We start from the raw sequence: 57,671 nt of genomic DNA on the forward strand, positions 1-57,671 counted from the left end.
TAACCGCTTTCTGCAGTTCCGGTTGTTGCTGGTGCTGTATTTTCATCTGGCATGATGTTTATCTCTTACTCGTAACTTAGATGCGCGCTGCTTAGATTATTCGTCTTGTAACAACCAGTTTTTAACCACTTGCGAAGACAACTCTGGCTCGTTAGCCACCAATGCGCGAACAGCCTTAAGTACATCTTCGTCTTTGTGCAAATCAGGTAACATAAAGCTACCGTCAGCGGCAAAACCAACTTGTGAGTCATCAAACTCTTGCGACAACATACTGATGGTTTCATCACCTAAGTCTAACCCCTCATCTGCATCGAACTCATCTTTTGAGGTGGTCTCTTCAGGGTAAATAAGTTTACGTAGCATCGGACGAACCACGGCCAAAAGCAACACGATTATCACTAAACCGCCAATCACTAACTTCAGGATAGGCATAAATTTAGGGTCTTCCCAAATGGGCAGCTCTTCTAACGCTACCTCACCTTCCCGGCTAAAAGGAATGCTCACAACTTCGAGTGAATCACCGCGGGTAACATCAAAACCTATCCCCCCTTGCAACAAACGGCGGATATCAAGTAATTCAGCCTGCGAACGAGGAACAAGTGCACTCGTGCCGTCTTCACCTACTGTCGAAACATGATCAAGCGCTACCGACACACTCAAGCGACGAATGACGCCAGTTTGCTGCTTTGTGTGGCTTATGGTGGTATCTAGCTCGTAGTTTCTCGTTTCTTCTTTATGATTACGCCCTGGCACGGTCGTTTGTGCGTTACTTGCGCTAGCTTCTTCGGGGATGTTCGAATCGAGCGGGGGTTGATTAGTCAATGCCCCAGGTATACCACCTAACATGCCGCCTACACTGTTGTCTTCTACTGTCATTTCACTGCGCACAGCAGGTAAGTCAGGATTGTAACTGCGTTTGGTTTGCTCAACAGCGGTAAAGTCCATGGTCACATCAGCTTGAGCGGTATAATTACCCAGACCAAGAACGGGGATCAAAATAGAGTCAATTTTCTGTAAGTACTCAGTCTCGCGCTTACGCTCCATTTCAAACTCTTTTTTACTTCTTGCTGCTTCACTGTCTTGTGAGCCAGAATTGAGAAGCCGCCCATTGCTATCGGTCACTGTGACTCGCTCAGGCTCTAAACCCTGCACCGCAGATGCAACGATGTCCACGATTGAGCTCACTTCTTCATTGCCCATTACCGCACCGCGTCTTGAGGTTATGACAACGGTAGCGCTGGCCTTTTTCTCACGGCGAGCAAATACGTTCTCTTTAGGCAAAGCCAGTAATACTTTAGCACGCGTAACCGCGCTCATTTCTTCCAATGTGCGCGCTAATTGCTGTTCACGCGCGTGCTTTAAACGTACTTTTTCAACACGTTGGCTTACACCGAATCCCATATCTTGCATGATGATGTCGGTGCCTTCAGACACGCCTTGGCTTAGGCCTTGGCGAGCCATACCTAATTTAATATTTTGATATTGATCAGCGCTGACATAAACGGTATTACCTTCTAGGCGGTAATCCACTTGGTTCTGGTCAAAATAATCTAACGCTTCAATCAACTCTTGGGTTTGCATCTTCGCAAGCGGTCGATAATCAGGCTCCTGAGCCCAAATCATAATAAACACCGCTATCGCTACACATATGACCAAGGCCACAACAAGTGTCAGTTGACGAACCATGTCGGTGGAGCCAAGTGAATCCATAAAACCAGATTTTTGCTCTGCTTCTGAACCACTTGAGTATGGATCCGCGCCGGCATTGCTCATTGCCAATTCTGTACCTGTTGCTTCTGCCACGAGTTAGCTCCTAAACCGGCATGTTCATAATAGTTTTGTAGGCTTCGAGTACTTTGTTACGTACTTGAATAGTGGCCTCAAACGCTATACTAGACTTTTCTTTCGCTACCATAACATCCGCTAAACTGAGACTTTTGTCTCCCATTTCAAAGCGTTCTGCTTGGCTTTTAGCGTCTAACTGCATAGTGTTGACTGACTCAATAGCCTGGCCAAGCATATCGGCAAAATTCTCTCCTGATGGATTGACCTGGATACCATTCAGGCTGGCTGGATTGATTTCACCTAAACCTGCTTTGCTTTGTAAAGCCATGCTTTGCATGTCTTGATAAAGAGATTGTGCCTTGATATCCATGATGTGCTCCTGGCGAATTGATGAGATGACGGTATTCGGTCTCAACCAGTTAAAAGCAAAGTTAATGCCAACAAAAATAAACTATATAATTCAATGGCTTATATTGATTTTAGTAAGATGTGAAGGCATGACGGTTTATTGACATAAAACTAAAGTTTACTGATTTATGTTAGTATCAATCGAAATAGACCAGTGAACGGAAGTAAAAGAATGCGAGGTACGCTTAAGGGATAAAAAAAACCGCCTATCGCTTAGGCGGTCAATTGCGGTATTACGCTAGCCATAGTGCAGAACCAACGCTTACATTTTCATTATTTGTGAGATGGATTAGGCTGGTAATTCAATGCCTACTTCGCGCATTTTAGCCAATTTATAACGTAGTGTGCGCGGGCTGATGCCCAACCGCTCCGCTACGTCTTTCCTGCGTCCTTGGCAAGACTGTAAGGTATCTAGGATAATTTGATGCTCTTGCTGACGAAGCTCCGAACCTAATTTACTTTCATCATCTTCAATAATTTGTTCATGGTTATTGTTTAACTCACTTTCAATCGATTCAAGCATAAGATCGTCTGCTTCAATTTTTTCGCCATCACATAAAATGAGCGCCCTTTGCACGACATTTTCTAATTCTCGTACGTTGCCAGGCCAGCTATGCTGTAACATTTTACTGCGCGCTGAAGAGGAAAAGCCAAGGGCACTAGCTCCCTGCTTACTGCGATGACGAGCCACTAAATGCTCCGCTAATGGCACTATGTCTCCTGGGCGTTTATCAAGGGGAGCCCACGTTAGCGGGAAAACGTTTAGGCGATAATACAAATCTTCACGGAATAAACCATCGTCTACCGTTTGGCGAATATTACGGTTGCTAGTAGCCACAACACGCACATCCAGTGGGATCATTTTACGGCTACCGAGGCGCTCTACTTCTTTTTCTTGGAGTACACGCAGTAATTTAGCTTGCAAACCTAAATCCATCTCACTGATTTCATCAAGCAAAATAGTACCACCTTGGGCTTGTTCGAATTTGCCCGGGCACGCCTGAATAGCACCAGTAAAGGCACCTTTATCGTAGCCAAACAAGGTTGCCTCAAGCATATTTTCAGGAATAGCCGCGCAGTTTATTGCCACAAATGGCTGATCCGCCCGGGACGACTGATCATGAATGTATCGGGCTAACACCTCTTTGCCTGAGCCACTTGGCCCGAGTACCATAACGGTTGCATCAGATTGCGCGACTCGTTGGGCGAGTTGCAGTAACTTGACACTACTAGGGTCAGCAACAATAGGGTCGTATGAAAGGACTTTTTGCGCAGGCGCATAACGCCCTACTAAATTCAGCAATACTTCTGGAGCGAAGGGCTTTGACAAGTAATCCGTTGCGCCATCACGCATAGCCGTTACCGCATCGTCGATGGTGGCATAGGCTGTCATCAATAGCACAGGAACATTCGGGTATTTATTTTTTAAGCTGCGTAATAGCGATAATCCACTCATTTCGCCCATCTGAATGTCGCTCACGACCAAATCGATGGTTTCTTCATTCATCATCATCATACCGCGCTCTGCACAGTCCGCAGCTAATACGTTATATCCGCCTAGTAATAGCGTGTCGACTAAAGCTTCACGCAAACCTGCATCATCTTCGACAATAAGGATCGTTGTTTTAGACATAAATTTAACTCCTCGCCTGTTGGGCGTGAATGTTTGTTGCTCCAGCGGATAAGCCCTCATCTGCGGTTCGCGTTAATATGGGCAGCACGATAGTGAAACATGCCCCGCCAGAGGCTAGATTTGAAACACTGACTTCGCCCTGATGAGATTGCACAACAGTTTTAACTACAGCTAATCCCAGCCCTGTACCTTGGCTACGAGTGGTAAAAAACGGTTCAAATATATGGTCAAGCTTGTCTTTGGGAATACCGGGGCCGTTATCAGTCACTGTTAAGCGCATGCAATCAGGCTTCAGGTCATCTCTTTGAGCACTAAAAACAATGCGCGCACCGTTTGGTTTGGCAATCAGCGCGTTGTGAATTAAGTTTTGCAACGCACCGCTTAAAGCGGTCTTGTTGCCAATAAAATGAATATTTGGCTCGGGTAATATGATGTCTAAAATACCGCCACTCTTGTTGAGCATGGCTTCACTTCCAGCTTTCACTTCACGCATCATGTCTTCAAGAGAAATATCCACCAGCACTTGCTCGTTACCACTCTTGGCGAACAATAGCATGTCGTTTACTTGACCTTCTAAGTCACGTAAACGAGAGAGCAATTTATCGCTGAAACGCTGACGAGATTCCTTAGCCAAATCACCGCTGGATAAGTTAGCGGCATATAACATAGCTGCAGATAGTGGTGTGCGAATTTGATGAGCTAGTGAGGCGACCATTTTGCCTAAAGAAGACAATTTTTGCAGGTGGCCGATGCGTTGTTGAAGTTGGCGCGTTTCAGTCAAATCCGTCAGTACAATAAGCTGACCCGGTTCGTTTACCAAGGGAGTGATAGACAATTTTACTTTGCGACCGTCAAATAAGGACACTTCATGCCCATCATCAGCTTGAGGTTTAAAGGAGCGCTTGATGATATTGCGCCACACTTGCCCTTCTAATGGCTCACCCAACAGCGATTTAGCCAAATGATTTGCCTGTTTGACATAGCCTTTACCATCAATGACTACAACACCTGCGGGCATCACTTGTAATAAGTGTTCCAACCTAGTGGCTTGTTGACGCAGAGCCTGAATGTCTTGTGTGGTGTCTACTGAACCAAGCGAGGAAGTGCTATTTCCATCAACTGAATTTGAGAACGATATGACAGCCCCTATCGAAGAAGGTGCCTGAGTAGTGTTTTGGGTCTGTAAATTACTTAATGCCATATGTTCCTCACGTCAAAACTTAGACAGATTGAATACAGCTGTTAGGTAAGCACATCCTATGCCAATAAAATATCAACCAAAAATCAATTGGTTACTGAAATAAATGTGTCATTTTTTTGTCGAAGGGAGGGTATGCGAATATTCGAAAAGAGCAGCTAAGCTTTGCTAATATCGTATTTCCGCATTTTTTCTACTAAGGTGGTTCGGCGCATTCCTAGCACTTCAGCTGAGCGAGCAACGACCCAGTCCTGCTGCTCCAATGCTTGGGAGATTAAGCTGACTTCCATCTCTGAAATATACTCTTTGAGGTTAATCCCCTCTGGGGGTAACTCAGCAGAATTATTGCTCTCGTCGGAGCTTTCGTCACTGTCACTTTCTGCGTCAGCTGAAAACAAGGCGTTAAGCGCTTCGCGCTCAAGTAGTTCTTCTGGGTAGTCAGGCTCATAATCATCAGCATCTAAATGCTGGTATTTATGTGGTAAGTCCCCGACATCAATCAATTGGTTGGGATATAAAATCATAAGGCGCTCTACAAGGTTAGATAGCTCTCTAACGTTACCCGCCCAACTGTGCTCCATGAGCGATTTCATCGCATTTTCGGTAAATTTTATCTGAGCGTTTTCTCGCTCCATGCGTGAAACAAGTTCCTGTAAAAGAAGAGGAATATCTTCGTGGCGTTCGCGTAATGCAGGGCTATCGATAGGAAAAACATTCAAGCGATAGTATAGATCCTCACGAAAGCGGCCCTGCTCAATCATCTCTTCAAGATTCCGATGAGTTGCAGCGACAACTCGAACGTCACAGCGGATAGGCTTCATTCCCCCTACCCGTTCATAAGTGCGTTCTTGTAATACCCGTAACAGTTTCACTTGCATTTGCAAAGGCATATCGCCGATTTCGTCTAAAAATAGAGTGCCGCCTTCGGCCAATTCGAAACGGCCTTTGCGAGAACTCACAGCGCCAGTAAATGCTCCCTTCTCGTGACCAAATAGTTCACTTTCTAGCAACTCGCCAGGTATGGCCCCACAATTTACTGGAATAAAAGGATTTGTACCGCGCTTAGACAAATAATGTACGTTACGAGCAATGACTTCCTTACCAGTACCTGATTCACCGAGAATAAGGACGTTTGCGTCAGTCGGCGCAACTTGCTCAATAAGGTGTCTTACACTTTGAATTTGATTACTTTTGCCCACCAAACTGCGAAACAGTTTTGTTTTATTTTGCGGCGTAGTTTTGCGGTTGGGTTGCATCCGGCGATGCTCTTGGCAACGGTGTAACATTTGCGTTAGCAACGGGTAGGTTACCGCTTCATCCACCGCTCCTACTCGGTTGGCACCAGACTTAAAATTTGGGTCTTTGCTATCAACTAAAATAAAGGGCTGCTGAGGAAATTTATCACACAGCTCACCCGCTAATTCAATATTCAGAGCATCAATCAATACAGCATCAAAAACAGGATGAGATTTAAGAGTACTGACGGCTTGCTCGAATGCGATAGCGTTACTGCTTTCACCGAGAAAGGTCAATATGGTGTTCAGATTATGCCCGAGCGTGGGTCGCCCACTGATAATCAGAATATTACTCATGCATCCCTCAATATTTTCGTGTTAATTAACTGTTTTACTTCTGGTTTTAATTTTAACCATTCATTGGTGATTAGCAATAGAGGAATGAGCGCTAAATTTAAAGGTTACAAGAATTAAAAATAAATACCATGTATAACAAGGAGTTAAAAAAATCATCTATTACTAAAAGCTAGGTCGAAAGTGATTCAAAACGTACAAAAAAACAGCATAAAAAAAGGCCGGAATGGCCTTTAGTTTCTCGCAGCTTGTTTATTAACCATTTAACAAACTAAGCACTTGTCCTTGCTGTTGATTTGCTTGAGCCTGCACTGAAATGCTCGCTTGGCCAAGTATATTGGCTGCAGCGCTATCCGCCGTTGCTTGCGCGTAGTCGGTATCTTGAATACGACTTCGGGCTGCAGCAACATTCACATTTGCCTGAGTTAAGTTACGTGCTGCACTCTCAAACTGGTTTTGCGTAGCACCCAAATCGGCTCTAGCGGCACCAACAAACTCGGCCGCTTCATCTGCAACGGTTAATGCTTCTTCGGCGCCTTGCGCTGTGCTTAAGTCTACATTTAGCACATCAGTTAAACTTGCAGCAACGTCTTGAGTCTCCACACCGATTTTCTGCCCTGCATTGGCACCAATTTGAAAATCAATAGTGCCGGCATCACTGAGTAGTGACTTACCGCCGAATTCAGTTTGCTCAATCGTTTGAGATATATTCTCTTGTAACTGAGTCACTTCCACTTGAATGGCTTGGCGATCGGAGTCGCTTAAAATCCCATTACCGGCCTGTACTGACAATTCACGAATTCGGCTTACATCATCATTAATACCGGATAACCCACTCTCTGCGACTTGCGTTAAGGACACGCCATCATAAGCATTAGTTACCGACTGTCGGTTGCCTTCAACTTGCGAGGTCAACCTGTCAATAATTTGCTGAGCAGCGGCTCCATCTGCGGCACTGTTGACCTTTTTTCCAGAAGCTAGCTTCTCAAAGATAGACTCCTGCCTTTGCTGAACTTGTTGCAACAAAGATGAATTAGACTCTGTATTTAGATTAATCATACTTTTCTCCTAGAAATTGTACCTCTACAACTTCTTAAAACCTGAATTGAGAGTAGCAAAATATGGGTTAAAAAGTAAGCAGTACAAAAGTATGTTTTACGATACCTCTCTATCGACATCAATACTTGGGAGAAATTGCGTCTATTCGTTAGCCCAATTCTAGCGCGAATATTTAGCGTTTGATGATGAGGCTCTAGGTTTCTGTCTTTTCATCAAATGCTTATGTAGACTTTGTGTCAAATAATTAGCAGTAAAACGGCCCAGTTATTGCTAAATTTGCGATTAATCCTGTGCCAATGACGTTTCGACTAGTATCCCAGCGCTATTGATTGAAACGCTTAGTACTGAGTAATTGAACCATCGCTACTGATAATCATAACAACCGTGACTATAAGTGAACCATGTTAAAAAATATTCGCCTGCACTTAGAGAAAGATGAAGAAAAACAAGCCGCATTAGATGATGCATTAGCTAAAAACATTGTTGAAACACGCAGCAATAGCTTTAATGCCTTTCAGCGCAACATTCCTTCCCTTCTTCCGCTGATCAAAGATTCTAAGCTTTCAAACTTATCTTTATTTATTAATAAGTGGGGCGAAACCAATATCGTTGATTATGGAATAGGCAGAACATTTTATGGGTTTCACCCTCAAGAAGAAATAAATCAGCAGGTAGCGCAGTCACTTAAGCATTGCCCGAGTGTTGAGTTCCACAATACTAAAATGCAATTAAAGCACACTGATACGCTCACAGACCCATTTGATTTTACCCAACTAGAAAGCTTTAAGACGGAGCAAGCCTTAGGGCCAATGCCAGATGAAGTGGAATGTTTAGTGGTACTGGGCTGTGGCATCGGTTTGCACATAAAGCAATTACTTGAAGCGCGAACAATCAAAAACCTCATTATCTATGAACCTGAAGTGCAGTACTTTCAATGCTCAACCATGGCCACGCCTTGGGCTGATATTTTTGCTTTAGCCAAAGCAAAAGGGACTTCACTTTTCATTCAAATAGAGAAAGACGGCAGAGACTTATTGTCTGATATACATGAGCTTAGGGAACACATTTCCTTAACCCGTTTTTATGTTTATAAGCACTATAATCAGCAGGTGTTTGATTCGATTCATCAGGATATCTGCACGCGTAGCTGGGAAGATATTAGCAATAACGGCTTTACCATCACGCAAGAGAAGAGTCATTTAGAATACGTGCCATCCTGGACGCCTAAACTAGATTTGAATGCGCACCACCAAGTGTCCCCCAAAAGTGCGCTATTTAAACAGAACCTAGGTGCATTTAAAAAATACTTCCCGAATATTTATCAGCAATACAAAGACTACAAACCCAAGACTTGGTTACCAATTCAAAATCAGTCTGAAGAGGTTAACGTACTAAAATCTCAGGGGTTGTATACCTGGTACGGTAACTCACCTAAGCAAGACTGCATTTTGAATTTTGAGAATTTTAACGAGCAACCAAATAAAGATGGCCTAGTGCTTGGTTATAAAGGCACCAAACTCGCGCACTATGTCCATTATCAGTTTGTAAACGAGACCCAAGAACTTTTAAAAGAAGCTGAAGAAGAAGTGGGTGAATTGCCCGAAACGATAGCTTCTATCATCATGTTTGGCCTGGGTATTGGTTATCAGCTGGAAAAATTGCTGGACGAGCATACGGTGGAAAAGCTGTTTGTGTGTGAGCCCAATCCTGACTTTTTTTACGCGTCGTTGTTTGCCATAGATTGGCAGGACATCTTTGTAAAAGTAGAAGCTAATGATGCACGCATATACTTAAATGTAGGTGATGACGGCACTCACTTATTCAATGACTTGTTAAACCAATTTCATTCCATTGGCCCGTATATTTTAAATAATACCTATTTTTACCAAAGCTATTACAACGCTTCGCTCAATAGCGCCATTGCCCAGCTCAGGGAGCAACTTCAAGTGGTTATCTCCATGGGAGAATACTTCGATCATGCCTATTACGGCATCGAGCACATGAAAGAAGGATTCCGACGTGATTACCCGTTATTGATGAATACCCCATCGCAATTCCTAACTTATGAAGACAGAGAAGTTCCTGTTTTTATCGTAGGCAATGGACCGTCTTTAGATATGTCGATTGAGGCAATCAAAGAATGGCGTGACCAAGCTATCGTGATTAGCTGTGGTACTGCCCTTCAAGCTTTATATAAAAATGGCATCACGCCAGACTTCCACGCCGAAATTGAGCAAAACCGCAGTACTTTCGATTGGCCTGTTTTGATAGGCGACTTAGACTACTTAAAGAAAATAACGCTTATTTCCTGCAATGGTATTCACCCAGACACATGCGAGTTATACAAAGATGTACTGATCGCGTTTAAAGAGGGGGAATCATCAACAGTTTCTGCATTGAGTGTACTGGGAAAACAGCACTTCGAAGTACTTCAGCAATCCTTCCCTACTGTTAGTAACTTTGTGACGAATATCGTTAGCGTACTCGGCTTTAACCATATTTACCTAATGGGGGTCGATTTAGGTTTTGTAGATGTAAACCACCATCATTCAAAGTCCTCAGGTTACTACCAAGAAGATGGCAATGAAACCTATGATTACTCAGCCGGTAATATCACCTCACTTGTTGTACCAGGTAATTTTAGTCCTAAGGTAAATACTAAGCATGAGTTTAAAGTATCACGGCAGATCATCGAGCAAGTCACCCACCGAAAGCCAAAAGAACAAACCTTCTACAATTGTAGCGATGGTGCCAGAATAAAAAACACCACACCTCTTATGATAGAAAATCTACTCATCATGGCGAGCAATGATGAGCGTGACCATGCTTTGGAAAAACTGCATAAAAAGGTTTTCTCAACCAAGTACAGTACCCACTTTATCGAAAAATATGAAAAGCAGTTTTCAAATGAATTAATGCTTGAAGAAGTGCAGCAACTACAGAACTTAGTCGAACAGGAAATTTCGGCGCCTGAAGATATTAACAACTTAATTAATACCCAGAAAGAGTTGCTGTTTGAATCATATCAGTCAGGCCGCTCACTGCTGTTTTACTATATGTATGGGACGGTAAATTATGCAAATGCTGTTTTTACAAAGCTTTCGTTCTCAAACCAAAATTTATTCGAAATACTACGTTTTTTTTCAGCAACGCTGAGAAAAATCAAATTAGCTTTGTCACTGAAGGTTAAGATGTTCGATAACTCTCATTACAAAAATGAAGTCAGAGAGGTCAAACTATTTCGAACGTTTTCAGAAAATAAAAAAATGTACATCATGACGGACTGTCATGATTTCAGACAGTCTGCAGTGCGTGCAATGACAACTCACTATTCATGGATAGAAGTACATTGTATTGATGTGCAAACTGGCAATGAGCTTAAAGGCATCGAAGACATTGATGATAAAGACTTTGCCATCATCTATATCAAACCGAAAACTAAAGAGCAGTATTTACATATTTATACTAAAGCAGGCGGCCAAAAAAGTTCACCTAGCAGTTTAGCTCAAATAATCTCACTGCCTTGGGATGGCTCACAACATCCCTATATTAATTCAGCTTATTACTCGGCTAAACTTGCGATAAAAGCATGTTTATGTGAACACAAAGCTAGAACGATTAAACTCAAGTACTATGTAAAAGAAGGGTTTAAATTACCCTTAGTTAGTACTTTCGAGAACCCGAGCAGCGAGATAGTGGTTGATTTTACCGGCTATTGTGCATTCTACGATAGCAATCATTACATCGATGCGAACATCAGTAATAACGGTGAGCGAGGCTCATTAATATTTAGCTTTGACTATAAGAATGAATTCTTTCGAGAGTATATTTCGACGAAGAAATTTCAAGCAATTAAACATGAATTATAAATTAAATGAGTTTGCTCTACTGAGCCTGGGCCGTTGCGGTACAACAATGTTTCAAAATATGATTAATAGTCATAGTGAATTATACCTTTCAGACGAATGCCATTGGATGCGCGGTATGAATGAACCAGGTCTTCAATACCACCGATTTGCAGAAGTAGACGATATAAACGTTAATAAGATACCTGATGATTCGAAATGGTGGGATGCGCTAAAGGCTCTAAACTCATCTTTGATACTGGACAAAAAAGATAAAAAATGTGGTTTGCAATACATCGGGCAAACCAACTTAAACAATATTGCACCTCTTTACAAAACATACCCTCAATTACCGAGCATAATTCTCATACGTGATCCTCGCTCGCTTTTACATTCATTGTATAGAACGGGGATTGGATACCCCTCTGCGGCAAATGACTTAAGAAACATCATCGAGACAGTTAAGCACTATACGGATAATGTACTAATTGTGAAATATGAAGACTTCATTTTAAAACCTGAGTATTGTATTAAAAGCATTTGTTCCTTTTTAAAAGTAAAATTTGAACGTGAGATGCTTGCCTCTTTAGCTAACATAGTATCTCATGGCACACAATCCGCGTTGGCTTTCTCAAAACCAGACGCAAAAAAAAACAAACAGAAAAACGAACTTCCTCTATCATTACTTTTCCCAATTTGTAACCTTGTTGAAGACATAAAGACACTTGGCTACGAAGTTTTTCAAGAAAATATTAAGATCATAACTGACGTTGCTCCAACGCGACATACAATATATTCAAAACATTTAGCAATAAACTTTGATAGCACCATATATAAAGATGGAGTATTTATCACCGAAGCAAGCGCAAATTGTCTAGGCATAATTTCGATAAAATCTAAGCTTGAAATAATTAAGATAAACTTATATTCACAAATAATATTTCCAGGATTTAATTTTTTTGAACTGCATATATTTGACATTAGAAAAACAAGCACGAGCAAAGTTAAGCACGCAAAACATAAGAATTTCAAAGAAGTTTTCGCCCTATTAGACATAATTCAGTCTATAGAAAAAAGGAAAATTTATATTTATTCCGCAGGCACAGAAACAAAAGGTTTTATCGATCGATATGAATTCATCAACAAGCTTAATATAGCTGCCATTATAGATATCTCGCCTAATCATGAAAACTTTTCTCACGGAAATTTCATAAAAAAATAATTACATTGCAGCATATTGAAGATACAGGAGATGAAATCTTTTTAATTACGACATTAAAACACTGCAAATCTGCAAAGAGAAACTTAGTCGAGTTGGGTGTGAATGAGGATAGAATTTTTACAGTAATCTAAGCTAAAGTAGAGATTTATAAATGTGAATTTTATACCAACTTAACTAAGGTGATAGGGGTTTGTTCCAAACCACTGAATTTTTATAAAAATTTTAACTTTAATAAGTTGTAGTTAAAACTGGAAAATTGAAATTACCCCACAATAAAAACAGTATATTTTCTTTCTAAAATTATACTAATTTAGGTTTTTACACACCTTGTCGATAACTTATAAAGAACACAAGAGGAAATACATTTTGAACGTCAAAAACAAGACTGGAAGCCTACCATCTAAGGACTATGTATTTGCGACTGATACTCAAGGAAACCTGAGCTTCAAGGGCAATTTTGAAGCATATTACAAAAATGAACAAGACCCTTGGGATCAATCTGCCACTGGTGAGTCGGCAGACTACTATCTCAGTTCACGAAGTCGTATAGCAAAATATATCGAAGCAAAAAAGGCATCTCAAGTTTTAGAGATTGGCTGTGGACTTGGGTATGCTTGCAATCATTTTAACTCAATCTATACAAGTAGTTATACTGGATGGGATATTTCCAAGGCTGCTATTACTAAAGCGAAAGAACAGTTTTCAGAGTTCACTTTTGAAGTATGCGATATCACAGCAACACTAACTCATATAAAAAAATATGATGTAGTCGTTCTCAACCAATTACTTTGGTATATCCTACCGCATTTGGATCAAGTCATGAAAAACTGTAGCCAGTTATTGACTGACAATGGAGTGTTAGTGATTGCCAATGCATTCGCTCGCGAGCAAAAATTTGGGGTTGAATTCATTGACGGTTTTGGTGGCGCATTTAACTACTTTAACGATCCCAAGCACCCAACCAAAATGCTGCACTGTGAATACAATGATGAGGGATTCAGAAATTTAGATGGGCTATTTATTCTCAACAATAGATAACCCCCCATGTAAATTGGGAAACGCATAAAAAGGTAAAAAATGTTAAACGAAGCAACAAAAACAAATTTGAGACGTAAATCGGTTTACATCGATGACGTGCAAATAATAGAAGATACACCACTTTTTAGCTGGATAGATATCAATCCAACAGAGTTGTGTAATCGTAAATGCGTTTTTTGTCCTCGGGTTGACGAACAACAATATCCCAACCAACATCTGCATATGGATTTGAATTTAGCCCAAAAGATTGCAGACGAATTAAGATCGTTGGAGTATAAAGGTGTGGTGGTGTTTTCTGGATTTGGCGAGCCTATGATGCACCCAAAATTTACCAAGTTGGTAGCTATTTTTAAAGACGTCTGCAGACTTGAAATGGTTACCAACGGAGACTTTCTTAATGAAAGAAAAATTACCGAATTGTCAGAGGCCGGTTTAGATTATTTTGTTGTCAGTATGTATGATGGCGAACATCAAGTTGAAGAGTTTAATAAGAAATTTGCAGCCTGTAACATTGAAAAATCTCGCTTCATCTTGCGCGACCGTTGGCACAATGAAGAAGATAGCTTTGGTCTCAAACTAACCAACAGAGCAGGCATGATAAATGTTGGAGACCAAGCGCCAATTGATGTTAAACACCCTTGTTACTATACGGCTTATTCTTTAACTTTAGATTGGAATGGCGACGTATTACTATGCATGCAAGACTGGAATCACAAAGTAAAGTTCGGTAACTTGACCAACCAATCTCTACTTAAAATCTGGAAGTCACCCTACTACAACCAATATAGACGAAAGTTGCTAAATGGCTCTAGAACATGTGCGCCTTGCAGCGGATGTAATACTGATGGCACCTTACATGGTCATGAGCACGCCAAGGTTTGGCGGCCAATTATCAGTAAGTGAGCAACCCAATGAACAAAATTACGTTTGATAAAATACACACTCAAACCAAGCAAAAAAAGCTTATGGAGATGATGCAATTATCTGCATTGGCTTGCCATGATATTGCCAATACAAATTGTCAATCCAGTACCTGCCCTATTTGCCTTTCTGACGATATCTTTTTCTATGTGGAAAAATTTGGATTTAAGTTGGATAAGTGCCGCCAATGCCAGCAAATTTTTTGCAACCCTATGCCAAATCATGAACAGCTAAATTGTTATTACAACGGCGAAATGGGCGAGTTTGAGAATCAATTTTTTGCTGACTCATTTGAAAATCGCATCCCGATTTTTGATTATCGAATTCAGATTATTCATCAACATCTTAAATCTGGGAATTTATTAGATATAGGCAGTGCGATTGGTATTTTTATTGAAGCATTAAACCGCGCTGAAACTAAGCTCAATGTCAGTTGTTGTGAGCCTAGCAAGGATGCCTGTGAAAGATTGAGCAAAAGATTTCCGCAGGTAACTTTATATAATGATTGGTTGCAAAATCTACCCGGAACTATGCAATACGAAGGTATTTCTTTGTGGGATACTATAGAGCACATAGATCAAATAGATGCTTTTTGCACTAAAGTATATAGCTTGTTAAAACCAGGCGGATATTGGTTTTTCTCTACTCCCAACACCACTAGCTTTGAATGGGAAATAGCCGGTAAAGATCATGTTCAACTTCTGCCACCTGGTCACATCAATTTATTTAATCCCAAAAGTATTAAAATACTGCTAGATAAACATGGCTTTGAGCTACTTAAAATTCTTACTCCCAATGGCTCATTGGATGTTAGTTACATTGAAAAATTGATTCAATCAACCTCTAAATATGATGCTAACTTAGGTGTTTACCTTAAAGAAAGATTCAAGGAAACAGACTTTAAAGATGGATTTATTCAATTGATTTCACAAACAAATAACGCCGGAAATATGCTAGTTATTGCACAGAAGCCAGAATAACTGATGAACAAAACTTATCGCATTATCAATCCTGGTTATGATAATCAGGCTAAGCAATTCATTCGTGCACAGGGAAACTTTTTATTTGACCAAAACGACCAGCCTTTTATTGATTTGGTAATGGGCGCTGGCTCGCTCATATTGGGACACTCGGATAAAGTTGTGGTCGAAAAGATCAAACAGCAAAGCGAAAAAAGCTCGTTGTTTTTACAGAACAACCCCAGTGTGCAGGCACTCAGCAATAAAGTTGCGCAGCTTATTCCCTGTGAACTAATCAATCAAATTTATTGCAATACAGGTAGTGAAGCCACACAACGGGCCGTTAGACTCGCCAGAGCGGCTACAGGCAAAACTCATATAGCCTCTTTTCAAGGTGGCTGGCATGGTATGAACGAATGGACACTATTAGATGATGGTGGAAGGTTTGGACAGTCAACAGTCAGAGCAGACAACGGCATCCCCAAGGTTGCATTGGAATATTCCTTATTGCTTCCTTACAATGACGATGCCGTTTGGCAAATCATTGATAAAAACGCAAAACAGCTAGCGGCTATTATCATTGAGCCACTTCAAGGATCTAACCCTCAACCGGATATCTATCCTTTTTTATCCAAACTAACAGAATATTGTCAAAACTTGGGCATATTAGTTATCTTTGATGAAATTATCACTGGGTTTAGAGTAGATCCCGGTGGCGCGGCTTCCTTAATGAACTTAAAACCAGATATAGTCACTTATGGAAAAGTACTGGGCGGAGGACTGCCGTTAGGATTAGTTGCCTTTACAGAGCAGGTTTTTGCCAAGACATTTGCAGATAAAAACAAACAAATATTAACTGGCGGCACGTTTTCAGCCAACCCAATATCTGCTACAGCAGGTTTGGCCACCCTTGAGCAATTAACCCCACAAACTTATGCAAAAATTAAAGGCCTAACAAGTTTCTTTTTAAACGAACTAAACCAAGCCTTTCAAAACAACAATATAAATTTTCATGCTGATGGTAGCGGTTCAATAAATAGAATTTATTTTACTGACCAAAAAATTAAAAACCGTCAACAACGTGATGGTTTTGAAATATCAGCAGAAAAACAAACTAAGTTCAGAGCATTGATGGTACAACAAGGCGTATTGTGGCCTACAAACGGCATTGTTTGCATGCCGGCGTCGCAAAAATGAAACACTGTTAAGCGAAGTCATTGATAAAATCATTTATGCTGCGAAAGAAATAGAAAAGTAATAAATGACTGACCTACATTTTAAAACAAAAGCCTATCGCTACTATGCCCCTGCCCTTTATAAGATCAAGCGTCTTTTCTCTCTATTCTTAGGCTATATTTGGCGTCTCAACGACCAACAAAAAAAAGAACTTGTTGACTATTACTGGGACAAATACTTAGCCCAGAAATTTTATCAAGAAGTGCCGTTTTATCCAGGTAAAAAGTTTGACTTAAAAAATGTAAAACGTAGTAGTGATACAATTTTTATTCTTGGTTGTGGCGCCAGCATCAATGACTTAAGTAAAAGTGATTGGGCAATAGTCAATCAACATGACAGCATAGGAGTGAACTACTTTTATGCTCATAGTTTTCGACCAACCTTTCACATGATTGAGCTAGGTCAATCACCGAAGTCATTGGCATGTATTAACAAACATTTATTAGCAGACCAAACCAGAAATAAAGAAAAGATATTTATGCAAATACGCCACGTAATGCGCCGAAAATCGGGAAAATTATGTGATAAAAACGGCAACTTGTATTTGTATTCACCTTCTATTCCCAAAAGCACATGCCCTACTTTAATCAAAAAAATTGTAGCCCGTTGGTATGGAGAATCGGGAAAATTAATGCATCATGCTTCGAATTTGGATTGTACTGTTCATTTCGCCTATCAAGCGGGATACAAAAATATCATGCTTCTTGGCGTAGATTTAAACAATAATAAATATTTTTGGGACGTAATGAATACGGAACATAAATCAATAAAGGAGATTAAAGCAGCAACGCTAGATGATTACAATATGTCAAATTTTGACATCAACCCATTAGCTAAACATGCAACTGCTGACAAGCAAAGCGCCACAAAGAACACGGCATTAACAGTGCTTGAATATCTAGCTATTGTTAACAAAGAAGTGTTTATTCCAGCTGAAATAAATTTTGCAACCTGTAGTCCTAACTCCCTCCTTCGGGAACACTTTGCGTATGTCTCACTAAATACAATTAGTCAATAATAGCGGTCAGTCATATCTAAGATAAATTAACAGTCAACTAATAGCTATAAAACGCTTTAAAGAGGATATTTTTATCTTGAATGCACCAGTTATAAGACCTATTAACCCAGCCCAAACTGACATCTCATAACATACGTTTTTAATAGACTCAGAGTGACGAATTGAAAAACACTTTGATATCACATTCCGGCTTAAATTAAATGACTCCTTAAACCGAACCTTAGTATAGAGAATAATATTTTTTAATATCGGCGGCTTCGAATAAATGCTCCAGAAATCTCTGCCTTTATAATATTCTCGCCTCCAAGCCCATCTAATACTCTGTTTACTTAAGGGTACATAGTGATGTATGACTAAGTGACTACTAAAGCCTAAAACATAACCATTTATCGCCATTGAACGCTGAGCAGCTACTTCCTCACCATATCCCATTACCTTACCATTCATTCCTAATGTAAGCGGAAAACCACCTGAAGCTCGAATGGGATACACTTTAAAGCTGCAATTTCCCCCTGAAAAGTATGGATCTCCAGGTGCAAGTCGTGTTTCTTCTTTTGGCATTCTAAAAAAGTTTGTCTCATAACATTCTTTAAACCAAGAACTTTTACCATCTTTAAACCAAGGCAAATAAACGCCTCCAAACGCGTCGTATTTCGCGCTCTTTATAAGCTCTAGATTTTGCTCCAACCAATCATCATTTGGGTACGCGTCATCATCAAGAAAGCTTAACCAAGCTGAATTACATTGCTCTAAAGCGCAGTTACGCGCGTAACTCAATCCTTGGTCAGGGCAAAAAACATAGTCCAAGTATGAGTGTTTGACTTGAAGAGCTTTGATTAGTTCTGCAGTTTCATCAGTAGAGTTATTGTCAATAATTAATATTCTAACATCCTGAAAATTTAAGATTTGAGGTAACAACTCAGACAGACATTGCTGCAAAAACCATTTCCGATTATAAGTACAAATTGCAACTGTAAGGAATGTCATAAAACTCAGCTTATCTACTCATTTTTGTATCTAATAATTCAGAGAATTGTAGTTTTACCTACCAAAGAATATTAGCCGTCTAGTTATTGAAGATGATGTCATATTGCACTCAGATAGCCTTAAATAAGGTATCGACTAATCCACTTAACTCTTGACCTCAATTATCAAGCACTTATTTAAATATCTTGTACTAACTTCATTTACAGATAGCAAAGATACTTAAAACACACCGGCAAACGTAACAATGATAGGCCGCTTTGTATCGTAGAGGGAATGATTTTTTATATCTGAAACGATATTTTTTGCTTGATTTACACTCGCTATAGCAAACACTGAGTTCACTGCTATTCGTTTTAATGCTGAATCCAAATTATAACAAAGTTCTTTATTTTCGCCGTCAAAAGATTTATCTATGTAACCTAAAATATTTACGGTGGCGGGTAGTAATTTTTGTAAATCAACCCACGATTCTCCTTTACCATAGACATAAATAGGATGCTTAATATAAGCCTGAAGATAAAAGTACAATGAATACATTTCTGGCATGTCATTCGGATGAATACATTTAAGCGCGTAATGACAATCGAAAGGATCAAAAAATGCTTTGTAACTTCTATCTAAAAACCCTGTATTATTGTCTAAAAACAAAAAAACAAAACGCCAATAGTCAATGGGATCAGTTGAACGAAATTGAGTTAAATCAGTTTTATCAATCAACTTGCCTTGTAATACTTTAGCATGCATTGATCGCATAAATAGCTCTCGCTTGTCGGATTGGACAAACCTGACGATATGCGATTTTCTGAGCGCTAGTGTAAAAAGCACACCCGAGTAAAACTCTTGTAAGTAATCATCAAAAATCCCGTTATCTTTTAAAAACGTTTTTCGCAAACACAATACATCAATAGTTTCTGTCAAGCGTAACTCATTGATATTTCTGCTTTTAGAATCTTTCTCTCGATTCCAATTATATAAGGCCTTTGGTACGAATCGGATATTACGTCCATAATAAAGAAGTTTAAAAAGCGTTGCATTATCTTCATTATTTCTAAGCTTTAGCGGGAAAAGGCAGGCTGGGTTGTCGAATAACGTTCTACGATACAATTTAGCCCAAACTGAAGAAGCATTTCGAAAAGAAAGTATTGATTTAAAATACTCTGTACTATTTATATTCTCGTCATAAGTATGCTTTAGCAAACTCCCATTTTCTGATACTTCATTAAACTCACAGACTGTTATGTCTACTTCTTCGTTCATTTTTTCAAAAAGACATTCCAACAAATTAGGCTCAGCAGTATCATCACTGTCTATGAAACAAAGGAACTCACCTTTCGCGCATTTAATACCTGCATTTCTAGCTTCACCAGTGCCGTTATTTTCCTGGGTAATGATCTTGACTCGTTCATCCTTTTCACCCAGCTTGTATAAAACGTTCAAACTGTCATCGGTGGAACCATCATTAACAAAAATAACTTCAATAGCTTTAAACGTTTGATTTTGAATCGAATCAAATACGCGCTTCAAGTAAGGCTCTGAGTTATAAACAGGAATAATAACCGAGATTTTGGGCTGCATTAGTTGCTCAACTTCTTCGCTTCAGTGACTAAATGCACATCTCCTTTCACCTCACATTTCACTTCTGAAAACCCTATTTTTTCCATTAAAAATTTCATCTTTCGTACATTGTAACCAGACTTATGAACATCCCAGTAACTGTTGTTGTAATCATCTTCAAGGGGGTCGCACTCTGCTTGCCACCCCCAAAAGCCAGCTGAGCTATACAACGCATCTGAACGCTCTTTAGAAAAAGTATCTTCATTCCATTCGGCTTGAAGCCATTGTTGGCAGTGAAAGTCCATATTTGGCACTACAATTCTAACAGTTGCATTCAATGCTAGTGCTTTATACCAATCCTTTAATGTTAAAATTGCTTCTGCGTTAGTTAAATGCTCAAGCATGTGCCGAGAGTAAATATGTGATACGGCGCTAAAGTGTCTTGAAACCTCCCAGGCTTTGCATACACAATCAACATGGGGTAACTCCCTTAAATCACAATGAATAAACCCTTCACGAGCATCGGGTCCACAACCTACATATAAATTTATTGGGTTTTCTTGATTTAATTGTTTCATTTAAGGTTTAACCGCCTTGGCTAAGGTAAAACACCCATCGGATCCAGCTACCACCCTACCAGAGACAGGATCGTGTTGTGCGTAGAGTTCTACATCTCTAAATCCAGATGTGAGCAGTAAGTCAACCAACTCTCTATTGGTATAGTGCTTTAAATGGAACTCAAATTTCACCGGGTCAAAGGGCATGACATCTTGATTTGGTGTAGAGCATATAAGATGTCCACCGGGTTTGAGCACCTCAAAAAACACATCTAATAACTGTTGATCAAAATCAACATGTTCTATGGTTTCAAACGACACAACAGCATCTTGAGTATTGGCTGCAATATCCAGTAACTTGGCATCTTGGCAACTAAAAGTCGTATTTTCATTGTTAAAATGCTGTTTAGCATGCGCTATTGCGGCTTGTTCAATGTCTACGCCTGTGACTTTAGCGCCCGTGTGTTTAGCCAACATTAACGTACCGTAACCAATACCACAGGCTAAATCTAACACTTGATCCTCTTGGGTTAATCCCGCTAATTGCTCACAAGCAAACTCGTACCTATTTAAATGGTCTGGGCGAATTTGATCGTAGTGTGTTGATATTTGCCTTTCACCACGGAGCATAGTTTTAGTGGCATTGGCGTTGATTTGTGCCCCTTCAACATGTATCTGTATTTCACAAAACCCTGCACGTTCTAGTAATAGCTTTAATCTAGCTTGATTGTAGCCAGACTTATAAATATCGTGTTGATTAGTTTGATAGTTGTCATTTCTTGGATTGCAGTTCTGTTGCCCCCCCCATAAACCTGCAAACGCTTTACGCGCGTTGGAGTCGGCATTTAATAAATCTTGATTATCCCAAGTAGCGCTTTGCCACAACTGTATAAAATAATCGATATTTGGCACGCTGAGCTGTATTTCACCCTTTATTGCTAGGCTGTCGAACCAAGTCAGCATCGCCAAATCGGCTTCCATACTGGTTAAATACGGTAAGATATTACTAACAGTTAAGTGCTCGATGCTATTGTTTTCAATGAACCTATCCCAGACATTTGTCAGTGATAGTTGGCTATTTGCTTGCTTCAGCCAATATTGCTGGTCTTTGCGCACTAGCTGGCATTTATTCACTCTACTTTCTCCTGCTGTTGCACGTCGTCACTTTACTCACTAACCGAACCTTGCTTTTTATTATTTTTGCTCAAAAGTGAAGGCGATATAAAACTGAAGGCCTGTAATTTACCTAAATCAAAATAAGTATCAGTAACTGTGAATTGGCGGTAGCACATAGCCGCTAATAGCCGATCAACTTGGCTAATATGTTTTTTAAGTAAACAGTCGCCTTCTACTATCACTTTTTTACCAAGCAAGGCCGCCTCATACAAAACCGAAGAGTTGATACCATGAACTATGTCTGCGTGAGCACAAAGTTGCATTGTATCTTCGCTACTTACCTTTCCATGTGAATATCGGTAGGTGTGACTCAATCTGTCTTTAGGGTGAGGTTTAAATACTAAGTTTTGCTTAGAATATTGAGCTTCGATAAAATCAATAAACGGCTGCATGCCCTGGGTGAATTGTGAATGATTAAGTACATTTGAATCACTTGGCACTTGTAAGGGGGTAAAAATATACCCCGTGCCAACTCTAGTATTATCTTGATTGGCTAATAAAAATTGCTTCCGTCTTTGCTTTAGGTCTTGCATCATTGGCTCATTCACCCAGCTAAGATCATCGAAGTACAATTGACTATTATTGTTGACGCCTAGTCGGTCAAAGTAAAAGTATTGATGCTGCGGGAAAAAGCCACATTCAGCGAAGGTTACTACTATTTTTAACGCTTTTAATTTTTCAATAATGGGTAAAAATGCTGAAGTAGAGCCATTCCAAACAACAACACTTTTAGCAGATTGAAGATAACTATCGCTCAAATTTTGCAACGGATGATGAATGTTAACTTGAGTGCCGGAATCTTCTAGCGCACTAAAAAAATGCTGCAAATAAGCTGGGCGGTTGATGCTGGCGTACAAATCGATATAAAGAAGTGTGTTATCGCTAGGTCGTAACTCGGCTCGTGATGAATGCTCTGAGGCGCATAACATCACATCCCAAAACGTTGCAGTTACTTCTGTCTTAGGGGCCAACCTGTGAATCATCTCAAGTTGAAAGTGTCCAGTACCCAGCACAACGATCGGCAGCTCGATAAGACTTTGTTGGTCTTCAATGTGTTGTTCTATGTGCGGGTAATCAGCTTGAATGCTGCTCACCCACCAGATAGTTGGGAGGCTGATGTTTAATTTGGAAATTTGTGCCAGTAAATCCTTTGCGTAAGCACCATCACCAACCAGACAATAATCCTGCATATCCAGCTCGGACATTTTTCGTATAACACGCTTTTGGTTTGCAGCAATTGCTTCACTAGCCAACATCTTAGGCTGCTCCCTGCTCAGTAAACCGATTAAAAATTTTCAGCGCATTACCTACCGCATCATCCATATTGTAATACTTATAATCAGCTAACCTACCAGCTGTGATCACGTTCTCAAACGCTTGTACCCTTTGTTTGTATTGTTCGAACCGTTCTTGGTTAGCTTGATTAAATATCGGGTAATAAGGTACGTTTTTAGTTGCATCAAACCTGTCATAATCTTGCGGATACTCTTTGACTATGGTGGTGTGAGTAGTGGGTTGATTCAGGATATGCTTAAACTCGGTAATTCGAGTATAGGCATGTTCGTTAGGGTAATTTACCGTTGTAGCTGCTTGATATTGTGCTTGGGCCAAGGTCTCAAAATCAAACTGCAAAGAGCGATAGGGTAATTCTCCATCTAGATAATTAAACAGCTCATCTAACATGCCAGTAAAGACCAACTTTCCGTTAAAAGCTTGCCCATTAAAAAACAATCGCTGATCATTCATATTCAATGCGACTAACTTGGTAGCATCAGTATCCAAGTGCACCGAAATATTTGAATGATTCAAAATATTAGTAATTAGCTGGGTATACCCTTCACTAGGAATAGCTTGGTACTTGTCGTGGAAATAACGATCATCTCGAGATATCACCACAGGCACTCTAGCGGTAACGGCGGGTGAAATCTCTTCTGGTGAACAGCCCCATTGTTTACTGGTGTAATTCACAAAAAACTTTTGATAGACCAACTCACCCAATTGCTGAAGTAAAACATGTGAGCTTTTACGTAATTCTAATATAGGTACCTTGCCGTCTACTCCGTACTGCTCTATTAACAGCGCTTCAATTTGTTGTGCCTGTTCTTTTGGGTATAAAGCATCTAAGGTATTTAAATTAAATGGGATGGGTACTAAGTTTCCGTCTATCGAGCCTAAAACCTTGTGCTCATAGGGTGTCCATTTTGTAAACTGACTCAGGTATTGCCACACCTCTTCGTTATTGGTGTGGAATAAATGTGGCCCATAGTGATGCACAGTAACGCCATGCTCAGTTTTATAATCGTAGCAATTACCGGCAACGTGCGACCTTTGTTCTAAGACCAAGACTTTTTTATCGTGTATTTTTGCAAATCTCTCGGCCAACACAGCGCCCGAAAACCCGGCGCCTACCACTATTACGTCATATTCACTCATTTATGCTGCGTCACTTAGCAAGTTTTTGAGCTTGTTAGGGTTTTGCCTGTTTTCATAGGCGGTTTGGTGTTTATCGTTGAAAAACAACCCTGAATTTGACGCTAATTCTATGTGTTTCAAAAACAAATCATTGGCATCTCTGGCCAAAAAATACAGTGCTGCGGCAAATCTATGGTGGGCGATCCCCGCTTTGATTAAATCCGGCTTTATACCAAACTGACTTGACAACTCACAAGCCAGCTCTATATCCCTTAAGGATTGTTCACGCCTGTCAAAAGAGCGGCTGGTTTGCTGGCCAAAACTATTTTCATGAATACGGTAACGCCCTAATACTTCAGGGATAAAATCAACATTAGCTTGTAAATACCCAGCATTATTTATGTAAAAAGCATAATCAAATATAATTTTACACTTCGGCGATACGGTTTTACTGAGGTTTGAATGGTTTCTAAACATCACACTACTGGCTTGCATGTAGGTGCCGTATTTAATCATATGCTCAATTGTGGAACGCGCTGGGATATATGACCAGTTATAAAAGTCTTTCGAATATAGCTTAATAGTTTTGTCCGTGACCGAATCAAACATATCGGATTCGTGATAGACCATGTGGCAATCGTCGTGTGTATCTAAATATTCGACTTGACGCTGTAACTTTGAAGGCAACGCAATATCGTCCCCATCAAGATAGGCTATATATTCGCCTTTAGCCGCTGCGAGCAAGGTGCTCATGTTAGCCGCTAAGCCTTGATTTTCAGTCTTGTATATAGCGCTTAACTTGTTTGGAAACAAAGTTTCAAGGGTTGCTATAACTGCTTGAGTCTTATCTGTCGATGCGTCGTCACACACAATGACTTCGAAGTCAAAATCGGTCTCTTGTTCAAGCACTGAAAGTAAACATTCAGCAATAAAATTTTGCAAATTATATGCAGGAACGAGTACTGAAAGTTTCATACCAAGTTATACCTTAAACGACTATTCACGGAATTAGCTGTTAATATTTATATTTATTTTATCGGCCTTTTTAAGGGAAACTTAACTAAGCCGTACTACCCGCATCAACCGTCATGGTTGTGCCAGTGATAGCAGAGCCTTTGTCACTCAATAAAAAGCTGACCATTGCAGCGGCATCCTCAACACTGGCTAATCTACCTAAAGGGCTTCTGCGTTTAATTGACGCTAGCTTTTCACCTTGCAAATCGCCCGTCATGTCAGTTTGCATATAGCCTGGCGCCACACAATTTACGGTAATGCCTGCCTTACCCACTTCTCTAGCAAGTGATTTACTAAAGCCTTCTAAAGCAGCTTTACTTGCGGCATATACACTTAGGCCATTAAATCCTGTTTTTGCGATAATTGAAGATATATTAACAATTCGCCCCCTTCTATTAAGCAACATTGAGCGCAGCAAGTACTTACTTAACAACATGGGGGATTGCACATTCAAACGCATTAAATTATCGATTTCACCGTTTGGCATGGTCGCCAATACGCCGTCATGCCCTACGGCAGCATTATTCACCAATCCGTACGGACGGCCGAAGCGCTTGACTATTGACTTACATAGCGCCGGCAAAGCATCTAAATCGGCTAAATCTGCTTCAATAAAATGACAACGGTCAGGATATGCCTCGCTCAAACTTTGCAGTTCAGGGCTGTAGGTACGCGCAAGTGCTACCACAGACAGATCTGATGCAAGGGTATCTCGGCAAATCGCTAACCCTAAACCTCTACTCGCGCCTGTTACTACGACGTACTCAGCCATGACTATTGCTCCTGCTTAATTTACCCGTTGGGCTCATCGCTAAACTGTCAATTTGACGTAATTTTACAGGAATTTCAAAGCGTTGTAGCATCAATTTACACTGTGCGCGAACAGTTCGGCTAATATTCCCCCAGTCTTGATTGGGCTCAATAACAATATCAGCCACCACAAGATTACCCAGCACACTATTGGGCTGACCATACACTTTTGCCTGAGATACTCCTTTAATCGATAAAATGACTGTTTCGACTTTTTCTGGCGTTACTTTATTTCCGCCAACATTGATAACGCCAGACGCCCGCCCGAGAAAAAATATTCTATCACCGTCTGATCGTACAATATCTTGGGTATCTAAATAGCCATTGTCGTCAATAAGCGCTTCGAGTTGAGCATCAAGCTCGTGAGCGGGCTTGATACGTAAATGCTGATTTTGATCAATCTTAAGATGCGCGTTAGCCACGCCTTGTTGCAACCAACTCACAGGAAAGCCAGCTATTTTGTCAGCCACCACAAATCCCACTCCCGCTTCGGTAGAGGCATATATGTGCCGAATACTAGCCTGGGAATAAAGTTCTGACAGCTTATCGAGCAAAGGTTGGTCCGCAATTTCTCCGCCCAGTGTGATGCGCTTTAGTGGCACGTGTTGTAACTGGTTTGTCATCAGCATTTGACGCCACATACTTGGAGTGGCAGATATGGCATTGACCTTGGCGTTTGCATATTGCTGCAATCTTGCTATTAGGTCGTTCGTGACGTCGTCCACCAATGTTGCCCCGCTGATGAGCACTTGCAATAGCACCTGTAACCCGGCGTATCGATAGGCTTGATAACAATTTGCCCATTTCAATTCTGAGAGCGTGTTCGAAAATTTGGTATTCAAGGTTAAGGAAGCGAGTGTATGCGCAAACCATTTAGGTTGGCCAGATGTACCCGATGACGCTAACCACCAGCGAGTAACTAGTTCTCGTGTATCAGATTGCGCTTTCAACTTGCCTAATGTGCAAGGATCTTCTACCGCGCTTTTGTTCTGACTGAAAAGCTGCTTGGGCCGCGAGTTAATATCTATCGAGAGCCGCGAGCAGCTATTCTCAATACTTTCAACTAGCTCAGTTGAGCATAAATAGAGATCACTACACAAGCCATCAAATGCGAGTAACCCTACACAAAAAGAAGCGCTGTCGGTATAAATGAGCGCCAGAGGTTTATTTTCTAGGTACTGATATTCAGCTCGCCAGAGCTTGGCTAGCGCCAATAACTGCCCTAATGAAAACGACTGGCTTGTATTCACAATCACAGGAGTGACTGCCTTTGTTAGTAAAAGAGACGCTAAGCTACTCATTAGTAACGTGTTTGCTCTAACCCCTGGGCGTAAATCGCAACAAACTCTGCGAAAGTCGCAGGGTATATTTTTATTGCTAACTCGGTGAAAGGATCGATGCCTAACTCTTCTTCTAATTGAGCAACTAACATTGCGTAGCCTAATGAATCGAGTCCTGACTGCAGTAGCAATGTATCAGGCACTATTGGCTCGATTAATTGGCAGTCGCTTAACTCGGCAACACCACGCATAGCGCGTATAACGGTCTGTTCAATATTCACTTTTATTCCTTACTCAAGAATGTCACTTGCTGACACGCTCTTTGAATGGGTTTGGGTAGTTTAACTAATACAGCATCTCGGTGTTGCCGCCATTTTTGCATCGCATAATAGAAATAATGGATGTCGTAATGGGTAATATCTGACTGACCGTTGCTTTGGCGCATGCCGCCACTTTCAATTTTTACTCGTTCGTATTCAAATAGCATATGTAGTTTTAAAGCCGAAGTATTAAAAGATAATACTTGTGCCTCAAGACCATTGCAGTTTATCTTTTGTTGAGCATACTCAAGTGCAGCCCACTCAAGTATTAATCCACTACCTGGTGCGCAATTTACCTCACCCAGATAACACCCCCACTGCATCACGGAATGTTGAGTATCACTAACGTTCAACACACCAACAGGGCGAGAGTGTTGGCAGTAAATCCAGCATTCACGGTTGCTATCTTGCATTAAAGTTTCAAACCAATGCTGATGTTCATCCCACGCAATAAGTTTATCGTAATGCATATTTTCTCGCACTCTTTCGCTATTGCGCCAATGCCAAACAGTTGACAAATGGGATGCGTTAATCGGTACAAAACAATGCTCACTGGTAACGTCATTCATAGCAAGTTAGTCTCGTGTGGTCCATTAGGCAGCTCTGAATAAAGTGCAGTAAAAATACGATTAAACCCCGCTTGCTGACGAGCAGACAATGCATTGCTATGCATTTGGTTTAATAATTCTGGTTGATGCCACAGTGCCATCGATTTTTGTACTATTTGCTCAAGCAATAATACTTTGGCGTTCATTTCAAATGTTGGCTGCTCTTGCAGAGCATTTTCAATACTCACAAGGCACCAGCCCTGCCCTCTCGCCTGCTCACTAGCGAAGAATTGATTCTTAGCCGTCACCACTAAAATTGAAGGCGTGGCGCAATGTAACAGCTCAAACTGGCTAGCGCCGGCAGCCGAAATAGCTAAACGCCCCTGTTGAAATACTTCTGCTACTTGCTGGCAGTCATGAAAATATTCTATCGATAGGTGGCTGTGTTTTATAAATTTTTCTAGCTCATCAGTATGCTGATAACCACTCCCTGTAATGATAGTGATCGGAAGTCGAATAGAAGATTCAGAAAAAAGTTTCAGTAAGGGCAGAGTAAGCTGACTTGGATCGCTACCGCCGAACATCAAAATCAAGCGGTTACGCTTATTGAAGGGGAGTGTTTGCACCTGATAAAATTCTTGTCTAAGAACACGATAGTTATCACCCGCACAGCACCATGCATTTGGAGCAAGGTCGCTATAGTTTAGTTTATCTGCCCCACTCGCCCAATTGATGATCATGGATAAATGCTCATCTTTAATACCCGCATCCAATAAATGACCATCGTCAAACATAGCCAGTTTACTGGTATTTAAATCTAGCAATTTTCGGTAGCGGGAATCAAATTGGTATCCATCTAGGATCAGCCAGTCAGCTTGCTCTTTAGTACACAGTTGCTGTAATTCGTGATGTTCATCATAACGTGAGCTAGCTGCCATAACGTGCAACTCCCCCACCCAATCACTGCGGGTTTGGCAATGCGGCAAACTATTCTGACTCACTGCAAATATCACTCTTACATTGCGACTATGTAAACTTTGCGCTAGCGCAAGGCAACGCATCACGTGTCCTAAACCGATATCCGCTCCCGCGTCGACTCGAAATATAATACATTGCGGTTTTAGCTTACTATCTAACATGGGACCAATTAAGTGCTGTGCCTTTCATTATGTCTTGTGTCGCCTGTTTACCTTGCAAGTCTTCCCAATGCTTGGGTGCTAAACCGAAAGCTGGGCGGACTACGCGTAGATTCGTCTCAGTAAACGCCTCGCCTGCTTTAATATTTTCACTAGCATAAATTGAGCGGCGATACTGTTTGGACTTTTGTTCAACATCACTGCCCCCGTATTTTACCTCGCCGAGCGCTTGCCAAGCTCGCTGTGTTTCATCCACCAGCATTTTAAATTCACTTGGCTCTAATGAAAAAGCGGCATCAACACCACCTGCACCCCTATCAAGTACGAAGTGCTTTTCAATAACAGCTGCGCCTAACGCAATCGAAGCAACTGACACGCCAACCCCAGCAGTATGATCCGATAACCCCACCTCACAACTAAACGCATCACGCAGATGAGGGATGGTGTACAAGTTTGTATTTGACGCCTGAGCAGGATAAGTACTAGTGCATTTAAGCAGTATTATATCGTCGCAGCCCGCTGCTTTAGCTGCTACTACAGCAGCCTCTATTTCACTTAATGCTGCCATGCCAGTCGACATAATAATCGGCTTACCCATAGATGCCGTTTTACTAATAAGGGGAATATCGGTTAGCTCAAAAGAGGCAATTTTGTAGCAGGGCACTTCTAAGTCGCCAAGAAAATCGACGGCGTTAGCATCAAAGGGAGAACTAAAAGCCAGCATACCGAGCTCTTTGGCTCTATTAAAAAGCACACTGTGCCACTCATACGGCGTGGCAGCTTTTGCATATAAACCGTGTAAAGAAGCACCATGCCATAAACTGTCTTTTTCTTGGATAACAAAATCGGCGGTATTGACATCCAACGTCATGCTATCGGCGGTAAATGTTTGTAATTTTATAGCGTGGGCGCCTACCTTAGCAGCGGCTTCAACCATATCCAGAGCTAACGACAGTTGTTGATTATGGTTGCCACTCAGCTCGGCAATAATAAAAGGCGGATGCTGGAGCCCAATAGGCCTGTCACCAATGAAAATCGTGGAATGTTTATTTATCGACATAGATACGTTCTTAGCATGTATACGTTTTAGCTTTTAGGTTATCGACTTTTTTCGGCAAAAATTGATTCTATGCCATCTGTCAACTCTTCAGGCGTATCGCAACAGCACACTGATTGCTCCCTTTGGGTAAAGGGGCAATGCACTGGGCAACGAGCAGTTTGGTCGGTGGCGTAATCGGGCATACTGATCAACGGAGACTCACTGGCGCTGATTAACAGTGTTGAGCAACCCACTGCCTTGCCATACCATTGTGATTCCCCCGGCTTAGTGATGACTAAATCAGCCCCGGCGACATTATTTAACGTTTCCATTAAACGTCTTTCTTTGCTTCCATTAGTCCAAACTTGGAACCCTTTAAGTTCAAGCATCTCCTTCAGCTCACAAATATATGGATAAGCATATCCATCATGAGCATCCGCTAGACATAACGAGATTTTTTTTGCTGTTGTTTGTTCAGAACGTGATTCTGAAAGAGCGCACTCGGTAGAAAGTGACTTGGTATTGCGTATGCTCTCAATCGACAAACTCACATCAATATCAATGTCTTTGAAACCGCAACATTCACGCAAGTAAAACTCAGTGTAACCCGCATCAAACTGTTGAGTATTCCACCATTGACTCTGTAAACGTGTCATACCGTGAAAAGTACTTTGCATATAACGCTCAGTTGATTGAACAAAATCGGGTTGCAAAGTTTGGTCTTGGAATTGGTTGAGTAATGTTTGTACAGAGATATTGAGCATATTGCCAGCGACACTCTCACCTGCATCATGAAGAAAACGCGCCAAAAAACAAGGCATGAAAGCAGTATCGAGATTGACTATTTGCGTGTATTCATTGGGAATTATTGTTTCGGCTAAGCCCAAAAAAGCTTCGATCGCTACTAATAAATCATTAGGCCAAGCGTGGGCGGGTAAGGTTATCGTTTCAACGTTCGGATCGACCAGATGAATAATATCGGCGCCAGCACCAAAGGTCAGAAAATCAATGTGACTGTCAGGGAATTTAGTTTGAAAATGACGCAATGCTGCAACGCCTATTGTTGCTGCGTCTTTGACACTCAACATTCGGATAAGCAGTATTCGCTCAGCATTCGGCGAAGTCGTTTGCTGCATATTATTCCCCTATTTGTGATTGCATGTACGCTTTATACATTAACTCAGCGCGCTCCCAATCTTCAAGTGTATCAATGTCTTGCACTAAATGGCGAGGTAACGCGATTGGGATACTCGTTTCACTAAATGTGGGGGTCCCTTTTAAAAAGGCTTCGCTTTTGCCCCAATAGAATTGCCCCGCGTCATGATAAGCTTCTTCTAAGTCTTGTGAACGCTTGGGGATGTCTTGTGGACTAAAAGGATATACACCACCATTTTTCATTTTTAATGCCCGCTGAATGGGGAATGGAAAACTGGTAACAGAAAACGCAAAGTGCTTAGAAACATCCGCTGTTAACCTTTTAAACCCGTCTTTTAGCGCAGTCACTTGAAGGAAGGGAGCTGTAGCATATATGCAGCAAGTATGACTTGGCGCTTCGCCCTGCTCCTGAACAAATTTTATTGCGTGCTGAACAACGGGAACTGTACCTGTGAAATCATCAGAGAGATGTTCTGGCCTCATAAATGGAACCTCAGCGCCACACTTTATCGCAATATCCGCTATGTGCTGACTGTCAGTAGAAACAATAATCTTGTCAAAGAGTTCAGAATTTCTGGCCGCTTCGATGGAGTAAGCGATTAATGGTTTACCACAGAACATCTTACTGTTCTTACCAGGAATACGTTTGCTTCCTCCTCTGGCAGGGATAATAGCGAGGTTCATTTATTAGGTTTCACTGTAAAACATCAATAAGTGTATCAATTACGTGCTGCTGCTGTGAAGCTGACATCGTTGGAAACAAAGGTAACGTAATGGCATATTTATAAAAGGCCTCAGAATAAGGAAAATCGCCTTTTTGGAAACCAAGCTTTTGATAATATGGCTGAATATGAATGGGAATGTAGTGTACGTTAACACCAATCCCCCGACTCCTAAGTGCGTCAAACACAGCTTTTCGGTCGTGTGTTGAAAGCTCAATCATAAAAAGGTGCCATGCACTGGTGGCAAGCGTTTCCTCACTTGGCAATTTAATGGGCAACGGACGTAATGCTGTTAAATACATAGCCGCTTTTTCACGCCTGTGTTGAATAAACGCATCTAACTTATTTAACTGCGATAAACCCAACGCACCATGAATGTCACTCATACGGTAGTTATAACCAAGCACTTGCTGCTCGTAATACCAAGCGCCTTGTTCTTTATCCTCTAACGCTGATGGCTCTCTAGTAATGCCGTGCTTAGCGAACAAGGTTAAGCGCTCTAATAAACCTTTATCATTTGTTGTTATTGCCCCGCCCTCGGCCGAGGTAATAGATTTAACAGGATGAAAGCTTAACACAGTCATATCACTAAACTGGCAACTGCCAACCGGCTTATCTTGATAGGTTGCACCTAAAGCGTGTGCCGCATCTTCAATAAGCGTAATATTGTGCCTGCTTGTTAGCGCAGCGATCGCTTGCATATCACAAGACACACCTGCAAAGTGGACTACGATCAAAACCTTAGGGAACTTGCTACAGTTAGCCAGTTTATTTTTAAGGCCTTCAATAGAGATGTTCCGTGTGAGCGGGTCAATGTCTACGAAATCAATGTCGGCACCACAGTAGCGAGCACAGTTGGCTGAAGCAACAAATGAGTTGGGTACTGTCCAAACTAAATCTAATGGACCCACACCAGCGGCTAGGCAAGCAACATGAAGGGCGGATGTACCGCTGTTTACAGCTAAGGTATGAGCTGCTTGGGTATAATCACACAGTGCACTTTCGAACGCAGGAACCGTGGAGCCTTGCGTTAGAAATTGATTTTGAAGTACATCGACAACAGCATCTATGTCATCTTGGTCAACCGCGTGACGTCCATATGGCAGCATGTTCAATGCTAATCCGTCGTGCTATCTAGTGTACGTAGCTCTTCCACGGATAAGAAATGAGGATTAGTGCCGGAGTGATACTCAAATTTATCTTCTACCGCTTTACCTGACTCACCGAGTTTGTTGCGCTTATAGTTAATATTTTTTTCGAAAAAAACGATGGCCGGTGTAATCACATAATGATCATCGAACTCCAATGAATGATGGGCCATCTCTTCCGGCACCATCACCTCATGCAGTTTTTCACCAGGGCGAATACCAACGAGCTCATGCTCACGGGTACCGCTCATAGATTCCACTAGGTCGAGGATGGCGACAGATGGAATTTTAGGAACAAAAATTTCTCCCCCTTGCATTCGTTGAAAGTTCTTTACCACGAATTCAACGCCCTCATCTAATGTAATCCAAAAGCGTGTCATTTCTGCATGGGTGACTGGTAAATTAGATTTACCTTGCTCCATCAAAGAGCGATAAAACGGCACTACTGAGCCACGTGAGCCAACAACATTGCCATAACGTACAACTGAGAATCTAGGCCCTTTAGCACCAGACATATTATTTGCTGCAACAAACAGCTTGTCTGAGGCGAGTTTTGTTGCTCCATACAAATTAACTGGATTGGCTGCTTTGTCAGTGGACAAAGCGATTACGCGACTTACGTTAGCTGCTATTGCCGCATCAATCACGTTTTGTGCGCCATTTATATTCGTTTTAATACATTCATTCGGATTATACTCAGCCGCTGGAACTTGCTTTAGGGCTGCTGCATGAACCACGAGATCCACTTCCCGCATGGCGGAAATCATACGTTCTTTGTCACGTACATCGCCAATAAAATAACGCATGCAGGGCGCATCAAAAACTTGCTGCATTTCAAACTGCTTTAATTCATCTCGAGAATAAATAATGAGCTTTTGCGGTTGGTAGTGTTTTAAAATAAACGAAACGAAACGCTTACCAAATGAGCCGGTACCGCCAGTAATAAGGATTGATTTATTATTAAACATTGTTGTTCATCACCGATGGGTTAGGCTTTCTTTGGTTTCATTCTAGTGTATATGACTATGAATCTTAAGGATATTCCCAAAATAGAGATAATTGAACATTCCTTTACATACACAACCCCCTCTCAGTTAACCCTAATAGTACTTTTTAACCGCCTTTCGCCCACGTATTAAACCACTCAACTGTTTTAAAGACGCATCAAAAAGCTGCTGGGCAAGCTCTACTAGCGCATCGTTAACCTTGATCTCCGCTTCACAGAATTCTGTTTTTTGAGCAGGCTCCAAGGAATCTAAATATTCTTTAATACATTTATCTCTCTGAACTGAGATTGAATGAAAGGATTTTTCATCGAGCGCTTCATCTTGGAGTAGAGATGAAAGTTTCTGATTGATACTCACCAATTCACTGGGTGTAAATGGGTGATTTAGTTCAATACTTTTCACACTACGGCTTGTCGTTTTTGGCGTTGCGCTTCATAAGCATCTTGCTTAGCGTCTTCTGGAATTTGTGACCATGCCGTTTTGATAGGCAACATTAAACCAATGACTTCATCCATAATCTGTAGATTGTTCTGCACTGTCGCATCAGTTAACCTTTGAACCATATAGTCGTAAAGTGAGAATAAATTTTCTGCCACTTCAGCGTTATTAGTCAAATCAAGCGTATCACGCAGATTAATTAAAATAGCTGTGCATCGACCAATATGCTGAGCTTTTTCAGCATACTCTTTACGCTCCATACAGCCCTTTGCATACGCCATTCTATCAAGTGCCCCTTGCATTAGCATCAAGGTCAATTTATGTGGATCTGCTTGGGCAATTTCTTGTTTTAAATTGCCTTTTTTATAGGCATTAATACCTTTTAAAGCCATCTATATTCTCCTATCCTACCTATGCAGAACCCAATGATGCCAGAAGTGCTGACCCCGTTTGGTTGAGCTGTGCAACAGTCTGATCTAAATTTAAATATTTATCACGTAGGATTTGTTCAGTCGAGGCCATCCGTAATTCGAATTGCTCTCGCTCATCCGCTAACTGATCTTTCTGGTCTTGTACGGACTTCTCTCTGGATGTCAGTAAGCCACTGTAATTTGTATACTGCTCTACGTAATCGTGCATTCGAACAGCCACACCGTTTTCGCTATCCGCAAACAATGCAGCTATATCGTCAAAGCTATCTTCCAAAGCGTCTTTTAGTCTATCTTCACCGCTGCCGAAACCAAATTTGTCTGATGAGCCTATTTCCAAGTCACCGTCTTCATTAAACTCAATACCCAACTGGAATAGCGTCCCCAGCCCTGACGACGAAACGTTAGCACTAATCATGTTTGAAAGACCTTGCTGAATACCCCGAATCATAGAGTCACCGGCAAGAGCGCCATCTTCTTCCAAATCTGATGCGCCATAACGAGTTAATGTGGTAATTTGGGTATTCAAGGCATTAAAATTATCAACGAAGTCTCGTATTTTGCCTTCTAGTCCCTCTGCATCAAAGCCTATTTTCAAATTCGATGTCTTGGGCGTTATGCCATCATCATCTAATTCTGATAACTGAGACACGGTAAAGGAAACGTTCTCAATCACGTTTTCAAATTCCGTGGTACTGCTTTCAACCGCTATTCCATCAATAGTCGCTTTTGAATTCTGAGCACTTTTTACAGTATCTAAATAGGCAGCGGTTTCCGTTGAGTCAGTCGTAGCAACTCTGTTTAAGTCGGCAATGTTGTTATCATTAACGATCACTAAATCGTTACCTTCACCTTGAACTGATGAAGTGAATACTAATTTTGCACCGCCGGAGGCAGTGCCAGTATCAATAATACTCGAACGAACACCGAAGTTGTCGTCAGAGCTGTTAATAGCAGAACTCAATTGCTGGAGCGTCATGCCAGCTGTCACGTTGATAGAAAAGGTATCAGTGGTCGCGCCGATTTTAAATGTCAAACTGCCTGCCTGAGCACTGACCGAGTCAGACGTGCTTGAAAAGCCACCATCGACTGCATTATCCGTTTCTATTCGACTACCACTGGCTAATTGGGTGACGGCAATTGCGTAGTCTGCTTCTACAGCGCTGTTTGATGCTTCGGCCGTAAACGGTTCGATGTTCTCGCTCGGATTTTTAATCGTCGGCTCACGGCCTTTTAGGTTGGCATCGCTTCGCAGTTCATCTACGCTATCTAAAAATTCCTTCATTTTAGACTTAAGCGTACCAATACTGGATATTTCGGCATCATAAGACTCTTCTTGAGAATCAAGACGCGCCTGCTTAGGCGACCGTTCAGCCTCCAATAACTGGCTAACTAAGGCCTCAAGATCAAGACCTGAACCGACCCCTAGCGATTGAATTGACATAATTACCTCTCACCTAAAAATGATTTAGGCCTGTTTATTGAAAAACATCCCTACCGCTGAACCTACATCCATCTGCAAATCTTGAATACGCCGCGATAAATTAAGTACCTCTTCTGTGGGGATTTGTCTAATAACGTCCCCACTTTCAGAGTCTGTTACCTTGACCACTTGTTTACCGCTGTCTTCATCCACCGAGAAATTTAATTGCTTGTTTCTGGTTTGAACAAATTCGTTAACCTCTAAAAGCGCTTCGTCCAGCTCTTGCTTCGAAAGCTCACGATCCTCTTGTACTTGTTTATCGGCTGTCGAAGCAAACCCTTTAGTATCCTCACCGTTTATATCACTGGCAGATTTAACATCGAGCAAGGAAACATTCGTTTGTTTCTTAACATCCGTATTTAGAACATTTTCATTGTTAGTCAAATCAGCAACATTCCTGCCAACTTGTGAAAGATTAACTTCCATAACCCACCCCTTAAACAAAGAAGGGAACAAAGACGTAATGATGTCCAATGCTCCCTATCGAGTTTCTAACTAACCGAATTATGCAATTCAGTATAATCCACTTTTTAACGCATAAAATATAATAAACCTAGCCCAACAAACTTAAGGCAGTTTGGGGAGCTTGGTTTGCCTGACTTAAGACCGATAGTGATGCTTGTTGAATGATTTGATTACGAGTCAGTTCTGCCGTTTCAGCTGCAAAATCAGTGTCGCGAATACGTGAACGTGCGCTGGAAATATTCTCAGAAATGTTACTTAAGTTTCTAATGGTAGATTGAAAGCGATTTTGCACAGCCCCAAGATCAGCACGAACACCCCCAACGACCGAAATTGCTTCAGAAATAGCGGTTAATGCTGCGGATGCTCCATCAACGGTGGCCACATCGATGTTATCAATGCTCAGACCTGTAGCCCCGAAACCATCATTACGAGATAAATTTACTGATATATTCTGATTACCATTTGCACCTACTAAAAAGCTCGCTGAAAATGTGCCATCAAGGATGTCAGTTGTACCGAATTGCGTGTCAGTCGATATTCTGGTTATTTCAGACTTTAAGGCCGAAACTTCTTTTTGCAATGCTCCGCGATCTGCGTCTGAGTTAATTCCGTTTTGCGATTGTACTGCTAGCTGACGAATGCGCTGCAATGACGATGTAACTTCTCCTAAGGCACCTTCTGCGGTTTGCGCTAATGAGATTGCATCGTTTGCATTTCTGGCAGCTTGATCTAAACCCTGTATCTGTGTCGTTAAACGATCTGAAATCTGTAGCCCAGCTGCATCATCTGCCGCGCGATTGATGCGAAAACCTGATGATAAACGTTCAAAAGATGTATTAAGTGACGCGCCTGAATTGAACAACTGACGCTGAGCATTTAACGATGCCACGTTGGTATTAACGAATAATGCCATGATAGAACCTCCTGGAAACCTACCAATATCGCGTTGCGCATGGTAAGCCCGCCTCAAAATTCAGTAGCAATGAGCCTCCTCATTGATACCGCCTCACTAAATTATTGCTCAGCACCTCTACTTCGCAATAACACTATAAATGACCGATTAGATCACCCCTCAACCAATGTTATCGACCATAACTTCAACAACTTTAGTTTTTATTTTGATTTTTTATTCAGGCAGTTTATTTTACATAGGATAGAAATAATTTTTAGCATACAGAAAGTTGGCACGTGAGGTGCTTGTTTGAAATGGTGAAGCAATAAGAATTGAGAAACGTCAAGAACTTGGCGGGAGAATAAAAAAGGCCGGGCCAAATGACCCGACCGAATTGCTCACGTTAGGAGAACGAGCAAAAGAGTTTCTGTCCGACTAGCAGATCAGAGAATGAATACTGGCCTCTCAACCAAACTTCTACACTCTCAGTTCTGTTGGTCGGCGTTTTGCGCTAGTTGAACCACGCATCATCCCTGAATAATATCAACAACTTTCCCTAGTTGCCTACCGGGCGGCCTCTCATTTCCTACCCTCTAAGTAATATCTTAGTCATCAAACAATGATCTAACATTATTTCACGTGCAGACCTGTTACTGAACAGCAATGAGAGTTGCGTTGTTCATCTCTTGTAACGGCACTTCTTGCAACGGACTTTTTCTGCCGTTGTAATGGCAATTCCTGTAAACTGATAACCTTTCGTTGCCGCTTCCTGCCATTAAATTATAGTCGTTAACGGCTAACTCAAGTTCGGCTCCCCAGGTACATTCGCCAACCCAGTGAATATATAAACTCGGTGACACTTGTCTTATCCTTAAACGTAACGATGCTTTAAAGCATTCAGATACTTTATATATCCTCTCACCTGCAGCGTAAATACACTCATTCGCGACTTAGGTTATTCTCCTTCCACTTACAGAGGAAGTAATGTCACGATAATTACCACTTGGTGCACTTTAACGGTATGACTCATCGGCCCAATCGACACACCAACTTTCAATACTAGGCTCTATCAATCTGAGTCATTTTCACAATGGCCTAGCAAGGCTTTCATTTCAGACGCTTTTGCACAGCTACCTTGCCTACAATGAGCACTCTGTTTTATTAACAGCCTATGTTTAACAGCTACTAATCTAAAGTGTAAGTCTCGCTAATTTGGCACATAAAGTGCTTTATTTATCTTGCCAACTAGTACCCTGGTTGGCCTATTTTGTTTGTGTTACCACACGACAAAATGTATTGAGCGAAAGCTCTAGCTGACAGGCAGGTTTGATGGCCTAAACCTCAAAACCTCACTACCTCCTGGCGTCTTCCTTGTCTGTCAGCCATTTCACTTTCTTTTAAATCCCTTTGGGCATCCGACCTGCCACCCATCTGTTCACTATCATTAACCTTGCAATAGTTGCAGAGCTGATTGTGGACGCTGATTAGCTTGACCCAAAACAGTAATACTCGCCTGTTGAATAATCTGCCACCGAGTCAATTCTGCCGTTTCAACTGCAAAGTCAGTATCTCGAATACGACTGCGGGCTGCTGACACGTTTTCAGATATGTTGCTCAGATTGCGAATAGTTGATTGAAATCTATTTTGAATAGCACCGAGATCAGCACGCTTAGCATCAATAACCGATATTGCTTCTAATACAGCGACCATCGCCCTAGATGCTTGGGCTTCTGTGGCAACGGAGATAATTTCTCCTTCGAACAAACCCTCTGGCCCATATCCATTTGCTCTAGATATATTGACGCTGATTGTCTGACCCGGGTTTGCTCCCACAAGAAATGCGGATGAGAACCCACCACTTAGGATATTTACACCACCGAATTGAGAAGTAGCAGCGATTCGGCTCATTTCAAATTTGAGCGCATCGACTTCTTTTTGCAATGCCAGTCTATCTGCTGATGCATTAATCCCGTTTTGAGCCTGAACGGCTAAAACCCTGATACGTTGCAATGCGGTGGTGACTTCCCCTAACGCTCCTTCTGCGGTTTGCGCTAAAGAAATGCCATCATTGGCGTTTCGCACGGCCATGTTAAGGCCAAGAACTTGCGTCGTAAGTCGATTGGATATTTGTAATCCAGCCGCATCATCTTTGGCACTATTAATGCGAAATCCAGATGACAATCTTTCAAACGCCGTGTTTAAATTATTGTTCGACGTGAATAACTGACGAGTAGCATTCAACGACGACACATTCGTATTAACGAATAAGCTCATTTTCTTTCTCCTAACGATTTTTTAAACTTTCACCCGACTATTATTTTTATGTATCGTGATGAATACAGGACCTTGCTTTAATTATTATTGGTCTCTGTTTCTAGTGCTGGCTTATTATTTTTTTGAGTTACCTAGCGACTATGTTTAAGTTATCGAACGGACACAGAAAATCCTTTAGCGGAAAAATTAACTAAATATTTTTCTATTTTAAATTCAAACACTTACAAATAAAAATAAACGCAAAAAAAGCCGAGGGATACCCCTCGGCTTTACGCTCTGACTTTAGGAGAGAGTGAGCAGACTCTCAACTGATTGGTTCTTTTTAACCTGGTGCACTACCTCCTGGCTTCAAAGCCCCAAACAGTAGGGTCTCGAAACCTAGGTTAACTAACCAATTAACCTAGTAAAGATAAAGCTGACTGAGGACGCTGATTCGCCTGACTCAGTACAGTTAAACTTGCTTGCTGGATGATCTGGTTACGAGTCAATTCTGCAGTTTCAGATGCGAAATCGGTATCACGAATACGTGAACGAGCACCCGATACGTTTTCAGAGATGTTGGACAAGTTACGGATAGTTGATTGGAAACGGTTTTGAAGCGCACCCAAGTCCGCTCTTACGCCACCTACAGAAGAGATAGCTTCAGAGATAGCTGTCAACGCTGCAGATGCACCCTCAACGGTATCTACGTTAACGTCGTCTATATTAAGACCTGCCGCACCAAAACCATCAGTACGTGACAAGTTTACAGAGATATTCTGTCCACCATTGGCACCTACCAAGAACTTAGCCGAAAAATCTCCTTTTAGGATATCAGTAGTACCAAACTGAGAATCAGTCGAAATACGCGTGATTTCAGATTTAAGTGCTGAAACTTCTTTCTGCAAAGCTACACGGTCTGCTTCTGAGTTAATGCCGTTTTGTGATTGAACAGCAAGCTGACGAATACGTTGCAATGAAGATGTTACTTCACCTAATGCGCCTTCAGCTGTCTGCGTTAATGAAATCGCGTCGTTTGCGTTTCTAGCAGCTTGGTCAAGACCTTGTACTTGAGTAGTCAAGCGGTCAGTAATTTGTAGACCTGCGGCATCATCTGCTGCACGGTTGATTCGAAAGCCCGATGAAAGACGTTCGAAGGAAGTATTCAAGCTGTTAGCTGAATTGAATAATTGGCGTTGTGCGTTCAAAGACGACACGTTGGTATTTACGTATAAACCCATGGTTTTCTCCTACACTCTCAGTCCAGTTTTCACTGGCAACCGAAAATCATAATCGGTGGTTAAATAACACTAATTAGTATGATGATTCGTTAAATAAATCATCACTACTGGCTCTCTCAGAAATGTTATCGACGGTAGGAAAATTCTCTTTAACTAAAATTTGCCGTTTTTTCGTTAAACGGCAACGAATTGCCGCTTTGCAATTGCTAAACAATTGAGTTCCAATGGTTTTATTAAAATCGCCACGGTCAAAAATAATGCAAATAAAAAGTATTAAACGCGTGACTCGAGCACATAAACATCACGCATTTAGCGATTTATGTGAGTTTGAAGGGTCGCTTTACTGTTGTTTCAGAGTAGCAAGCAACCATGTGAGTGACGATGGTGTCATCAATGTGTTGACCCTCACTGATAATGGCCAAATAACCTATAAACAACGTATCAGCCTGCCTTCTAGTGATTTGCGTGACCCTAAGCTGAGCATAACACCCTCGGGGGAGCTGATGTTGTTGGCATACTCACGGCGAACACGTTCATCTAATTCTGTAGGTGTACTAGGAGAGCACAGCCCTGTGATTTGGGTTTCTCAAAATGGACTGAGTTGGTCCAGCCCTAGAAACGTAGGCAATAAACATTGGTGGCTTTGGCGATTGCGCTGGCACAATCAAAATGCATATGGGCTTGCATATAATCGTTCAGCCAATGCGGTACACTTTTATGGGGGTAACCCAAAGCGTAGCTTCCACCGCGACAAAACCAATGCCTTTAGTTTGCAAACGCATGACAAAGGCTACCCGAACGAAAGCGATATGTGTTTTGCAGAAGATGGCACTGCTTATGTGGTTTTACGTAGAGACAGCGATACTTATAGTGCCCAGTTTGGAATAAGTAAGTCACCTTACACACATTGGCATTGGATTGATTTAGGATTTTATTTAGGTGGGCCTAACATGCTAAAGCTCGATGAACACAATGCGCTACTAGCAGGCAGGATAATATATAAAGGCAAATTCGTGACGGCGATACTAAATCTAGAGCTTAAAAGCGCAAAAATCACCCTCCTCGTGGTTTTGCCATCAAGTGGGGACAATAGCTATCCCGGCATGGTTAAACGCAAAGACACAGTGTTCGTTAGTTATTACTCATCACACCAAGACCAACAAGCGCACATATATTTAGCTCAGATAGCGCTTTAAGCGGATAAAGCGCTGTTTGAAACTTTAAGGCTGCAACTAAATGCGAAAACTTTCAGATCAGGCCTGAACTACTGCAGCTTAACTGATGTAATCGAAAAGCGATAACCCTGTCACTTTTGCAAATGTGGCTTGGGCCGCTTGTAAAGCAGTCTCTTGTTTGCTTAGTTCTGATACTGCTTCTGCGTAGTCAACATCTTCGATATTTGCTCTAGCCGTTTTATTGGATATTTCGAGATCTAAGTTTGACGCAAATACCGATTGCGCCACATTGAGTTTCCCTCCAAGCAAAGATATTGAATCAGCGATACTGGTTAAACTGTTATCTACTCCAATCAAGGCATCGCTAATTGCCTGTTCATAATCCCCATCGGAGATATTCTCATCTCTGAGGCTGTTGTAAAAGTCATTGAGCGTCTCGGCAATATTTTTCTTTTCAGGTTTTTGCAGTGTGTAGTTCACGGTATCGCCTGCAGCGCCTTCGATCGTAAACTCTTGCCCTTGAAACTCGAAAGGCTCACCACTGGTAAATGGTTGCGTGCCCACCACAACGCCAGTACCAACATTGCTAATAGTCACTTCATCAACACCAGTAATACTTATCTGATACTCGTTATTCGCTGGGGTAACAGGGTCGTAATTTTGTTTATGAAACTGATCAAATTCACTTTGAGCACTTATTCTGGTTGAGGCCGATGTAACACCACTTGTGGAAGAAATTTGACTGTCCAACCTTGCGTACACATCTTCAAATACCGTTTGCCCAGAGTTATTCATCGCTAAAGAAAAGGTATTTGAAATGCGAATATCGTTTAACCCTTCGTCACCTTCAAAGACATACTTATTACCAGCTGCGCCGGCAGTATAGCTGAATGCAGGGGTCGAGGATTGGTAACCAGCAAAAATGTATTCACCATTCGCACTTTGGCTATTCATTGCATCAAATATTTGGTCTCGAATTTGTCCAATTTCGATGCTTATGGCGTTACGGTCATTAACGTCCAATATGCCGTTACCCGCTTGGATCATGAGCTGTCTTGCTCTTTGAATGTTATCCGTTACGTTCCCGAGTATGGTTTCTTCTTGCTCAACACTGTTAGTGAGCAAGTTATTGTTTTTGTTGTATTGAGCAATTAAATCAATTTCTTCTGTTAAACGTATTACTTGAGCAGATCCTACAGGATCATCCGACGGTCGAAGTAATTTTTTACCCGTAGATAGCTGCTGCTGAACATCCGACAAATCATCCTGATTGTCTAGTACAGCACGAATGCTTCTATCATATAACTGACCAGTGGAAATTCGCATTATAAACCCCTCACGTGTTTCATTATCTCACCATACTCAAAATGGTGTCGAACATCTCTTGCGCAGTGTTTAACAAACGTGCTGAAGCCGCATAAGATTGCTGAAAGCGCACTAAATTGGCCGCCTCTTCATCTAAACTCACACCTGACACTGAGTCATACCAATCTTTTGATTGTAGCTTTAGCGCCTCGCCTGCTTTGACCGCAATATCCGCATTGGCTGCTTTTTGACCTATATCGCCAACAATATTGGCATACGCTTCGTGGAAACTAACCGGATCACCAGATCCCGCATTATTGAGCTGCATGCCGTTCTCATTTTGAAGATTAGCCATGATTAAGCCATTGCGGTTATCATTAAGTCCATTTTGGTTGAAACTGATAGAGAATGTATCCCCCGCTTTCGGCTCCCCTTGCAACGTAAAATCGTAACCAGGGTAATTATCAAGTGCACTAAATGCTGCGGGCCACCCTGGCGTGCCAGAAGCTTGCTCTAAAAGGTTATCCATCGATGAAATACCACTTACCGTGGTGATAACAGTGCCTGCACTATCAAGCACTTCATATTCAGTGGCAGAGTTAAACCGCACCGATGCCGGTGCACCGACTCCACCACCGGGCGCAGCGCCAGGCGCATGAATACCTCCGGCCCCGTCAAAACCCGATGAGCGTAAATCAAAAGGTGCGGTGTCCACAAAGGTATTTGTCACTGTTGTTGAAACGAGCTCTGAGCCGCCTAAATTATCTTCGCCTGCTTCAATTCTAATCGGGCTTGCTAACGCTAAGTCTTCTGGGCGTGTGGTGAACACTTCGATTTTGTCTGCCACATCTTTGGTCGGTTGCAATAAGAACTGGTCATCTACCGTGTAACCAGCGCCTTTGGAAAACTCTAACTCGATACCACCAAAAATTTCATTAAACTCGCCACTTTGTGCAGTTAACCCTGTATAACTCTGGGTAAGAGCCGTACCGTTCACATCGGTCACAGGTGAACCATCTAGGTTAAGTAATTCAACGGTGACATCTACAGTTGGCGGCACCCCCGCCGTGACTCCGTCAATGGTAACTCGGTAATCAGCGCTGGTAATTTCACTGGCACCGCCTTTTGAAATACGGCCATTAACGATAGAGGTACTATCAGCATTATCTGGATAATTAAGAGCCGTGGTGATAGGACGTGTAAAAATCTCGCCTCCCAATTGCTGGTCATAATCCATACCCGCCCGGTTTTGCGTATTCACAGCTTCGGTTACCGCTAAAGCGATTTGTCCTAGCTCTCGGCGACTGGGCTCTAGTACCTCATCACGATAGCGAAATAACCCACCAATCGTCCCTCCTAGCTCGGTTTCCGCTAAGTTTAAAGAGGTTGGTTTGCCATTACTGGTCAACTGTAACGATTTATAATTCAAATCTGCACTGTTACTCACTTCAAACACACTAAACGTGCCGTCTTGCATTACAAGTGACTCACCTGAGGTGAGGTTAATCATGATGGAGCCATCATTGTTTGAACTATTTCGGGTCTCAATCGACACCAGACTGCTTAATTCCAGCACCGCATTATCTCTTTGATTCATCAGCGCACCAGGCTCATCGTGACGATTATTAGCTTGAGCGATTCGAATAGACTCATTAAATGAGGCAATAGATTCGACTAAAGAATTTACTTTATTTAATGAGGAGGTAAACTCAAAATTAACTTCCCTCTCTTTCTCAGCCATAAAGGTGGATAATGTGCCCATTTGGCCAAGCATTGAGTCGGCATCGCCCAGCACCAATTGTCGAGCAGACATATTCGTCGGATCATCATTAGCCGTTTGCAGCGATGCAAAAAAACGGCTCATACTACTTGAAATAGAATTTGCTTCGCTGGCGAAAACATTATCTAAAACAGCCGTTTTGCTCCAATAAGCTTCATGCTCAGCAAGATTGGTGGTGTCTCGGCGCAACTGGTTCTGAGCAAACGTGTTCATTACTCGCTCAGTAGTGAATTGGCCGACACCTCCGGTTAACTCAGCTACGAAGTTTGTTCGCTCACGAACATAACCTTCGGTGTTCACATTGGCTATATTATTACCTGTGGTACTGAGTAATTGATTACTTGCCTCCACACCAGAGCGGGCGATAGAGAGCAAATCCGCCGTTCTAATCATGATTTATACTCCGCAAACTGATGTTGTTCATGGTTGATAATTATTCAGTGAACCGCTGTTTAGAACGGAAATAACTTTTTGCGCATACGTTGGGTCGGTGGCATAACCCGCTTGCTGCAATTCGTCGAAATAGCGTTTGGGATCGCCAGTATTTTGCAGCGCTTGCTTGTATCTCGGGTTTTCTTTTACAAATGACGCATAGTCTTGCATCGCATCATCGAACGAATTGTAAGCTCTAAATTCGGCTTTTTTCGGCGCTGCAAGCCCTTGTTCAAACTCAATAGTGTTCACCTTTACAGTGTCACCTTGCCAGCCATTGCCCGCTTTAATCCCAAACAAGTTGTGGGTATTGCCTTTCTCAGTGTGCATCATGTATTGTCCCCAGCCAGTTTCCACCGCGGCCTGGGCCAATAATGCTTTGGGCTCAATGCCTAGTTCTTTCGCCACTTGCTGAGCGACAGGATAAAGCGCATCCAAAAATTCGCTTTGGTCACTAAAAGCTGCATCTTTGTAACCTGCATTGGATGCTGCGGTCTGTGGCAGGCGCTGCTCCGGTAGCGCTATTTGTTGCGCTTGTTGAATGCTTTTCGCACTATGACGATTAATATCTGACAGGTTGCCATCATTTCGAATAACGCTTGAGGGTGTGAATCCATTTCCGCCTTTGCTTAACTGTTTAACGATAATGTCGGCCAAGCCGATACTGCCGTTATTCGACATATCTGTCGCTAACTGCTGATCGTGCATATCGCGATAAAATTTAACTTGTTCAGAGTTAAATGGGCTGTCTTTATCAGCCATAACATCTTGAGCTTTTCGCATAGACTTAAGCATCATCTGTACAAAAATAGCCTCGAACTGCTTCGCAGCCTCTTGCAGTGCCGCATCATCGCCGCTTTGTGCTGCTCTGCGCAGTTTGTCTAAGCCTTGAATGTCATTCGCATTGCGCGACATATCAAATTGACCTTGAAACTTTATGCTGTTGTCTATGTTATCCATCGACTATGCCTCGGCCCGGTTAATCACGCTAAATTACGACCAGCTCGCCTTGTAAGGCACCTGCCTCACTCAGCGCTTCCAGTATGGCCATTAAATCACCAGGGGCAGCACCTACTTCGTTTACCGCGCGCACTAGTTGGTCTAGCGTCACACCAGGATCAAACTTAAACATGCGAGTGTCGTCAAGATTCACATCAATAATGGACTGGTCCGTAACCACTGTATCTCCCTGCCCTAAGGGATTTGGTTGAGTCACCTGCTGATTTTCACTGATCGTCACTGTTAACCCGCCGTGTGTAATAGCAGCAGGTAACAGACGCACATCTTGACCGATCACTATGGTCCCTGTTCGGCTGTTAATAACAACACGCGCGGGTGCCTTAGCAGGCATGAACTCAAAGTTTTCTAGCGTCGCTAGAAAGCCCACTCGTTGCCCGACATCTCGGGGCGCAGACACGCGAACCGATGCAGCATCAATTGGGGTTGCAATAACATAACCTTTATCGGGATCAGCCCCTAAACGTTGGTTGATAGTATCCGCAAGGATCTTTGCCGTTGAAAAATCGGGGGAATTTAAATTAAGTGTTAGAAAGTCATTTTGCATGAATCCGCTGGGCACAGCGCGCTCAATCAAAGCGCCATTTGCGATACGACCAACGGTGGGCGTGTTGGCGACAATTTTAGAGCCGTCTGCTCCCTCGGCGCCAAAACCACTAACCACCATACTTCCTTGAGCAACGGCATACACTTTGCCATCAAGACCTTTTAGAAAGGTTTGCAGTAATGTACCGCCGCGCAAACTTGCTGCTTCACCAACAGAACTTACCGTTACGTCAATCGTTTGGCCGGGTTTTAGAAAAGGCGGTAGTTCAGCATGAACCGCAACAGCAGCAACGTTTTTGATTTTTGGCTTCAAATTACTGTCTAAGCTGATGCCGAAGTTTGACAGCATGGTGCGAAAACTCTGCTCAGTGAAAGGACTTTGCTCACCGGTACCAGGTAAACCCACCACCAAACCGTAACCCACCAGTTGGTTGCTGCGTACACCTTGCACGCTAGCCAAGTCTTTTATCCGCTGAGCCTGCCCTACTGGAGCAATAATAATGCTCGATACCATGAGAATGAATAAAAGTAGTTTCATATACGACTCCTGCCTAAAAAGGCCAGTACTCAGAAGAAAAGAACTTGGTCAGCCAACCTTCTTTTTGCGCTGACGCAAACGTTCCTGTGCCACTATATTGAATGCGCGCGTTGGCAATTTTGGTCGATACGATTTCATTGGTTGGGCTAATATCAGCAGGACGAACTACGCCCGTTAAACGAATATATTCATTACCGTTATTTAACGTTAACCATTTCTCACCGCGAACCAATAAATTTTGATTGGGAAAGACTTTCATCACTGTGACAGATATGTCGCCACTTAAATTATTACTCTGGTTAGCTGACGCGTCACCGGTAAATTCATTTGAGCTGTCTACGCCAAGTTGAATTGACTGAGAGCCAATATTAACGGCGTTTCCGCCCAAACCAATGATTGGGTTAACATCCAGTGCCGATTCTTTAGAGGTTGTTGTTCCTGCTGATTTAGTTGCACTGGTATTCTCTTCTAAACTTACCGTGATAATGTCGCCTACACGGCGGGCTTTCACATCGGAATACAAGCTATTGGCCATATCAGCCTGAAAAATTGAGCCGTCTTCGGCAATTTTCTGCCGCGGCAGTTCAGCCGTAATAGGTGCATAGTAAGGGTCGTTCGGCATAATATCCGGCTCAGGCGTGCTCTGGCATGCGCTGAGTAATCCACTTAATCCAATGACATATAAGGCTTTCATAATATTAACCATTAAAGTTGTTGAATGACCTGACCTAACATCGAATCCACGGCCGAAATCACTTTAGAGTTCATCTCGTAAAGGCGCTGACTTTCGATCAAATTAACCAACTCTTCTGTCACGTTAACGTTAGATGTTTCTAGCGCTCCCTGAACAACCGTGCCTAACCCTTCAAGGCCTGGTACCCCTTGGATAGGCGCACCACTGGTAGCAGTTTCCACATACAGGTTTTGACCAATAGGTTGTAAGCCCGTCATATTAACGAAATCAGAAAGGCTGATTTGGCCTAGCACTTGTGGGTCAGCCTGACCACGAATAGAGGCAGAGACTTCCCCGTCTTGAGAAATCGTAATCTGCTGGGCGTCTTCAGGCACAGTAATGTTGGGTTGCAGTAAAAAGCCCGCCCCAGGCGTAACAATCTGCCCTTCATCATTAAGGGTAAATTGACCATTACGTGTGTAGGCAATGCTACCGTCTGGCTGCTGTATCTCGAAAAATCCACGCCCCTGGATGGACATGTCCAGCGCATTTTCTGTGGTCAGCATATTGCCTTGCGTATGGGCTTTTTGCGTGGCGACCACTTTACTACCTGCGCCTAACATCAAACCCGACGGTAACTCAGTATCCGCTGATGAACGACCACCTGGCTGGTTAATATTTTGATAAAGCAAGTCTTCGAAAATCGCCCTGTCTTTTTTAAAACCAACGGTACTGGCATTGGCCAAGTTGTTCGAAATAACAGCCACATCAGTTTGTGCGGCGTCGAGTCCGGTTTTGCTGATCCATAATGCTGGGTGCATAGGTCACCTCCTCTTTAAAATTATCTTAAGCTTGCTAATACTAAGTCGTCTTCAATAATAATTAGATAATACGCAGCAACTGATTCGCTCTTGAATCAAGATCGCTGGCTTCTTTCATGAATTTAATTTGCATCTCGTAATGGCGCTGCAGGCTGATCATATCGACCATTTCTTCTACAGGGTTTACATTACTGCCTTCTAACATGCCGTTGCGTATGCTGACCGTTGGATCGAACTGCGCCAATTCACCGTCTTTCTGGCGAAACAATCCATCATTCCCTCTTTCAATATTGTCTAAGGCGGGGTTTACTAATTTCAATCGCCCCACTTCTTCAAGTACGGTTTCTGGCGCCCCTTGAGGTCGTACAGAGATGGTTCCATCACCAGCGATGTTGATATTTGACAAAGGAATAGGTAAAAAAACAGGACCAAACTCTCCCAAAATTGAATTGCCAGAAGAGTCTTGAAGTTGCCCATCATCACTGATCTGTAAGCTACCATTGCGGCTATATGCCTCAGTTCCATTAGCATCGAGGACGGATAGCCAGCCTTCCCCTTGGATCGCTACATCCAACTCGCGCTCTGTTTGAATCATCGCCCCACCCTCAAAATTATTGGCGGGGTTCTCTGTCATGGAAAATACTCGGGTTGGCAGCCCTTCCCCAAATGCTGGCATACTGCGCGCCTGCTCTAACTGTGCGCGAAATCCAGTGGTCTGCGTATTAGCGAGGTTATTTGCACGAACAGCAGTACCAAGAAGATCTTGTTTAGCACCGCTGGCTGCAATATAAAGCAATTTATCCATGACAACTTCTTGACGAAAAGTGAACTTAATAAGAACTCTGCAATTAAGATGCCATTCATCGACATTCCAGTTTGGAATAGATGAAAGTTTAAGCTGTGAAGGAGTGTATAGCGGGATTTTCTTCGATATAAAAAAGGCCACAAATTGTGGCCTTTCAGTATTAATGTATTGAATTTATTAACGAATATTCAAAATAGTCTGGTTAAGCTGGTTGTTAACCTCAAGTGCTCGAGAGTTCGCTTGGAAGTTCCGTTGAGCGATAATTAAATCGATTAGCTCGGTGGTTAAGTTTACGTTTGCTTGCTCTAATGCGGATGAGTTGATATCACCAAAGGTACCGGTAGTTGCCTCACCGGCAAGAGCTTCACCGGATAAAATACTTTCTTGCCACTGGGTATTACTTTGCTGTGTCAAACCTTGGTCATTAGCGAAACGCACTAGGGCGACACGAATGATTGGCTCAGATGTACCGTTTGAGTAGGTTGCACGTACAAGACCGTCAGCACCGATATCTATACCAGTCAACCGGCCTACCGCTAATCCATCTTGTTCAAGTGAAGTCACTTCAAATGCAGAAGCAAACTGAGTGGGTTCATCAGGGGTAGCATTACCTGGGTCAAAAGCAAAATTAGTGGTAATGGTTTGTGAAGGGTCAGAACCATTGGCTAGAATTGTTCCCCCTAACGCGACTGAGGTGATATCGCCCGTAGCACTAGTAGTGCCATCGGCATTGGCAATACTGGTAAAATCACCACCAGCGCTAAAAGTCATTCTATAGCCAGCGACCGGGGAGCCAGTGGTTTCTCCGACTACATTTGGCCCAGTAACAGGTGGAACGCCTGGAGTATCACCTTCAGTATTTAATGCGATATCATCCATATAAGTAGTAACCACCCACTCATTAGTGGCAGCTTGATCTTTCATGAAGTAATAGGTCATAACATGACTATCTCCCAATGAGTCAAACACAGTAACTGAAGTTGCAGCATTATAAGTCAGTGGATCATCAGGATTGAATAAATCTAAATCGACGGCATCATCTCCGGCGGGTAAATTCATTTTTAATGAGACTTCTGATGTAGGCTGAGGGGAGCCTGATGAGTCAGGGATACGTACAGCTTGAGTCGTACTTAATGCAACTGAAGATGAGGTGCCATCTGGGTTAACAGGAAAACCAAGCAAGTTATCGCCATTAGAGTTCACTACGAAGTTTTCGGCATCAAGCTTAAACATACCAGCTCGCGTAAATGAGAACTCTCGAGAGTCAATTTCAGGGATAGTGGCAAAGAAGCCATTGCCCGTAACCGCTAAATCCAGTGAGTTATTCGTAAATTGCAAACTACCTTGGGAAAATTGCTGAGCAACTTCTTGGGTAATAACGCCGTCGCCGACCTTGGTTTTACCGCCAGCTAACAGTGATGATGCATATACATCGCCAAACTCTGCTCGGGATTCTTTAAAACCAACCGTATTCACGTTAGCAATGTTGTTTGCCGTTGTATCTAAGTCTCTTTGCGCAGCGGAAACGCCACTCAATGCAATATTAAAAGACATGTTAAGTTCTCCTGTTAACCACCAAGTTGAATGACGTCGTCGAGCTTGACGCTGACATCACCATCTAGATTTAATATGACACCTTGACTACTGCCAGCTAGGCTGACGCTATCAACGTGTCGATTGACTGCTGTAACGAGTTGCTGTGGCTCACCTGACACATTGCCTTGTGCTTTGACCACATAATTGCCGGGAGGCATAAGATTGCCAGCGGCATCTTTTCCGTCCCAATTGAATTGAATATTGCCGACAGGCTGCGTGCCAATATCAAGAGTCTTCACGATACTGCCCGATTCGTTCTCAATCGTAATTTTGGTATTAAGTGTGGTGGAATCATTAATTACAACCCCGGATACACCCTGACCTTCGCTGGCCATATGTGCCACATCACCCTGCAGTAGTACCTGTTGACCTATCAGGCTAGACGCTTGTAGGGCTTGATTTGAAGTCATAGACGTGGCGAACGTTTCGAATTTCTCGTTGAGCTGGCTGATACCGTCAGCCATAGTGAAGCTTGTCATCTGCGCCACCATCTGATCATTATCAACCGGCTTACTAGGATCTTGGTTAGCCAATTGTTCAGTCAGCAAGGAGAAAAAATCTTCTTGTGACAAATTTTGATTGCTTTCATCAGCGACAGGAACCGTTTCGGGTTGCCAATAAAGGTCACTGTTTAAGCCGTTCTTAATTAATGTATCCACGTCAATTCCTCGAAATTATCCAGTCCGCGAACGATTAGCTGCCTTGGCCTAAGCGCAGCACATTCCTAAACAAGCGTTTAGTGGTGTCCGCTACTTGAACATTTGTTTCATAAGCTTTAGACGCTGACATCATGTCTGCCATTTCTTCCACTATGTTCACATTTGGCTTATAAATGTAGCCATTTTCATCAGCCATCGGGTGACCGGGGCTGTATTCAATTTGAAGAGGAGCATCGCTCTCTACGATCCCCATAACTTGCACGCCTGTACCCGCATTCTGTTCTTGAGATGCGCGTTGCAGTTCGGCGGCAAAAACCGGGTGACGCGCCTTATAGGTTTGGTCATAGCTGCTACTAACGGAATTTGCATTTGCCACATTACTTGCCGTCGTGTTTAAGCGAACGCTTTGAGCACTCATGCCTGTACTGGCAATATCCATTACGTTAAATAAACTCATTAGTTTTGACCTCCACCGATGGCTTTTTTCATGCCTTTAATTTTACCGTTGAGAAACTCAACACTCGCTTGATAACGTAAACCATTATCTAAAAACGCATTCCGTTCGACTTGTACATCAACGTTGTTACCATCACCGGTATCAGGTTGATTATTGATGCGGAACTGCATCTCCCCTGATCCTTGCATATGGCCTTTAATATGATTTTCGTGAGTGCGGGTAAGGTTTTGATTACGACCATTTTGGGCGCTGCGCATAGCGTCTTGAAAGTTAATGTCTCGCGCCTTGTAACCTGGTGTATTGGCATTGGCCAAGTTGCCAGCCAGCACTTCCATACGTTCAGTACGTACTTGAACTGCCTTGTGGGTGAATCCCATTAACTTATCTAAACTGATTGCCATTCGCTTTACTCCTCATTCGTCAGGAGTAAAGCAATAGCTATGCCATAAAAGAATTGACAGTAAGAGGATAGATAGCTAACAAATTGAAATTGTTAACTTTTTTTAACGTAATACAAACCGCTACCACTACGGTTCATAACAAAATCAGTGGAAATACCCGACATTGACTCCGATGCGCCAACAAAAAGAACACCTTGTGGTTGCAGGCAAGCGGCAATTTTTTGCAGTATCGACGCTTTGGCATTTGCCGAGAAGTAAATCAGCACATTGCGGCAAAATACAATGTCGTATCGTGTGACGCTTGAGAAGGGAGTCTGTAAATTGATGGGCCTAAACGTGACCAAACTGCGAACACTTTGCTTTAAAACGCTACTGTTACCACTTACACATGCGTCAAAAAACCGGCCACGACGTTCATCTGACAATCCCCTAGAGAGTGATAAATTATCGTATTGTGCTGCTTTTGCTAGCGTTAACATATCACTTGAAATATCGGTTGCAACGATATCTATACCCGCCGAAAACGCGTTTGGATACCTAGCTTGATATTCACGCACAGCCATAGCGATTGAATAAGCTTCTTGTCCAGACGAGCAAGCGGCACTCCAAATTTTAATCGGTTTACCTGTCTTTGATAATGACGGAAATAGGGTGTTTTGCAGCGTTTCAAAGGGGTAGCCATCGCGGAACCACAGTGTTTCATTTGTGGTCATGGCATTAATCACTGCATTTATTAATGCCACATCGTGATTGGCGATGGTACGCTTGATCAGTTCCGATAGGGATTTTTGCTTAAATTTTGCAACTAATGGTAACAACCGACTGTTTACCAAATATTGCTTATTGTCCCCCAACACGATGCCACATCGATTCTCCAAATAGCGGCAAAATAAACTGTATTCGTGTGCATCAAGTGTATTACTGGTCAATCGCTTTCCTTGACTGTTATTTATTATCAAACCATTTTTGCACTGAGGTCACCAGTTCGTCAGGATGAAACTTAGCGATAAAATCATCAGCTCCAACCTTTTGCACCATCGCTTGGTTAAACACTCCGCTTAGAGATGTGTGCAATACAACATGTAAATCTTGTAAAGCTGGATCGTTTTTGATCTCAGCAGTTAGGGTATAGCCGTCCATTTCCGGCATTTCAATATCAGAGACTAATATACCCACCTTATCTGTTATGTTGCCCGTTTCCTTAGCCAGCTCTTTTAAACGATTCAAAGCTTCTAAACCGTTTTTAGCCATTTCAATTTCTAACCCTAGTGTGGACAGGGCTTTTTTGACCTGATTTCTCGCTACAGAAGAATCATCAGCAATAAAAATAATCTTCTCACGTTTGTTTTCAACCGAAATACTCGATACTTCATCGCTCACGTCAGTACTGATAGGTGAAATTTCATTTAGAATTTTCTCAACGTCCAAGATCTCAATTAACTCTTCTTCGAACTCTGTCACCGCAGTCAAGTAACTCGCTCGGCCACTACCTTTGGGCGGCGGCATGATCGCCTCCCAATTGGTATTGATGATGCGCTCTACTGCACCGACCAAAAAACCCTGCACAGAGCTGTTATATTCAGCAATAACGACAAAAGCAGAATTTAAGTCAATGATTGGCTTGCCACCAGTGGCCATACTCATATCAATGACCGATATTGTTTGCCCTCGAATGTGCGCAATGCCGCGCACGTAAGAGTTCAATTTTGGAATAGAGGTCAATTTGGGGCATTGCAGTACTTCTCGTACTTTAAACACATTAATACCAAATTTCTGACGCCCATTTAATCTGAATAGCAATAACTCTAAGCGATTTTGTCCAACCAATTGGGTTCGCTGGTTAACTGAATTCATTATTTCAGACATGTAAAACTCCATAAAAAATAAAAATCGGCGTAATAGTTGCTTTCAACCTTATATCGCGGCAAGTACTTCGCTTATTATGCAAAACCGTCTATTTTTTGACGCTATGCACAATCTGTATTTGCCTAAGCATAGACAAATTGGTCTCAAGTGAAAATGAATTATAACGTTATTTATAAGGTGTTTGCCGCCATTACCCTACTGCCGTTCATTAATACTGCAGGCTTTGCGAGTACAAATACCCATCAAGCACGTTCAGCACAACTGATTGAAGGGGCTGAACAGTATGTATCATCCCAAATCAGTTCATCGGCTAATACAAGGCTTAACATTAGCACTGCCGACATCGATCAAAGAGTAAACTTGCCATTGTGCCCCACTCCGATTGTGTACAGTGCCAGTTTGGAATCGCTCCAACAGAGCAATGTAGCGGTGAAAGCGCTTTGCAGTTCAACAAATTGGTACATGTATTTAATGGTCAATGTGAAACAAATGCAGCCGGTGGTGGTTATTTCTAACGCTGTCAGCCCTGGCACAATATTGAATCAAAGTAATATTGAGCTGATCAACATGAACCGTGCACTTCTTAGACGCACTACTTTTTCAAATGTGGATGATGTGATGGGTGCACGCATCAAACGCCGCGTTAGACCCGGGCAACCTATTACACCTAATAATTTATGTTTCGTGTGTAAGGGTGATACAATTATTATCAACGCTTCAAATTCCATGATGCAAGTTAAAGCAACGGGCGTAGCTATGCAAGATGGCAATATTGGTGACACCATAAGCGTGACTAATAGCCGCTCGAAAAAGCAAATAAATGCGCGCGTTGCGAGTACCAGTGAAGTCGTTGTAGGCATATAAACCAAAGCAGCGATGTAGCGAATATTATGAACGCAAATAATGCAAAAATTGTGTAAGTCATCCTAAAGATATGCCCTGGGCTGCCGATACAATATTTGAGGAAAGTTTAATAAGGTCAGGTAGTCACTATGTCTATTAACAACATTAACAACAATGGTCAAAAGCAAGTTATTGATAACCAAAAAGTTAATCAACAACAAACGCAAAACCAACAAGCGAATGAAGCTGCTACAAAGAGCACGTCTTCGCAACCTGTGCGTCAAGATTCTGTTTCGTTGACACAATCTGCACAGCAATTAGCCCAAGTGCAGAAGAAAAGCGCCGAAGCGCCAGTTAATCAGGAAAAAGTTGATCGTTTAAAGAAAGCGATTCAAAGTGGTGAATACAGTGTAAATCCTGATAGTTTAGCGAAAAACATTGCATTACAGGAATCAGAAATATTTGGCAGAAACTAGTATCGGCAGCATAATGATTGCCTACTAAAAAAAGGCAAAAAGAATGTCAGAATTAATAAAAGAAATAACGAAACAGTTCGACCATCTAGAAAATCTCATTCAAGTGCTTGACTCTGAGCTGCATCTCATTAGCACCAGAGACGCCGAAGCCCTCATCAATCTACTCAAGAAAAAAGAAGACTTGCTCACTCATATTCAACAGCAAGACGACGCTATCAGTCGATCTTTTGACGCTACCTCAGAAGAAGAACGAACTGGCCAAGAAATTACAACCATGTTTGAGCGCGCAAAACAGCTAGTATCG

At 42.1% G+C, this 57,671-nt stretch carries 54 protein-coding genes (1 of these 54 running past the window's edge); 11 read left to right on the forward strand and 43 right to left on the reverse strand.

Going from position 1 to position 57,671, the window contains the following annotated elements; all coding sequences use genetic code 11:
• Positions 1-96: 96 nt before the first annotated feature.
• From fliF to GMES_RS12335, 6 genes are all read right to left on the reverse strand, one after another.
• Positions 97-1,803, reverse strand: coding sequence for a flagellar basal-body MS-ring/collar protein FliF (gene fliF / locus GMES_RS12310; protein ID WP_006993029.1), 1,707 nt, complete (start codon positions 1,801-1,803; stop codon positions 97-99).
• A 10-nt stretch (positions 1,804-1,813) separates the two neighbouring features.
• Positions 1,814-2,155: a flagellar hook-basal body complex protein FliE gene (gene fliE / locus GMES_RS12315; RefSeq protein WP_006993030.1), complete on the reverse strand. Its 342-nt coding sequence runs from the start codon at positions 2,153-2,155 to the stop codon at positions 1,814-1,816.
• 327 nt (positions 2,156-2,482) lie between these two features.
• Positions 2,483-3,826: a sigma-54-dependent transcriptional regulator gene (locus GMES_RS12320; protein ID WP_006993032.1), complete on the reverse strand. Its 1,344-nt coding sequence runs from the start codon at positions 3,824-3,826 to the stop codon at positions 2,483-2,485.
• Positions 3,827-3,830: 4 nt separating this feature from the next.
• Positions 3,831-5,027 (reverse strand): sensor histidine kinase, encoded by a 1,197-nt coding sequence (locus GMES_RS12325; protein WP_006993033.1) that lies wholly within the window; start codon positions 5,025-5,027, stop codon positions 3,831-3,833.
• Between the two features lie 155 nt (positions 5,028-5,182).
• Entirely contained in the window at positions 5,183-6,616 is a 1,434-nt protein-coding gene (locus GMES_RS12330; protein ID WP_006993034.1) for a sigma-54 dependent transcriptional regulator, read from the reverse strand.
• A gap of 252 nt (positions 6,617-6,868) precedes the next feature.
• Entirely contained in the window at positions 6,869-7,672 is an 804-nt protein-coding gene (locus GMES_RS12335) for a flagellin N-terminal helical domain-containing protein (RefSeq protein ID WP_006993036.1), read from the reverse strand.
• A gap of 401 nt (positions 7,673-8,073) precedes the next feature.
• Between GMES_RS12335 and GMES_RS12340 the strand changes: the two genes are divergently transcribed.
• The 7 genes from GMES_RS12340 (at position 8,074) to GMES_RS12370 (ending at position 17,911) form a co-directional block, all read left to right on the forward strand.
• Positions 8,074-11,541 (forward strand): 6-hydroxymethylpterin diphosphokinase MptE-like protein, encoded by a 3,468-nt coding sequence (locus GMES_RS12340; RefSeq protein ID WP_006993037.1) that lies wholly within the window; start codon positions 8,074-8,076, stop codon positions 11,539-11,541.
• Complete coding sequence (locus GMES_RS12345) at positions 11,531-12,739, forward strand: sulfotransferase (protein ID WP_039987366.1); 1,209 nt, start codon at positions 11,531-11,533, stop codon at positions 12,737-12,739. The genes GMES_RS12340 and GMES_RS12345 overlap by 11 nt, the downstream gene beginning before the upstream one ends.
• A gap of 366 nt (positions 12,740-13,105) precedes the next feature.
• Positions 13,106-13,777 (forward strand): class I SAM-dependent methyltransferase, encoded by a 672-nt coding sequence (locus GMES_RS12350; protein ID WP_006993039.1) that lies wholly within the window; start codon positions 13,106-13,108, stop codon positions 13,775-13,777.
• A 39-nt stretch (positions 13,778-13,816) separates the two neighbouring features.
• Positions 13,817-14,680, forward strand: coding sequence for a radical SAM/SPASM domain-containing protein (locus GMES_RS12355; protein WP_006993040.1), 864 nt, complete (start codon positions 13,817-13,819; stop codon positions 14,678-14,680).
• 8 nt (positions 14,681-14,688) lie between these two features.
• Positions 14,689-15,678 (forward strand): class I SAM-dependent methyltransferase, encoded by a 990-nt coding sequence (locus GMES_RS12360; RefSeq protein ID WP_006993041.1) that lies wholly within the window; start codon positions 14,689-14,691, stop codon positions 15,676-15,678.
• 3 nt (positions 15,679-15,681) lie between these two features.
• Positions 15,682-16,854 carry an aminotransferase class III-fold pyridoxal phosphate-dependent enzyme gene (locus GMES_RS12365; RefSeq protein WP_006993042.1) on the forward strand — a complete coding sequence of 391 codons (1,173 nt, stop codon included), beginning with the start codon at positions 15,682-15,684 and terminating at the stop codon, positions 16,852-16,854.
• 64 nt (positions 16,855-16,918) lie between these two features.
• Complete coding sequence (locus GMES_RS12370; protein ID WP_006993043.1) at positions 16,919-17,911, forward strand: hypothetical protein; 993 nt, start codon at positions 16,919-16,921, stop codon at positions 17,909-17,911.
• 33 nt (positions 17,912-17,944) lie between these two features.
• Here GMES_RS12370 and GMES_RS12375 read toward each other — a convergent pair whose 3' ends face one another.
• From GMES_RS12375 to GMES_RS12495, 24 genes are all read right to left on the reverse strand, one after another.
• Complete coding sequence (locus tag GMES_RS12375) at positions 17,945-18,898, reverse strand: glycosyltransferase (protein ID WP_006993044.1); 954 nt, start codon at positions 18,896-18,898, stop codon at positions 17,945-17,947.
• A gap of 219 nt (positions 18,899-19,117) precedes the next feature.
• Positions 19,118-20,473: a glycosyltransferase family 2 protein gene (locus GMES_RS12380; RefSeq protein WP_006993045.1), complete on the reverse strand. Its 1,356-nt coding sequence runs from the start codon at positions 20,471-20,473 to the stop codon at positions 19,118-19,120.
• The gene (locus GMES_RS12385) at positions 20,473-21,030 is read right to left on the reverse strand and encodes a class I SAM-dependent methyltransferase (protein WP_039987369.1); all 558 of its coding nucleotides are present in this window, start codon (positions 21,028-21,030) and stop codon (positions 20,473-20,475) included. Before GMES_RS12385 ends, GMES_RS12380 begins: the two co-directional genes overlap by 1 nt.
• Positions 21,031-22,143: a class I SAM-dependent methyltransferase gene (locus GMES_RS12390; protein WP_039987371.1), complete on the reverse strand. Its 1,113-nt coding sequence runs from the start codon at positions 22,141-22,143 to the stop codon at positions 21,031-21,033. It lies immediately after the preceding gene.
• 32 nt (positions 22,144-22,175) lie between these two features.
• Positions 22,176-23,441 (reverse strand): capsular polysaccharide export protein, LipB/KpsS family, encoded by a 1,266-nt coding sequence (locus tag GMES_RS12395; RefSeq protein ID WP_006993046.1) that lies wholly within the window; start codon positions 23,439-23,441, stop codon positions 22,176-22,178.
• Position 23,442: 1 nt separating this feature from the next.
• Positions 23,443-24,618, reverse strand: a complete 1,176-nt coding sequence (gene glf, locus GMES_RS12400; RefSeq protein ID WP_006993047.1) for a UDP-galactopyranose mutase — start codon at positions 24,616-24,618, stop codon at positions 23,443-23,445.
• Positions 24,619-25,572, reverse strand: a complete 954-nt coding sequence (locus GMES_RS12405; protein WP_006993048.1) for a glycosyltransferase family 2 protein — start codon at positions 25,570-25,572, stop codon at positions 24,619-24,621.
• Positions 25,573-25,657: 85 nt separating this feature from the next.
• Positions 25,658-26,383, reverse strand: a complete 726-nt coding sequence (locus GMES_RS12410; RefSeq protein ID WP_006993049.1) for an SDR family NAD(P)-dependent oxidoreductase — start codon at positions 26,381-26,383, stop codon at positions 25,658-25,660.
• Positions 26,376-27,722, reverse strand: a complete 1,347-nt coding sequence (locus tag GMES_RS12415; RefSeq protein ID WP_039987373.1) for an AMP-binding protein — start codon at positions 27,720-27,722, stop codon at positions 26,376-26,378. The genes GMES_RS12410 and GMES_RS12415 overlap by 8 nt, the downstream gene beginning before the upstream one ends.
• Positions 27,722-27,982, reverse strand: coding sequence for an acyl carrier protein (locus tag GMES_RS12420; protein ID WP_006993051.1), 261 nt, complete (start codon positions 27,980-27,982; stop codon positions 27,722-27,724). Before GMES_RS12420 ends, GMES_RS12415 begins: the two co-directional genes overlap by 1 nt.
• Before the next feature lie 2 nt (positions 27,983-27,984).
• Positions 27,985-28,590: a UDP-4-amino-4,6-dideoxy-N-acetyl-beta-L-altrosamine N-acetyltransferase gene (pseH, locus tag GMES_RS12425; protein ID WP_006993052.1), complete on the reverse strand. Its 606-nt coding sequence runs from the start codon at positions 28,588-28,590 to the stop codon at positions 27,985-27,987.
• Entirely contained in the window at positions 28,587-29,708 is a 1,122-nt protein-coding gene (pseG, locus tag GMES_RS12430) for a UDP-2,4-diacetamido-2,4,6-trideoxy-beta-L-altropyranose hydrolase (protein ID WP_083879609.1), read from the reverse strand. Before pseG ends, pseH begins: the two co-directional genes overlap by 4 nt.
• A complete protein-coding gene (gene pseI / locus GMES_RS12435; protein WP_006993054.1) occupies positions 29,698-30,765 on the reverse strand; it encodes a pseudaminic acid synthase in 1,068 nt (355 codons plus the stop codon). Before pseI ends, pseG begins: the two co-directional genes overlap by 11 nt.
• A 38-nt stretch (positions 30,766-30,803) precedes the next feature.
• Complete coding sequence (locus tag GMES_RS12440) at positions 30,804-31,880, reverse strand: glycosyltransferase family 9 protein (protein ID WP_006993055.1); 1,077 nt, start codon at positions 31,878-31,880, stop codon at positions 30,804-30,806.
• A gap of 1 nt (position 31,881) precedes the next feature.
• Positions 31,882-32,583: a pseudaminic acid cytidylyltransferase gene (pseF, locus tag GMES_RS12445; protein ID WP_006993056.1), complete on the reverse strand. Its 702-nt coding sequence runs from the start codon at positions 32,581-32,583 to the stop codon at positions 31,882-31,884.
• Between the two features lie 10 nt (positions 32,584-32,593).
• Positions 32,594-33,730 (reverse strand): UDP-4-amino-4,6-dideoxy-N-acetyl-beta-L-altrosamine transaminase, encoded by a 1,137-nt coding sequence (gene pseC, locus GMES_RS12450; RefSeq protein WP_006993057.1) that lies wholly within the window; start codon positions 33,728-33,730, stop codon positions 32,594-32,596.
• A gap of 8 nt (positions 33,731-33,738) precedes the next feature.
• Positions 33,739-34,737: a UDP-N-acetylglucosamine 4,6-dehydratase (inverting) gene (pseB, locus tag GMES_RS12455; RefSeq protein WP_006993058.1), complete on the reverse strand. Its 999-nt coding sequence runs from the start codon at positions 34,735-34,737 to the stop codon at positions 33,739-33,741.
• Between the two features lie 132 nt (positions 34,738-34,869).
• Complete coding sequence (locus GMES_RS12460; protein WP_039987377.1) at positions 34,870-35,178, reverse strand: hypothetical protein; 309 nt, start codon at positions 35,176-35,178, stop codon at positions 34,870-34,872.
• Complete coding sequence (fliS, locus tag GMES_RS12465; protein ID WP_006993060.1) at positions 35,175-35,606, reverse strand: flagellar export chaperone FliS; 432 nt, start codon at positions 35,604-35,606, stop codon at positions 35,175-35,177. Before fliS ends, GMES_RS12460 begins: the two co-directional genes overlap by 4 nt.
• Before the next feature lie 19 nt (positions 35,607-35,625).
• Positions 35,626-37,086, reverse strand: a complete 1,461-nt coding sequence (gene fliD, locus GMES_RS12470) for a flagellar filament capping protein FliD (protein ID WP_006993061.1) — start codon at positions 37,084-37,086, stop codon at positions 35,626-35,628.
• 24 nt (positions 37,087-37,110) lie between these two features.
• Positions 37,111-37,551 carry a flagellar protein FlaG gene (locus GMES_RS12475; protein ID WP_006993062.1) on the reverse strand — a complete coding sequence of 147 codons (441 nt, stop codon included), beginning with the start codon at positions 37,549-37,551 and terminating at the stop codon, positions 37,111-37,113.
• A 127-nt stretch (positions 37,552-37,678) separates the two neighbouring features.
• Entirely contained in the window at positions 37,679-38,503 is an 825-nt protein-coding gene (locus tag GMES_RS12480; protein ID WP_006993063.1) for a flagellin N-terminal helical domain-containing protein, read from the reverse strand.
• A gap of 1,423 nt (positions 38,504-39,926) precedes the next feature.
• Complete coding sequence (locus tag GMES_RS12490) at positions 39,927-40,757, reverse strand: flagellin N-terminal helical domain-containing protein (protein ID WP_006993064.1); 831 nt, start codon at positions 40,755-40,757, stop codon at positions 39,927-39,929.
• Positions 40,758-41,152: 395 nt separating this feature from the next.
• Positions 41,153-41,977, reverse strand: coding sequence for a flagellin N-terminal helical domain-containing protein (locus tag GMES_RS12495; protein ID WP_006993065.1), 825 nt, complete (start codon positions 41,975-41,977; stop codon positions 41,153-41,155).
• 257 nt (positions 41,978-42,234) lie between these two features.
• Here GMES_RS12495 and GMES_RS12500 point away from each other — a divergent pair, with 257 nt between their 5' ends.
• On the forward strand, positions 42,235-43,173 hold the full coding sequence (locus tag GMES_RS12500) for a hypothetical protein (RefSeq protein ID WP_033186185.1): 939 nt from the start codon (positions 42,235-42,237) through the stop codon (positions 43,171-43,173).
• A 78-nt stretch (positions 43,174-43,251) separates the two neighbouring features.
• Here GMES_RS12500 and flgL read toward each other — a convergent pair whose 3' ends face one another.
• The 13 genes from flgL to GMES_RS12565 all read right to left on the reverse strand — a co-directional run bounded on the left by flgL (position 43,252) and on the right by GMES_RS12565 (position 56,048).
• Positions 43,252-44,478 carry a flagellar hook-associated protein FlgL gene (flgL, locus tag GMES_RS12505; RefSeq protein ID WP_006993068.1) on the reverse strand — a complete coding sequence of 409 codons (1,227 nt, stop codon included), beginning with the start codon at positions 44,476-44,478 and terminating at the stop codon, positions 43,252-43,254.
• Positions 44,479-44,500: 22 nt separating this feature from the next.
• Positions 44,501-46,630, reverse strand: coding sequence for a FlgK family flagellar hook-associated protein (locus tag GMES_RS12510; RefSeq protein ID WP_006993069.1), 2,130 nt, complete (start codon positions 46,628-46,630; stop codon positions 44,501-44,503).
• 27 nt (positions 46,631-46,657) lie between these two features.
• On the reverse strand, positions 46,658-47,629 hold the full coding sequence (gene flgJ, locus GMES_RS12515; RefSeq protein WP_006993070.1) for a flagellar assembly peptidoglycan hydrolase FlgJ: 972 nt from the start codon (positions 47,627-47,629) through the stop codon (positions 46,658-46,660).
• 28 nt (positions 47,630-47,657) lie between these two features.
• Positions 47,658-48,770 carry a flagellar basal body P-ring protein FlgI gene (locus tag GMES_RS12520; protein WP_006993071.1) on the reverse strand — a complete coding sequence of 371 codons (1,113 nt, stop codon included), beginning with the start codon at positions 48,768-48,770 and terminating at the stop codon, positions 47,658-47,660.
• A 13-nt stretch (positions 48,771-48,783) separates the two neighbouring features.
• Positions 48,784-49,464: a flagellar basal body L-ring protein FlgH gene (gene flgH, locus GMES_RS12525; protein WP_006993072.1), complete on the reverse strand. Its 681-nt coding sequence runs from the start codon at positions 49,462-49,464 to the stop codon at positions 48,784-48,786.
• Between the two features lie 11 nt (positions 49,465-49,475).
• Complete coding sequence (flgG, locus tag GMES_RS12530) at positions 49,476-50,264, reverse strand: flagellar basal-body rod protein FlgG (protein ID WP_006993073.1); 789 nt, start codon at positions 50,262-50,264, stop codon at positions 49,476-49,478.
• Positions 50,265-50,325: 61 nt separating this feature from the next.
• Entirely contained in the window at positions 50,326-51,069 is a 744-nt protein-coding gene (locus tag GMES_RS12535) for a flagellar basal-body rod protein FlgF (RefSeq protein WP_006993074.1), read from the reverse strand.
• A gap of 177 nt (positions 51,070-51,246) precedes the next feature.
• Positions 51,247-52,623: a flagellar hook protein FlgE gene (gene flgE, locus GMES_RS12540; protein WP_006993075.1), complete on the reverse strand. Its 1,377-nt coding sequence runs from the start codon at positions 52,621-52,623 to the stop codon at positions 51,247-51,249.
• Between the two features lie 14 nt (positions 52,624-52,637).
• Positions 52,638-53,324: a flagellar hook assembly protein FlgD gene (locus tag GMES_RS12545; RefSeq protein ID WP_006993076.1), complete on the reverse strand. Its 687-nt coding sequence runs from the start codon at positions 53,322-53,324 to the stop codon at positions 52,638-52,640.
• Between the two features lie 34 nt (positions 53,325-53,358).
• Positions 53,359-53,781: a flagellar basal body rod protein FlgC gene (gene flgC, locus GMES_RS12550; protein WP_006993077.1), complete on the reverse strand. Its 423-nt coding sequence runs from the start codon at positions 53,779-53,781 to the stop codon at positions 53,359-53,361.
• Positions 53,781-54,182 (reverse strand): flagellar basal body rod protein FlgB, encoded by a 402-nt coding sequence (gene flgB / locus GMES_RS12555; RefSeq protein WP_006993078.1) that lies wholly within the window; start codon positions 54,180-54,182, stop codon positions 53,781-53,783. The genes flgC and flgB overlap by 1 nt, the downstream gene beginning before the upstream one ends.
• A 92-nt stretch (positions 54,183-54,274) precedes the next feature.
• Positions 54,275-55,111, reverse strand: a complete 837-nt coding sequence (locus GMES_RS12560) for a CheR family methyltransferase (RefSeq protein WP_006993079.1) — start codon at positions 55,109-55,111, stop codon at positions 54,275-54,277.
• Positions 55,112-55,127: 16 nt separating this feature from the next.
• Positions 55,128-56,048, reverse strand: coding sequence for a chemotaxis protein CheV (locus GMES_RS12565; protein WP_006993080.1), 921 nt, complete (start codon positions 56,046-56,048; stop codon positions 55,128-55,130).
• A 153-nt stretch (positions 56,049-56,201) separates the two neighbouring features.
• Between GMES_RS12565 and flgA the strand changes: the two genes are divergently transcribed.
• From flgA to flgN, 3 genes are all read left to right on the forward strand, one after another.
• The gene (flgA, locus tag GMES_RS12570) at positions 56,202-56,912 is read left to right on the forward strand and encodes a flagellar basal body P-ring formation chaperone FlgA (protein WP_006993081.1); all 711 of its coding nucleotides are present in this window, start codon (positions 56,202-56,204) and stop codon (positions 56,910-56,912) included.
• 128 nt (positions 56,913-57,040) lie between these two features.
• Positions 57,041-57,367 carry a flagellar biosynthesis anti-sigma factor FlgM gene (gene flgM, locus GMES_RS12575; RefSeq protein WP_006993082.1) on the forward strand — a complete coding sequence of 109 codons (327 nt, stop codon included), beginning with the start codon at positions 57,041-57,043 and terminating at the stop codon, positions 57,365-57,367.
• A 43-nt stretch (positions 57,368-57,410) separates the two neighbouring features.
• Positions 57,411-57,671: the 5' portion of a flagellar export chaperone FlgN gene (gene flgN, locus GMES_RS12580; protein WP_006993083.1), read on the forward strand. The gene runs 168 nt beyond the window's last position; only the first 261 of its 429 coding nucleotides appear in the window; it begins with the start codon at positions 57,411-57,413; its stop codon lies beyond the right edge, outside the window.

Origin of the sequence: Paraglaciecola mesophila KMM 241 (assembly GCF_000315015.1) — a bacterium.
GTDB classification, from domain to species: Bacteria; Pseudomonadota; Gammaproteobacteria; order Enterobacterales; family Alteromonadaceae; genus Paraglaciecola; species Paraglaciecola mesophila.

Excerpts from the sequence above, each read along its gene's own strand:
- GMES_RS12340 (WP_006993037.1), top strand. The coding sequence starts at position 8,074 with ATGTTAAAAAATATTCGCCTGCACTTAGAGAAAGATGAAGAAAAACAA.
- GMES_RS12385 (WP_039987369.1), bottom strand. The coding sequence starts at position 21,030 with ATGAAACAATTAAATCAAGAAAACCCAATAAATTTATATGTAGGTTGT.
- GMES_RS12375 (WP_006993044.1), bottom strand. The coding sequence starts at position 18,898 with ATGACATTCCTTACAGTTGCAATTTGTACTTATAATCGGAAATGGTTT.
- fliE (WP_006993030.1), bottom strand. The coding sequence starts at position 2,155 with ATGGATATCAAGGCACAATCTCTTTATCAAGACATGCAAAGCATGGCT.
- GMES_RS12500 (WP_033186185.1), top strand. The coding sequence starts at position 42,235 with ATGCAAATAAAAAGTATTAAACGCGTGACTCGAGCACATAAACATCAC.
- GMES_RS12320 (WP_006993032.1), bottom strand. The coding sequence starts at position 3,826 with ATGTCTAAAACAACGATCCTTATTGTCGAAGATGATGCAGGTTTGCGT.
- GMES_RS12520 (WP_006993071.1), bottom strand. The coding sequence starts at position 48,770 with ATGAAACTACTTTTATTCATTCTCATGGTATCGAGCATTATTATTGCT.
- GMES_RS12410 (WP_006993049.1), bottom strand. The coding sequence starts at position 26,383 with ATGGCTGAGTACGTCGTAGTAACAGGCGCGAGTAGAGGTTTAGGGTTA.
- GMES_RS12405 (WP_006993048.1), bottom strand. The coding sequence starts at position 25,572 with ATGAAACTTTCAGTACTCGTTCCTGCATATAATTTGCAAAATTTTATT.
- GMES_RS12395 (WP_006993046.1), bottom strand. The coding sequence starts at position 23,441 with ATGTTGGCTAGTGAAGCAATTGCTGCAAACCAAAAGCGTGTTATACGA.
- GMES_RS12490 (WP_006993064.1), bottom strand. The coding sequence starts at position 40,757 with ATGAGCTTATTCGTTAATACGAATGTGTCGTCGTTGAATGCTACTCGT.
- GMES_RS12495 (WP_006993065.1), bottom strand. The coding sequence starts at position 41,977 with ATGGGTTTATACGTAAATACCAACGTGTCGTCTTTGAACGCACAACGC.
- GMES_RS12330 (WP_006993034.1), bottom strand. The coding sequence starts at position 6,616 with ATGAGTAATATTCTGATTATCAGTGGGCGACCCACGCTCGGGCATAAT.
- flgG (WP_006993073.1), bottom strand. The coding sequence starts at position 50,264 with ATGCACCCAGCATTATGGATCAGCAAAACCGGACTCGACGCCGCACAA.
- pseG (WP_083879609.1), bottom strand. The coding sequence starts at position 29,708 with ATGTTAGATAGTAAGCTAAAACCGCAATGTATTATATTTCGAGTCGAC.
- flgB (WP_006993078.1), bottom strand. The coding sequence starts at position 54,182 with ATGGCAATCAGTTTAGATAAGTTAATGGGATTCACCCACAAGGCAGTT.
- flgA (WP_006993081.1), top strand. The coding sequence starts at position 56,202 with ATGAATTATAACGTTATTTATAAGGTGTTTGCCGCCATTACCCTACTG.
- GMES_RS12345 (WP_039987366.1), top strand. The coding sequence starts at position 11,531 with ATGAATTATAAATTAAATGAGTTTGCTCTACTGAGCCTGGGCCGTTGC.
- pseC (WP_006993057.1), bottom strand. The coding sequence starts at position 33,730 with ATGCTGCCATATGGACGTCACGCGGTTGACCAAGATGACATAGATGCT.
- GMES_RS12475 (WP_006993062.1), bottom strand. The coding sequence starts at position 37,551 with ATGGAAGTTAATCTTTCACAAGTTGGCAGGAATGTTGCTGATTTGACT.
- GMES_RS12380 (WP_006993045.1), bottom strand. The coding sequence starts at position 20,473 with ATGCAGCCCAAAATCTCGGTTATTATTCCTGTTTATAACTCAGAGCCT.
- GMES_RS12325 (WP_006993033.1), bottom strand. The coding sequence starts at position 5,027 with ATGGCATTAAGTAATTTACAGACCCAAAACACTACTCAGGCACCTTCT.
- GMES_RS12370 (WP_006993043.1), top strand. The coding sequence starts at position 16,919 with ATGACTGACCTACATTTTAAAACAAAAGCCTATCGCTACTATGCCCCT.
- pseB (WP_006993058.1), bottom strand. The coding sequence starts at position 34,737 with ATGTTTAATAATAAATCAATCCTTATTACTGGCGGTACCGGCTCATTT.
- flgL (WP_006993068.1), bottom strand. The coding sequence starts at position 44,478 with ATGCGAATTTCCACTGGTCAGTTATATGATAGAAGCATTCGTGCTGTA.
- flgE (WP_006993075.1), bottom strand. The coding sequence starts at position 52,623 with ATGTCTTTTAATATTGCATTGAGTGGCGTTTCCGCTGCGCAAAGAGAC.
- pseH (WP_006993052.1), bottom strand. The coding sequence starts at position 28,590 with ATGAATGACGTTACCAGTGAGCATTGTTTTGTACCGATTAACGCATCC.
- GMES_RS12565 (WP_006993080.1), bottom strand. The coding sequence starts at position 56,048 with ATGTCTGAAATAATGAATTCAGTTAACCAGCGAACCCAATTGGTTGGA.
- fliS (WP_006993060.1), bottom strand. The coding sequence starts at position 35,606 with ATGGCTTTAAAAGGTATTAATGCCTATAAAAAAGGCAATTTAAAACAA.
- GMES_RS12510 (WP_006993069.1), bottom strand. The coding sequence starts at position 46,630 with ATGATTAGAACGGCGGATTTGCTCTCTATCGCCCGCTCTGGTGTGGAG.
- glf (WP_006993047.1), bottom strand. The coding sequence starts at position 24,618 with ATGAGTGAATATGACGTAATAGTGGTAGGCGCCGGGTTTTCGGGCGCT.
- fliD (WP_006993061.1), bottom strand. The coding sequence starts at position 37,086 with ATGTCAATTCAATCGCTAGGGGTCGGTTCAGGTCTTGATCTTGAGGCC.
- GMES_RS12365 (WP_006993042.1), top strand. The coding sequence starts at position 15,682 with ATGAACAAAACTTATCGCATTATCAATCCTGGTTATGATAATCAGGCT.
- pseI (WP_006993054.1), bottom strand. The coding sequence starts at position 30,765 with ATGTCGATAAATAAACATTCCACGATTTTCATTGGTGACAGGCCTATT.
- GMES_RS12355 (WP_006993040.1), top strand. The coding sequence starts at position 13,817 with ATGTTAAACGAAGCAACAAAAACAAATTTGAGACGTAAATCGGTTTAC.
- flgM (WP_006993082.1), top strand. The coding sequence starts at position 57,041 with ATGTCTATTAACAACATTAACAACAATGGTCAAAAGCAAGTTATTGAT.
- GMES_RS12360 (WP_006993041.1), top strand. The coding sequence starts at position 14,689 with ATGAACAAAATTACGTTTGATAAAATACACACTCAAACCAAGCAAAAA.
- flgC (WP_006993077.1), bottom strand. The coding sequence starts at position 53,781 with ATGAGTTTATTTAACGTAATGGATATTGCCAGTACAGGCATGAGTGCT.
- GMES_RS12415 (WP_039987373.1), bottom strand. The coding sequence starts at position 27,722 with ATGAGTAGCTTAGCGTCTCTTTTACTAACAAAGGCAGTCACTCCTGTG.
- pseF (WP_006993056.1), bottom strand. The coding sequence starts at position 32,583 with ATGAACCTCGCTATTATCCCTGCCAGAGGAGGAAGCAAACGTATTCCT.
- flgJ (WP_006993070.1), bottom strand. The coding sequence starts at position 47,629 with ATGGATAACATAGACAACAGCATAAAGTTTCAAGGTCAATTTGATATG.
- GMES_RS12480 (WP_006993063.1), bottom strand. The coding sequence starts at position 38,503 with ATGGCATTATTCGTTAATACCAACGTGGCATCGTTAAATGCTCAGCGT.
- GMES_RS12335 (WP_006993036.1), bottom strand. The coding sequence starts at position 7,672 with ATGATTAATCTAAATACAGAGTCTAATTCATCTTTGTTGCAACAAGTT.
- flgH (WP_006993072.1), bottom strand. The coding sequence starts at position 49,464 with ATGAAAGCCTTATATGTCATTGGATTAAGTGGATTACTCAGCGCATGC.
- GMES_RS12535 (WP_006993074.1), bottom strand. The coding sequence starts at position 51,069 with ATGGATAAATTGCTTTATATTGCAGCCAGCGGTGCTAAACAAGATCTT.
- GMES_RS12440 (WP_006993055.1), bottom strand. The coding sequence starts at position 31,880 with ATGCAGCAAACGACTTCGCCGAATGCTGAGCGAATACTGCTTATCCGA.